The sequence below is a fragment of the Streptomyces sp. NPDC107538 genome (assembly GCF_055657445.1).
Genome location: NZ_JBVKAY010000005.1, coordinates 553,644 through 611,314, shown reverse-complemented (window position 1 = coordinate 611,314; position 57,671 = coordinate 553,644). Strand labels below are relative to the sequence as shown.

Below are 57,671 nucleotides of genomic sequence, written 5' to 3'. Positions count from 1 at the left end.
GCGGTGTCGTCGGCGGCGCGCCCGACCCGCTGAGCGACACGGGTTCGACCCAGGTCATCCCCCGCGTCGACGGCACGGGCGGCGGTGGCTACGACACCGAGAGCGGTCGCTACGGCGGCGACGGCGGACGTTACGGCGACGAAAGCGGGCGCTACGGTGCCGACTTGACCGTGGAGACCGTCGAGACGCCCATCGTCGGCAACCAGCGCACCCACGGTGACCATGCCGCCGACGGCACCCGGCTGCTGCCCACCATGCGCACGGTCGACAGCGCGTACGACGAACCCCGCTATGACCAGCCGCGGTACGGCCAGGACGCGTACGCCGACGGGGAGTTCGCGGACGGGGAGTTCGCCGACGCGTACGACGGTGACGCGGGCGAGCGCGCCGGGCGGCGGGCCGGCAACGAGCCCGTGCGGCACGCCTATTACCCCGGCCGGCGGATGAACCTCGGCGTGGTGCTGCTGCCGCTGCGCGTCTTCCTCGGCTTCATCTCCATCTACGCCGGCATGGGCAAGCTCTGCGACCCGCACTACTTCGACGGCGGCAAGCGCGGCTCCATGGTGAAGTGGCTGAACACACTGCACCCCTGGGAAGTCGCCGAGCCGCTGCGGCAGTTCGCCCTCGAACACCCGGTGGGCTCCGGGCTGGTCATCGCCTTCGCCCAGGTCATCGTCGGTGTGCTCACCGTCTTCGGACTGTGGCAGCGGGTCGCCGCCGGAGTGGGCGCGCTGCTGTCGGCCGCGCTGCTCGTCACCGTCAGCTGGAAGACCGTCCCCGTCTACGAGACGCCCGACATCATCTACCTCGCCGCCTGGTCCCCGCTGATCATCGCGGGCGCGCCGGTGTACTCCGTCGACGGACGGCTCGCGGGCGGCGCCTGGCGCACGCTCGGGCCGCGCGCCGACATCTGGGAGCTGCGGCGCTACGTACTGCGCCGGGGCGCGCTCGTCACCGCGATCGTGGTCGGGCTGACGCTGCTGGTGGGGTCCCTGCTCGGCGGTGCCGTACGGGACGCCGACCGGATCGTCGTCCCCGGCCCCGGGGAGGCGCCGCGCAACGAACTGCCGGGGTCGCCGCTGCCGGGTGAGCCGAGCGCGCGGCGCGAGAAGAGCCCGTCCGCGTCCAACTCGCCCACGGCGGGCGCCACTTCGGCCCAGCCCTCGCAGGAGGCCACCACGCCGGGGGCCACGCGGGACACCGGGGCGGTCACCGGGGGCGAGCCGAGTCAGACGCAGGGGGCGACGGCCGGGCAGGCGCCGCCGCAGCAGTCGTCGCCGGTCGAGCAGCAGGTGCCGAGCACCACGGCGGGGCCCAGTTCCAGTGGGGGGGCCTCCGGCGGTGCGACGGGTGGGGCGACGGGGTCCTCCGGGGGGTCCAGCGGGGGGAGCTCTTCCGGTGGGCAGCCTGGGCTGGTGGGGGGCTTGCTCGGGTAGTTGGGACGACTGATTGGTGATGTGGCGATGGGCCCCGCGTGATTTTTGCGCGGGGCCCATCGGTGTGTGAGAGAAGGGCGCCTGAGAGCTCGGGGGTCCGGGTTCGTCGGCGGGTGCGGGTGTGTGGGGGCTTCTCGCGCAGTTCCCCGCGCCCCCAAGAGCTACGGCAGCCCTGGCTGCCAAAGGTGCTCTAGCGGCCCAGGGCCGCCAGTTCCTTCGCTGCCTCCGTCAGGTCCTTCGCCGTGTCGATGGCTCGCCAGTAGGCGCCCTGAGGGATGGGGAAGCCGGCCAGGCGGCGTTCTCGGGCGAGGCGGGGGAAGGTGGTGCGCTCGTGGTCGCCGAGGGCGGGGAGGAGGTCGGTGAACTCGGGGGAGAAGACGTAGACGCCCGCGTTGATCTCGTACGTCGTGGGCGGGGCCTCGATGAAGTCCGTCACGCGGCCGAAGCCGTCCGTCTTGACGGCGCCCCAGGGGATGCGGGGGCGGGCCAGGGCGAGGGTGGCGAGGGCGTCGCGCTCGGTGTGGAAGTCCGCCATGTCGCGCAGCGAGAAGCGGGTCCAGATGTCGCCGTTGGTGGCGTACCAGGGCTGGTCGGGGTGGGGGAGGTGGGAGGCGGCGTACTTGAGGCCTCCGCCGCGGCCCAGGGGCTCCGTCTCGACGACCGTGGTGACGCGGACCGGCAGGTCGGCCGAGTCCAGCCACTTCTGCAGGACGTCGGCGAGGTGGCCGCAGGAGACGACCACGTCGGTCACGCCCTCCTCGGCGAGCCAGGTGAGCTGATGGCCGATGATCGGCGTGCCCGTACCGGGGATCTCGACCATGGGCTTGGGCCGGTCGTCGGTGTACGGACGCAGCCGTGAGCCCTGGCCACCGGCGAGGACCACGGCTTGAACGGGGCGCGACGCGGCGTTCGGATCGGTCATGACCCGAACTGTACGTGGCGCCCCGTTCGCGGGAGCACGGCCCTGGGATCGGTGTACGGGGGGCGAAACGGGGCGGTACGGCGGCCGGTGTGCGAAGTCGTACGGGTCGCACGAGGTCGTACGGGGGTGTACGGGGTCGTACGGGGTTGTGTGGGGTGCGAGGTCGCGCGGGGTGCGAGCCGTGGTGCTGGTGCCTTCGGGGCTCTCCCGGGAGCCGTTGGGCCCGGGGGAGCCCCTACGGCGCCGGGAAGCCCTCGGCGCTGTCCTGCGCGGCCCTCAGCCGAACTGGGCGGCCACCCCCGTCGCGAAGGACGTGTCGCAGACCGGGCGGGCGAAGGACTGCGCGCGCGTGGGGCCGTACGCACGGACGGCGGCGCGGCCGAGGGCGCGGGCGATGGAGGTGCAGTGCTTCGCCAGGGCCGGGCGGCCGTTCACCGCCTGCTGGAGGTGGGTGAGGGCGACGCCCGGGTCCTCCTCCTGGAGTTCCACGAGGAGTTTGTCGCGCAACACCTCGTGCGGGGCGCGGGTCTTGGCGCGCTGGGAGACCTCCGAGGCGGCGAGCATCGACTCCGCTGGCTCGGAGCCCGACCAGTTGACGCGGGTCACCGCGAGGGTGCCGGAGAGGACCATGACGACGGGCAGGACCAGGGCCAGGGAGCGGCCGATCCGGCGGGCGGGGCCGCGACCGCGCCGCGTCCGTTGGGTGTGGGTGTGGGTGTGCTTCACGCGAGTGAGGGTAGCGCGGGGTAGTGATATGGCGACATTAGGTCACCGATACGGGGGATGCCGAAGCGCCGCTTCCCGGGCACGGGGTTGACGAACGCGGTTCGAAATAGGCGTATTTGCCGGGGTAGTTGGGGGCAGCGAAAAAGGCCCCGCAGATGTTTGCGGAGCCTTTTTCGTCAACCTGGGTGATTTATCCCGGGTAGGTGGTTTCGCGACCGGCCGTCACGGGTGATCGCGAACGACCGTGTCCGGCTCAGTCGGAGAGGCGCTCGCCCGTGGAGGTCGAGAACACGTGGTTCTCGCCCGGACGCGGGACGACGTGCAGCGTCGCGCCCTTCTCCGGGACCTGGCGGCCGTTGACGCGGACCACGAGGTCCTTGGTCTCGCCGCCGACCTCGGCGGTGCCGTAGACGTAACCGTCGGCGCCGAGCTCCTCGACGACGTTGACGGAGACGGCGAGGCCGGCCGGGGCGTCCTCGGTGTCCTTCGACAGGGAGGAGGCGACGGCGCCGTCGTGCTCGACGATGTCGAAGTGCTCGGGGCGGACACCGACGGTGACGGTGGTGTCACCCTTGTCGGAGGCGGCCTTGAGGGCGTCACGGTTGACCGGGACGACGCTGTTGCCGAACTTCACACCGCCGTCGGTGATCGGGACCTCGACCAGGTTCATGGCCGGGGAGCCGATGAAGCCGGCGACGAAGAGGTTGGCCGGGCGGTCGTACATGTTGCGCGGGGTGTCGACCTGCTGGAGCAGACCGTCCTTGAGGACCGCGACGCGGTCGCCCATCGTCATGGCCTCGACCTGGTCGTGGGTGACGTAGACGGTGGTGATGCCGAGGCGGCGCTGGAGCGACGCGATCTGCGTACGGGTCGAGACACGGAGCTTGGCGTCGAGGTTCGACAGCGGCTCGTCCATGAGGAAGACCTGGGGCTCACGCACGATGGCGCGACCCATCGCGACACGCTGGCGCTGACCGCCGGAGAGGGCCTTCGGCTTGCGGTCCAGGTACTCGGTGAGGTCGAGGATCTTCGCGGCCTCCTCGACCTTCTGCCGGATCTCCGCCTTGTTGACGCCGGCGATCTTCAGGGCGAAGCCCATGTTGTCGGCGACGGTCATGTGCGGGTAGAGCGCGTAGTTCTGGAACACCATGGCGATGTCCCGGTCCTTCGGCGGCAGGTGCGTGACGTCGCGGTCACCGATGCGGATGGCGCCGCCGTTGACGTCCTCGAGCCCCGCGAGCATGCGGAGCGAGGTGGACTTGCCGCAACCGGACGGGCCGACCAGAACGAGGAACTCCCCGTCCTCGATCTCGATCTCGAGACCGTCGACGGCGGGCTTCGTGGAACCCGGGTAGATCCGGGTCGCCTTGTCGAACGTAACTGTGGCCATGGGTCGTAGGCCCCCTTCACCGGCAGGAACGTGCCGGACGATCCGAGTAAAGGTGGTGATCCGCCGCGGACGGTTCCGCGGTGGTGTAGTCCACGGGAGTGGATTGGGTCAGGACGGTACCTCCCGTTCACCGGGTCTGTCAGTACCTGGACCCCTGTGAACTTCGCGGAAATTTTCGACGAGGGCACCCTGTGACGTGGGTACACTGCACGGGCGCCCCCGCGAGGGGCCCTGCCTCCTTAGCTCAGCTGGCCAGAGCAACGCACTTGTAATGCGTAGGTCGTCGGTTCGAATCCGACAGGGGGCTCTGAACGGAAGTGGCTGGTCAACGGCCCAATAGGTCGACCCCCTAGCAAGATCATCACTAGGGGGTCGTACACATTTCGTACACGTCACTTTGATCGCTAAGCGTCGGTGAGCGACGCATCCGCCAAAGCCAGTGCGACCTTCCGCCCGGCATCGAGGGCATCCGCCACCTCGTCGAGCCGGTCGGGCCACAAGTGCGAGTACGTGTTCAGCGTCATCGCCGCATCCTTGTGCCCGAGCATCGTCTGTACGACCTTCACGTCGGCGCCGGCCGCGATGCTCAGGGAGGCTGCGGTGTGCCGCAGCTTGTGCGGCGTGACGCCCATGCCCTCCAGGCCCGCCTCCTTCACGGCAGGGTCGAACACCCTCGCCCGGAAGTTGGCGTAGCGCAGCGGTCCGCCCTCGGGTGCCGTGAAGAGAAGGTCGTCCGCGCGGCGGTCGTGAGCCAGGCTCCCCAACTCGTCGGCGAACGACCGGGGGAGCGGCACGGACCGCTTCTCGTGGTTCTTCACCGGGCCGAGGGCGAGCACGCCTTTGACGTCGGTGTAGTTCTGCACGATCCGTATCCGGCGCTTGGGCACCGACAGACGGCCGGCCTTCACCGCGGACGCCTCAGCCCACCGGATCCCGCAGTGCCCGAGGGTGAGGATCAACAGCCGGTATTCACCCGCGGCGAGGGCCAGCCGCTCCAGCTGGTCGTAGGTGAGGTAGACGTGCTCGTCCTCGTCGTCCGGGCGCGGGAGTTCGTGGTCGTGGCAGGGGCTGACCGCGACTCGCTTCGAGAACACCGCGTGTTTCATGACCATGGACAGCACCCGGTACGCCTTGACGTTGCGCGCCGGGCCGAGCTGCTTACCGGCCTTGCCCGGCTTCGTCTCCAGCTCGGTCAGCCACGCGTCGACGTCCTCCCACGAGACGGCCGCCACCTGCCAGTCACCCCACTTGGGGATCACATAGTTGTCGAGCAGGTCCCGGTAGTCCCGCTTCGTCGTCCGGCCGATCTTCCGCTTCGAGGTGAACCACTCCTCAGCGACCACCTTCACCGCAGCCTTCCCCGACTTCGGGTCGCGGTACGAACCCTTGTCGAGCCGGGCCGTGACCGCGTCCTTCTCTGCCTCGGCTTGCGGCAGCTTCCCGAACGTCTTTGCCTTCGGCTTCCCATCGGGCTGATACCAGCGCACCCGCCAGCGTCCGGGCGCCTCCCGCTTGCTGCCCCGCTTCTTCGCGGCCTGCCAGCGTTCCATCGCCTCCTGGTAGTCGGCGTGGTTCGCCCTGTCCTCGATCCAGACTCGCGCCACGTCAGTCGCCCCCCTCGGTCTCGCCGCCGAGCTTCATCTGGCCGACAAGGCGGCCGTCGGTGTCGTACCAGGCGATGGTTCCGTCGTCGAGGACGGCCATCCGGCCCTTCCCCCCGTGAACGGCGAGCTTGGAGACCCCTTCCATGAGTACTTCGTTGTACTGCTCGTCGAGGGGCCCCCGCGCCCATGCCGGCCGCGCGTCCAGCCGGAAGCGCAGCAGGTCGCCGAGGTGATCCTCCTCGGAGGTCTTCAGCGGCTGGGCACCATCCGCCCACTGCCAGATAGCGCGAGCTGTCGTTGCGTCGGTACCGGTGACCTCGACGGGCGTGCCCTCCGTGACTGCCCACGGGAGGAGCAGCGTCATCGGCGATACGCGGAGCACAGAGGCGAGAGCCGTCAAGTCGTCGACCGTGACTTGACGCTGCTGCTTCTCGATCTTGGCGATGGCCGACGGGGTGATGGGGCGCCCGGCCTTGCCCATGGCGCCCGACAGGGCGTAGATCGTCATGCCTCGGTGCTCACGGAGCCGCTTCACGTTCTCCGCCACCGTGTGGCCGGTCGGTCCGTACTGGGCTGCGGGGCGCGGTCGGCGTGTCTCCTCGGTCATGACCAAAAGGGTAGGCGGCATCGGTGTCCATTTCATTCCCTGGGGTGGTACCTTCGTCTGCGTCACGTGTTCACTGTATCCATAGTCGTAGTCATTGTGAACACAGAACTGGAGATAATGATGGGCGAGGGTGCCGCGGAGACGGCCATCGAGAAGGCGAAGAAGGACGGGCTTCTCAGCCCGAAGGACGTGCACACCGAGTACGGGTTCAGCCCGCAGACGCTGGCCAACTGGCGGTGGACGGGCACGGGGCCCGACTACATCAAGACGTCGCCGGGTCGCGGTGGACGCATCAAGTACCGGCGCTCCGCCATCGAGCAGTGGCTCCAGGCGCAGACGGTGAGGACCGGGGGCACTGCGGCATGACCCACAACGACAAGACGCCCCGGATGTCGGCCGGGGCGTCTCAGAAGAACCTCGCTGCGGGCGGCGGCGGTGGGCTCGACGCCATCGTGTCACACCCCCTCCCCAAGGCGAAGCAGCAGGGACTGTTCCCCGCGGCCACGGCGGACGACGGTGTACCCGTCGTCCGCCCCATCGCCCTCGTAACTCGTGGCCGGGTCGAATTCACTGGCCGGTGTCCGAGGTGCGACGGCTGGCATCGGCACATCCACCTTGGCAAGGTCACCGCCCCGTGCGGTGCCCGGTACAACCTCCAGCCCAAGCGCGGCCGGGCGAGGAGGGCGGCATGAGCAAGCTGACCATTCCCGAGATCACCGAAGACGACGACACCATCTCCGCGGCCCTGAAGTACAGGGCGGCCGGCTGGTACGTCCTCCCCGTCTCACGCGCCAGCAAGCACCCCGGTTCGATCCTCGGCAAGGGTTGGCCGGCCAAGTCCAGCCGCGACGTGGACCAGATCGTCACGTGGTTCGCCGGATCGTCCGCCTGCCTCGCCCTGCACATCGGCCGCTCCGGCGGCATCACCTTCGACGTCGACCACCCTGACCGCATCCCCGCCGAACTCGCGCAGGCCGTCGCTGAGACGGGCGCCCCGTTCCAGTCGACGCGCTCCAACGTGGCCGGGCGCGGTCACTACATGTTCGCCGTTCCCGAAGGGCGGAACCTAGGCAACGGCACTGGCGGTCTCGGTAAGGGCTGGGGTGAGGTACGCGGCCGTAACGGGATCGTCGTCGTCGCCCCTTCCGTACACGAGAAGGAGGCCGAGGGCGCTCGCTACCGGTGGGAGCGCACCGGCGCCGTGCCGGTCCTGCCTCCCGTTGTCGCCGACCTGCTGCGCGATGCCGGTGAAAGCGCGGACGCCGTCACCGATGCACAGTTGTGGGAGTTCGTGCAGCGACACACCGCCTCCGAGCGGCCCGACCTGCTGAAGGGGCTTCTCACCCAGTTCGCTGCCGCTCTCGCGTCCGGCGAGTCTCGGCATGAGGCCGCCGTGCGTCTGACGGCCTCGGCGGTGCGGGAGTCGGTCGCCGGGCTCTACCCCGCCAAGACGGCCGCCTCTCAGATGTTCGAGGCGTTCGCCGACGCTATGGGCCGAAGCCGCGATGGAGTTGAGCGCGTCGTCAGCCGGAGCATGGCCCGCAGCGAGTACTTCGGCATCCTCGCCTGGGCCATCGGGCAGCTCACCGAGGTCGATGTTGCTGCCGTCCGCCGCCGTGTCGAGGAACTGCGCCAGCGGCAGCGTCCGCACCGACAACCGGCGCGACCGGCATCAGGTGGCAACGCCCTCGTCGGCCTGGTCCAGGTCGTTCTCGACGCCGACAAGAGCCCGGTCCGCACGTTGCATTGGGCGGCTTGCAGGGCGTTTGAACACGTGGCGGACGGCCGCCTCGACGAGGGTGCCGCCGAGCGGGCGTTGATCCGTGCCGCAGTCGAGGCCGGCCTTTCGGAGGGTGAAGCACAGAGAACCGTCGCGTCAGCACGCGGCATGACCGCAGGAGCCGCACGGTGACCGACGACGGCAAGAAGCCCACCCTCCAGCTCGTCAAGGACGAGAAGAAGAACAGCAAGGGCCGCGCCCACGAGATCGTCACGGACAAGGGCGTCGCGGTGGAGAAGGGCCGCGGCCCGTCGCAGGCCTCCCAGCTCGTCGCCCTCGCTCGTGAACGGTACGACCTCTTCATGTCCGAGGACGGGCGTCCGTACGGCGTGCGGAAGGACGGGGCGAACATCGCCCTCCCCCTCCGAGGCAAGGCCGGTCTGCGCTCCCAGCTCGCCCTTCTCTACACCGACGGGAACGGCGGCGCCGCTCCCTCCCAGTCGGCCCTCGCAGACGCCATGACCGTGCTGGAGGGGGCGGCGCAGGCAGCAGATCCGCGAGTGCCGCACCTGCGGGTCGGGCGCCACCAGGACCGCCTTGTCGTCGACCTCGGCACGTCGGACGGCCGGTGCGTCACCATCGGCCCGGACGGCTGGGAGCGCGCAGGGAAGTCCCCGGTCCTCTTCCGTAGGTCCGGCGCGATGAAGCCGCTCCCCGAACCCGTACGAGACGGTGACGGACTGACCCGGCTGCAAGAGCTGCTCAACACCGACGAGGAACACTTCCGGCTCCTGGCGGCGTGGCTCGTTGCCTGCTTCATCCCCGACCTGCCGCACCCGATCCTCACCTTCCGGGGCGAGCAGGGGACCGGCAAGTCGTACGCGGCGAAGATGGTCATCGGCATCATCGACCCGTCCGGCGCCCCGAAGCGGACCGCTCCGAGGGACATCAAGTCGTGGGCGACGCAGGCCTTCAACTCGTGGGCTCTGTGCCTGGACAACGTGAGCATCATCCCGGATTGGCTGTCGGATGCTCTGTGCCGGGCGGTCACGGGTGACGGCATCGTGGACCGGGCCCTGTACACCGACGACGACGTGGTGGTCCTGGAGTTCCGGCGGGTGCTGGCCATGACCACCATCGACGCCGGCGCCCTCGCGGGTGACCTCGCCGAGCGGCTCCTCACGATCGAGCTGCACACCATCCCGGACCACAAGCGGCGCGAGGAAGCCGAGATGGACCAGGCCTACGCCGATGCCCACCCCGGCATCTTGGCCTCACTGTTCGACCTGCTCGCCGAGGTGCTCAAGGTGCTGCCGGACGTGCAGCTGACGGAGCGTCCGCGCATGGCCGACTTCGCCCGTGTCCTCGCGGCCGTGGACCAGGTGCGGGGCTGGAAGACGCTGGAGTCGTACAAGGCGACGGCCCGCGAAGCGGTGGCTGACGTCCTCGAAGGCGAGCCGTTCGCTCAGGCCGTCGTCGCGCTTGTCGACCGGTCCGGCCCGCTCGGGGTGACGGTCACCGCCTCGGAGTTGCTGGAGCGCGTACTCACCCCGGACAAGTTGCCGAAGAAGTGGCCGAAGGACTCCACGCGCGCAGGCGGTCAGCTCAAGCGGCTCGCGCCCGCGCTGCGGACGATCGGGATCGAGGTGGACGACTCGGAGCGGCAGCCGAAGGGCAACCGATCCCGCCTCTACAAGCTGACGGCATCAGAGAGTAGGCGCAAGTCAGCACCCGCAGCGCCCACAGCGCCCGCAACCGGGTCTGACCAGCGGGAATCTGCGGGTGCTAGCGCAGGGTCCAGAACCCGCAACGGCGGATTCAGCACCCGCAGAGAGTCGGGCGCGGGCGCTGCGGGTGCTGGCGCGGGTGCTGGCGATTCCACAGCACCCGCAGCTGACACCCTCCCTGACCTCGACGGATACACCATCGCGGGCGCTCCGGGTGCTGCGGGCGCTGAAATGCAGCCTCTCTCTAACGCCGCCACCTGTACCGGGTGCGGCTAACCGCTCGACGTCACCGAGCCCGGCCAGACCACCCACCCCACTTGCTGACGGGAGACCCCGTGATCCGCAACTACGTCTGCGTACGAGGCGCCTCCGCCATCGGCGCGACCGGGCCCGGCGACATCGGCCCGTACGGGCGGTGGCCCGACCCCGACGAGGACGACGTCAACGACGGCCTCGACGACAAGCAGCACGACAGCAACACCAGTACCGAGAGGACAACCCGATGACCGAGCAGCCCGTGTCACGAGACACACTCCCCCTCACCCTGATCGACCCCGACCCCGGCCAGCCCCGCCGCCAGTTCGACGAGACCGCCCTCACCGAACTCGCCGAATCCATGACGACCACCGGCCTGGCCGAGCCGATCCTCGTACGGCCCGCCGGCGACCGGTACACGATCGTGTGCGGTGAGCGCCGCTGGCGCGCGGCCCAGACTGCCGGATGGACCGAGATCCCCGCCAGGGTCCAGGACATCGCCCCTGCCGATGTGCCCTACCTCCAGCTCGCCGAGAACATCAGCCGCTCCTCGCTGTCCCCGGTCGAAGAGGCCCGGTCGTTCCGGCGCCTCCTCGATGCGGGCGATACTCAGCAGCAACTTGCCGCACGCATCGGCAAGGACCGCTCGTACGTCGCGCAGAAGCTGCGCCTCCTCGACCTCCCCGCCCCGCTGACGACGCTCGTCGACAGCGGCGCACTCTCCGAGGGGCACATCCGGCAACTGCTGCGCATCCGCGGTCTCTACACCCCGCGGCACGTCATCGGCGCGGTGGGCGACGAGATCGACTACGGGTCGTGGGCGAGCATCTGGGACGACACCACCAGCACCGAGGCCCGCGCCAACCTGACGTTCATCCTGCTGCGCTCGTGCCGTCCGGAGGACTGGCCGCCGGCCTACCCGTTCAACCCCTCGCAACAGCTCGTGGTGGACGCTGCTGAAGCGTTCTGCCGGGAGGTTGCCGAGCAGGGCCACGCCTACCCGCGGTGGGCGCTGGTGGCGTTCTACTTCGCGGCGCTCACGGTGCAGTTGAAGGTGTCGGTCGCGAACCTGGACCGGGTCATTGACGGATGGATCGCCAGGGTGAAGGCCGCGCTCGTCTACTGCCGGGACATTCACGGCGTGACCTACAAGAACGCCCCGGAGCCTGTGTCACGTGACACGCCGGGCTACCCGTACAAGCAGATGCGCGAGCTGCTGTGGTGGGACCACATGGCCGATCTGCGGCACGCCGGTCTGCTGGACCACAACGACCACATCGGGTTCGAGGACGCCATGGAGGCGATGACCGAGGTCGGTCTCCCCCTGCCCTCGGAGTGCCAGCCGCACGGCCCGCACCACAAGGAGTACCGGGAGATCGCGGCCCGCATTGAGGAGCTGGAAGCAGCGTGACCGCGACGCACGATGGCCGCCCGGTCCCTACCCGGGCGGCCATCCCGCCAGCATCCCAGACCCCTAGGAGGTGACCGTCAGCGTCCGGAAATGGCCTGACCGAGTTGGACGCCAAGGCCCGCGCCGCCGTCCTCCTCGCCAGAGGAACCAGCACAGACGAAACCGGTAAACAGGTCGGCGTGTCCGGGCGCACCGTACGACGGTGGGCCGAGGCCCCCGAGTTCAAGGCCGAGGTCGAGGCCGCCCGCCGCGCGCTGCTCGACGAGGCCGTCAAAGCACTCTCCGCCGCAGCACGGGACGCGGTCGACGTCCTCCACCAGAGCCTCAGCGACGAGACCCCCAGCATCCGCCTGCGGGCAGCCGTTGCCCTGCTCGGCGCCCTGCCGTCGATCAGTGAGCACGTGGCGCTGGAGGAGCGCATCTCGGCCCTGGAGGCAGCCCTCAACCCCGAAGGAAGGAGCGCGGCATGAGCAGCCGCAGGATCGGCGCCCGGCTGGAGCGCCTTGAACAGCATCTGGGTACCGCGCCCGACCTGGCACGGGAGACCGCCGAACACGGTGGGCTGGTCTGGTCGGTGGCGGGCTTCCGTGCGTACGGGCAGGACACCCCGGCCGGTGCCCGTCTGGCGGTCGTCGGCCCGACCGGGACCACCATGTACGAGGTGGACGGCGTGAGCCTTGAGGACCTCCGGTGAAGCGGGGAGTGGCCGAGCGGCTCGGACAACTGGAGGAGCGTGCGGCCGAGCGGGAGAAGGAACTCGCGGAGAAGATCGTCACGGTCATGACGAGGGTCCTGCGCGACGTACTCGCGGACCTTGACCTCACCCCGGAGCAGAAGCGTCTGGCGGCTGAGGCGACACCCCGGCACCTGCGTCTGATGGCCGCCGAGCTGAGGAAGGAGAGCACGTCGTGAGGGGCCGACTGCACGCCCGGCTGGACCGGCTGGAGCGGGGGACGCCGGCGGCGCAGGCCCTCGGCAAGGAGGTGACGCGGCTGGTCGACCAGTACGTGGCCGAGGGCGGGGATCTGGCCGAGCTGTTGCCGCTGTTCGGCCTGGCCGAGATGGCGGGAGAGGAAGCGTGAAGCCGAGTTGGCCGACGCGGTCGTGGGGCGTGCCTCCGTTTGTGCGTCAGGCGGGGGAACGGCTGCGCTGCGCCTCGGACCCTGATGCGTGGCATTCGGATCGGACGACGGGCGAGGACGCTGCGCGGCTGTGTGCGGACTGTCCGGCGCTGACGGAGTGCAGGGCTTACGGCCTGTCGGATTCGAGGCTGACGGGCGTGTGGGGTGGCCTGACGGGGGCGGAACGTCAGCGGCGGCGGTCTCGTGCGGCGCAGCGGCGACGTGCGGCGCAGGCGGCGGCGTAGTCGCGGCTGGTGGGTGACCGGCTGCCTGCCCCTTGAGGTAACGGTTGTCGTATTTGCACAATGGCGGAGGCCCGGTCCTGGGAGACAGGAACCGGGCCTTTTGCCGTGACCACGCCATCGAACGCCCTTCCATGTTAGCCCATTTGTGCAGGTAAAGCGGCTAGAATGATGGTAGCTATTCGGTCTGCCGTGACGTGAATAGCGGCCATCGAGCAAGGGAGAAGCATTGTGGTTTCTCAACAGGACATCGATCAGGCGGACGCTGCGGTTGAGGTAGCGGAGACCGCGCTTGACCGGGCCGAGGACTACCACGAGAAGGCTGGCGGGAAGGTGGCCATAGCCGAGCTTGTCGTCGCGAGGGCCGACGCGGGCGCCGCCAGGTCTACGGCCCGCCGGCTCCGGGCTCAGTTCGCCGCCGAGCAGGCGGTCCGCGCCCGTCGTACGGCTGCTGAGGCGTCGTTTGCGGCGGACCGGGACAAGGTGTCGGCCGAGCTTGCGGCGGGGCGTGACGAGGCCGCTCGGGCGGTCGCCGCCCTGGACCGGGCCGCGGCCGAGGCGCTGCGGGCGGTCGCCACGTACTCGGAGTTGGTGCGGTCGACGGCTCAGGGGATGCAGGCGGCTGGTCTGCGGCACGACGACGGCGGTGTCGAAGGTGGCGCGGCGGACGGTTCGGTTCACCTCGGGGTCGAGGTGTGGCGGCCGGTTTCGGGTCCGGACGTGTTGGCCTCGCTGGTGTCGTCGGCGGTTGCTGCGCATGATCAGCGTCATCCGCTGGCGGCGAAGTGGCGGTTCTCGGGTGGGCTGCTGGCTCAGGCCGGTCAGGCTGAGCTGTTGAAGGCGGCGGGGCGGTGACCCGGCTGGCGGGTGGCCCGTACGGAGGGCCGCCGGACGGTGGGCTGACGATCGCCATGACCGAGTTCGCACATCGGATCGACGGGGCGCGTGCGGTGTTCGTCGAGTCCGGGGCGCCGATTGGCGGCGATGGCGTGAGCACGGTCGTGCGGGCGCTCACTGCCGCTCTCGCGGGCGCGGACACGGCGCCGGTCCCGGTGGCGCCTGTGTCGTCTGTGCGGGCACAGACAGGGGCCAGGACGCTTGGGCGGCGGTGGTTCGAGATCCGTAACCGGGTGGCCGCGGGCACGGCCGAGATCCACGTCTACGGGGATGTGGGCGACGGCGGTATCACGGCAGCTGAGTTCATCCGGGAGTTGAACGGCATCGACGCCGGGGCGATCACGGTGCGGATCAACTCCGGTGGCGGGCAGGTCTTCGACGGCCTGGCGATCCACAACGCGCTACGGGCGCACCCGGCGCGGGTGACGGTGTACGTCGATGCTCTCGCGGCGTCGATCGCGAGCGTGATCGCGATGGTCGGTGACTGGGTGATCATGCGGGGTCATTCGCAGCTGATGAGCCACGACGCACGGAACTGGCTCGGGGACTCCAGTCCGAAGGAGATGCGCGAGTACGCCGACTTCCTCGACAAGCAGTCGGACAATCTCGCGGACGTCTACGTGAGGCGTGCGGGTGGGACGCGCGCGGAGTGGCGGGCGCGGATGGCCACGGACACGTGGTACAGCGCCGAGGAGGCGGTGACCGCCGGCCTCGCGGACGAGGTGCAGGAGTAGGCCGCGCGAGCCCTACGTGTGGGAGCCCCCGGCACGACTGTCACGGCCGCGCTCGGGGGCTCTCGGCTACTTGCCGACCCGCCACTCCACCGGCTCGTCCAGATCCCCCGGCGAGTACAACACCCGCTCCGCCGTGCCAAACCCCTTCGGGACCTCGAAGAAGACGTTGCCGCGCACGCAGTCTCCGCCCTTGACCTTCGCGTCCATCGGATACACCGGCGGCGGCAACTCGCTCCCGGTCATGTGGAAGGGCTCCAGCCGCGACCCGTCCTCGTAGGCCAGAGACCACGTGAACGGGGCCACCGTGATCGGCTCATCGCCTTCGTTGCACACCTTCACCTCGACGAGGGCCAGCGTCTGCCCATCCTGGAACAGTCCCGTCGGGTTCCTGAGGCCCTTGTCCTTGTGGGCGAGCACGGCGGCGGAGAACTTGTTGCCGCCCGCGTCGATGTCGACCTTGTCGCCGAGGTTCAACGTCTCCTGGCTGGGCGAGGGTGACGGGCTTGCCTTCGTGCTGCTGGCTGACGGCGTGTTGGCCGCCTTGACCACAGTCGGTGCGGGGTCGTCGTTGCTGGAGTTGGAGACGACGATTCCTGCGGTGACGATGCTGGCGATGAGCACGGCTGCGGTGCTGATGATGATCGTGTTCGTGTGGTTGCGCTTCGGCGGCTGTGGTGCCGGTGGTGTGGCAGGCGCGGGTGGCGGTGTGGCGTCGCTCATGGTCCCCCCAAGGACGTGCGTGTGCGTGGAGAGAATCATGAGGCCAGCGGGGACCGTACGGGCCGGTATGGCCATCCCGTGACCCTCGGGTGTGATGCTGGCCTTCAGCGCAGTGCCTCGATGGCCTTGAGGATCAGGGAGCGTGCCTCCGCCCCGTACACAGCCATGCTCCGCAGCTGATCGAACGTCTTCGCGTACTGATCGATCTCGCTGGGCTGCGTCACGTTGATCTGCGCCGAGACCAACTCCACCGCCACCATCGAGTCGTCGTAGATATGGAACGTCTCCTCGGGCCACCTCGTCCGGCGGGCCGTGGCCATCGGGATGATGCCGAGGGACACCGCGGGGAGCGCGCCGGCGGTGAGCAGGTGGCCGAGTTGGGCGGCCATCGCATCAGCATCGCCGAGCCGGTAGTGCAGTACCGGCTCCTCGACGACCAGGACGAAGCGGCGTCCGGGCTCATGGATGATGCGGGACCTCTCGACGCGGGCGCGTGCGGCCTCCGCGCTGTCGTCCACGGGCAGATCGTCGGCGCGCGCCGCGATGCCGAGCACGGAGGCCGCGTAGCCCTCTGTCTGGAGCAGGCCGGGGACCAGGGTGGACGAGTAGATCCGGAAGAGTTCGGTGTCGCGGTAGAGCCGGGAGCGGCTGTCCTGCAAGTGCTTGAGGCCGGCGCGGACCTGGTCTCGCCATTCCTTGTACATCAGCTCGGCGTTAAGGGACTGGACGATGAGGTCCTGCGCCTGGCGCTCGGAGTGGGTAGCGGCGCACCACCGGCGGATGTCCTTCGCGGTGGGGCCGGTGAGGGCGTTCTCGATGCGGGAGGTCTTCGAGTAGTGCCAGCCGCAGGCGGAGGCCAGCTCGACGATCGTCAGTCCTGCCTCCTTGCGCAGGTCGCGCAGCCGTCGGGCGACGGCTTCTCGCGCGGCCTGGGCGGACGAGGACGGGGAGACGGGCATGAACTGGCCTACCGGTGCTTCCTGCTAGCGGATCTCGTACTGGTCGTGTGGCGTGGCGCGCTCCCACACCGCCTCGAAGGCCTGGGCGCAGAGCTTGGCGGCCGAGGGGTCGTCGGAGAGTTCGTGGCCGGCGGAGGCCCCGTCGCCGCTGAAGTAGCCCCAGCGGATCAGGTGCTCGTCGAACAGCCAGAAGTCGTTGCCCGGCAGGGCGATGTCGGAGGCGCGGCGGCGAGGGAGCCAGCGGACCTTTTCTCCCGCGTGGATGTTGACGCCGGTGGAGGCGTGCTCGTAGCGGATGTAGTCGGAGACCGGTTCCGAGATGATGCGCGCCCGCCGCACGACGACCCCGCGGGCGACGGCCCCGGAGATCAGGTCGACCCAGGGCCTCCAGTACGCGGACGCGGGGTCGGTGTCCCGTAGGCCGGTGCGCTGCCAGGTGGCGAAGTCCTCGGCCTCGTCAGTGACGGCGTACTGGTCGCGCATTTCCAGATGTATTGCGGAGCGCGTGCAGTTGGCCATCAGCTCATCGAACGGCGGCACGCTCGACGGCATCGCACGCCTCCCTGATCATCGACACCATGCTGGCGGGGATACGGACCACGGCCTCGTCGGCCGGGATGCCTTTCGCGTGGCCCGGCACTTCGAACGCGGCGCATTCCGCTTCGAGTTCGGGGCCGGGCTTCCAGCCCTGGAAGACGAGTTCCCCCTTCTCTCGATCCACCCACACCGTCGGGCTGTCCGCCTTGCCGGTATCGGGGTCGATCCCGAAGAACAGTAGTGGCACGTCAGCCTCCATCCACGAGCCTTGCGTTTCTTTGCATCACGGTCGTGGCTGGCTGTGGGCCGGTCAAGAGGGCGTTGCGCCAACCACTCGGACAGGGAGGGCTGTTGCAAAGATCTGCACATCGCTGGCCGTGCCGCTCGCGACGCTCCTAGCGTCGGCCGGTGCGACGAAACCCCGGCGGTGCGTGAACACCCCGGGGCGCGGCCAACGCTTCCAAGGAGCGTCAACGTGACCATTCCTACCACCCACCCGAGCGAGACGGCAGAGGCGCCCGCGCCGCCGATCGACATCGAGACAATGCGCGAGAGCGCCCGCCGGCTGCTCGCCGAAAATGCCGAACCCCCGGGCGCCGACGAACTGGAGACGCTCACCCTCCAACTGCGCGGGCACATCATGCTGGCCATCCCCGAGGTGGAGGCCGCGGCCTGGAAGCTCGACGCGGACGATGTCCCCCGAGCCTGCGCGCTGGCCTGCGTCGGCGAGGCCCGCATGCGCCTCGACCTGAACCCCGGCCCGACCCCGGCGGCGATGCTCGCGCACGCTCAGCGGCTCGCCCGGTCCGTGGACTCCCTCTGCGACCACTACGAGAACTTGGAGTTCGCGCTCACGAGCGAGATCGAGGAGCGTTGGCACGATCCGGGGTCGGGGCCGGGCGTCATGGTGCGGGTGTACGTCTGTGTCGACGGGGATCCTGACGCGGCGTATCAGAGGATCCTGGACCATGGGGTGGACTGCCTGACCTGTCGGGCCCTGGACAAGGACGGCAAGGCGAGCGCCGAGTGTGCGACCGCCCGGCGTCTGCATCTGGCCTGGCGGATGACGCAGCGCAAGCCGAAGAGGCGCCGCTGACTCCCGCCCGCCCCCGCACCCCGTGAACATGGGGGCGGGCGGGGCCCGGCGCGTACGCGTCTCCGCAGCCGGGCATGACGAAGGCCCCCGTCCTCGGTTGAGGCGGGGGCCGTTGTCATACGGGCAGGGAGTAGCCCGTATGACGGAACGCGGGTAGCCGCAGATGGTGCCGCGTGATGGCGTTGCGATATGGCTGTTTCCGCTCTCATTGTCGCTTTACTTGCCGCAGTCGGGGCCCTCGGGTCGGCGATCATGGCGATGATCGCCTATGGGTCCAGTAAGAAGGTCCGCCGGCAAACCGAGCAGGACGCGGAGAAACTGAATAAGCGCGACCTGTTTTTGTCCCTCCACGAGAGGCTGACCGCGCCTGAGCAGCTGTTGGGCCGTCGCATCATCAGGGAAAGGATCAACACCCCCGAGGACGCGAAGAAGCTACGGGAAACTCGGGACCCGGACGGCCACGCAGCTGCCAGCGCGGTGGCTATGCTCGACATTCTGAGCTTGTACGTCGAGCGGGGCTTCGTGGAAAAGGATCTCGTCCTCGACGAGTGGGGCCACTCACTGGCCGACCTCAACGCCAATGCGGCCATTTTCGTCAGGGACCGTATTGAGAACGGCCGGGCACCGTGGTGCCACTTCCAGGATTTTTCGGCCGAAGCAGTCAAGTGGTCTCGTGACCGCCGCTGGTGAGAACCTGTGCCGCGCCAACAGACGCGCCTGCGTGGGCCTCCCTGTTCGTCGAGGCCGTGCTCTCCGCCGGCCGCACCATGCCATGACCTGCTCGGGACTGAACGGAGGAGCGGCGGCGACAGCTTCATCGACCCGCTTGCAGTTCTCCGGCCCGAAGGTGGCTTCCGCATCAGCGAGAGAGAACGGCTCGCTCATGCCGCGCTCCCGGCATCAACGGCTGGCCGGGGCGCTGGCACGGCAAGGCCGGGGCGCGTCATGATCCGGCGGAGTTCTTCGACCAGTTCGGGCGTCGGGTCCGGGGCGGCCTTCACGCGCTCGCGGATCCTGGCGACCGTCGCGTCGCCGAGAATCGCCCGGCGCTCCTCGCGGGTCATGCGTCGGTCGACCACGACCGGGCGTCCGTCGCGTTGTGGGCGTGCCACGCCTGGCACTTCGCCAGGTCGTAGCGGCGCCGCTGCCCGGCGAACGGCTCGTCCGGCATGCCGGCCTTGCGCCACTGGTCGATCTGCCAGGTGGAGACGCCGTAGTACGTCTCGATCTCGCGCTGGGTCAGGAGGGGGGTGAGGTTGCCGGGGAGGGGGACGCGGCGTTCACGCTTCATTCGCTCGGTTGGTCTGTTCATGCGGCATGGCTGCCCTCCAGCTGCGGCGGCCGCTCCGCCTGATCGTGCGGTTTACCGAGGGCGTGTCACTCAGACAGAGCGATAAGACTGCAGGGCTGCCACCCCTTACACCGGCATAACGTGGCCAGCTATGGCTGGTAGCGTCGCGGACCCGCGAAGGGAGAACCCAGATGGAAGGCTTCTTCGATGGCCTGGAGCAGGCGATCACGGATAAGAACTGGCATGCGGCGCTGGTCATGTCGCTGACGTTGCCGGACATCTGCGCCAAGGTAGTGACGCCCACCGGCGGATCCAAACGGCGGTATGTGGCGTGGTTCGACCAGTATCTGAGGCCCAAGTACACCAGCAGGGTCGGCCGTCGGCGAGAGCCTTTCGTCTTCCTGTCTGGAGACGACTGCTACGCGCTGCGCTGTGCGCTGCTGCACGAGGGTTCTGCGGATATTACTCAGCAGCAGGCCAGGCGGGTGCTTGAACTCTTCCGCTTCTATGTCCCCGGGAAACGCAACATACGGGCGCACCGCAACAGGTTCAATGACACGCTCATCCTGATGGTTGACGAGTTCGCAAATGACGTACTTGACGCAGCTCGGGCTTGGTGGGGGTCACTGACCGAGGAAGAGCGTGCGGCGACGAGGCAGCGTCAGCTGGTTCTCTCTGACTCCGACACCATGCTGGGTATCTGATCGCGACCCTGTACCGCATGGAGGATGCGGTCTTTGGCCGTAACCTGCGGCGATCCTCCGCGCCTGCCGCCTCAAGGGCGACGGCGTCCACCACGCCATGCTCAGCATCGCCCGGCTACGCAACCTCACCCTCGCCGGATAGGAGAGTGGCCCGCACCTCGGGCGATCACAGCCCAGGTCACTCGGAGATCTTTTGCGGGACAGCCCGTTGGTGGGGACGACCATCCAATTGGCGAGGCGTACGCTTTCCGGGGCCCACACATTGGGGTGGCTGTGTCCGGTGCGACTACGCTGACCTGCCTGAGTCCGGCTGCACATGTGCAGGCAGTGGCCGGCCGTGTGGGAACGCGGGCGGGACAAGGCGCGGAGGAAGAGTGCAGTTCACGGTCGTGGAGCGGGGTCAACGACAACCGAAGGGTGTACGGTCCCAGGCCCTACTTGTCAGAGATGCATGGAACGACCACGGCTTCGTCACCATGTTCCACCTGGTGATCTACGACGAGGCCGGACGCCGCCACGGGATCGGCGAGGTGAAGATCGGCGAGCTGGGGATGCACCCAGGGCGAGATCAGAGCAACGAGGGCCCAGGCCGCGTTGCTCGCATGCCTGAGAGCTTCGAAGCACTCGGGGAGCGGCACTTTTCCTTGGGCCAAGATGACTCGTACTACGAACGCTTGCGCCAACTCGGCGACAGCATTCGCGTGCTAGTCCTGACCGCGCTGAAGGACATGGCCTTCAACGAGAGCATCTTCGACCGCGTCCAGCACGAGCAAGTGACACGCGATTCACTCATGCGGTTCTTGAAGCCAACTGCCGTCGAGGAGCAGTTTCGCCGCATTGCTCAGGGCGGCGTTCGAGTCTCAGGATTCCAAGCGGCCTATGAGGCTCCAGTCCCCGCTGGGGACGGGGGTAAGTCGGTGATCCTTCCGTTCGATGTGTCTCCCAACTCGCGACCGTCCACGAACATTCATGTGCTAACCGGCCGCAACAGCGTCGGCAAGTCCTACCTCCTGAACAGCCTGACACGCTGTGTGGGCGACTACGAAGCTCCTGAGGAAGACGTCGGCCGCATCATTGAGTACAACCGAGGCACTCGCAGGTCCTTCGCGAACCTGGTCAGCGTCACCTTCAGCGCCTTCGACGAGTTCCCGCTCATCCGCGACGACGATGTGGCCATCTCCTACGCCTACGTCGGGCTGAAGATCCCCGCTGGCGGATCGCGCGCGCCACGGGTCAAAACATCTGGCCAGATCAAGAAGGACTTCGCGGACAGCGTGGAGGCATGCCTGACCGGGGAGCGGGCAGATCGGTGGGCGAAAGCCCTGCGAACCTTGCAATACGCTGGCAACGGCCTCCTCGACGAGACATGGCTGGCGGACTTTCAGGCCACCCGGAGTGCCAATATCCGCCGGCGCAAAGCGCGGCAGTTGTTCAGTAGCCTCAGCTCGGGTCACAAGGTTGTCCTACTGACCATGACCCGCTTGGTCGAGCACGTCACCGAGCGTTCGCTGGTGATCATCGATGAGCCGGAATCCCATTTGCACCCACCGCTGCTTGCCGCGTTCATACGTGCTCTGTCCGACCTACTCGCGGACCGTAACGGTCTGGCGGTCGTTGCCACTCACTCGCCCGTCGTCCTCCAAGAGGTTCCGGCGTCCTGCGTGTGGAAACTGAGGCGCCATGGCAACCAGCTGGCCGCCGACCGCCCAACCATCGAGACGTTCGGCGAGAATGTCGGCGTTCTCACTCACGAGGTGTTCGGGCTTGAAGTGACCGACTCCGGATTCCACCGTGATCTGAAGGCCGCGGTACGCCAGGGGCTCTCGTACGAGCATGTTCTTCGACGGTTCAACGGCCAGCTTGGCGGCGAGGCCAAGGCTATCGTCCGATCCCTCATCGCTGTCCGAGACTCAGACGGACCCGCGAACTGGGAGTGGCGGATCTGATGTGGGCTCTGCCAATCCCTAAACTCTCGGCCCGCACGGTCTACCTGACCTGTATAAGCAAGTCCCGGCCGAAGGCGAAGACGCGCCTAAAGGCCCTGGAAGACGAGGTGGTCAACGCCGCTGACCGGTTCGAAACCGCAGCCGCAGCGGCTGCCCTCCACACACTGGCGGACCTCAAGGTCAAGCCCACCGACAAGGCCGACAGAGCCGAGCTGACCAAGAACTACACGCAGCGCATGCCCCGCAAGGGACATCCAGGAAGAGATGAGTACGACAAGCTGAAGGCCGCAGCGCCCTTCGGGCGTTGCCCTCTGTGTGGTCACCGGGATGTAGAGACCCTCGACCATCAGTTGCCTAAAACGGCGTATCCGCTGTTGTCTGTCGTGCCGTTCAACCTGGTTCCAGCGTGCCACAAGTGCAACACGGTGAAGGGCGAGACCGCTCCGAAGAGCGCGGATGAGCAGACGCTTCACCCCTACTTCGACGACGTCGGCAAAGAGAAGTGGCTCTTCGCCCGTGTTCACGAAGTGGCTCCTGCAGCCGTCGAATTTTATGTCAAGCCGCCGTCCGCGTGGGACACGGTCCTCGCGATGCGCGTTCACGGGCACTTCCGCACATTCGGACTCGCGTCCCTGTACGGATCGCAGGCAGCCCGGGAGATGAGTAGCCTCCGGTACATCCTGAAGCGCAAGGCCCCGTCGATGGTCGGCGATCACCTACGGGACGAGGCCGCGGGCTTGGCCGAGGAAGATCCGAACTTGTGGCGGGCGGCCATGTATCAGGCGCTGGCTGGAAGTTTCTGGTACATCGATGGCGGCTTCGCTCTGGAGTAGCCGTGTGCCCGCACAATGAACCAGTACAGCAGGCTGACGACGGAACGTTCCGCGAATGCGGTGAGGAGTACTTCGGCCTCGGCCGGGCCCTCGAACGCCCCGTTTATGACAACCAGCCGCCCTCTCCATTCAGGCCGCCGTCCGGATGCGATCGTTCGAAGAGCTCTGTGGAGATCACACAAGTGTCATTGACCGTAACGCCTGGCCCCGGAGGGAGCTGTGCCTGTAGCGCCGCGATCGCCTCATGGGCATCCCAACGCCGGGTCCGCTGGTGGGCAGCCGGTGGACAGACGCCTTTGGACGGTGCATCACGGGGTGGCAAGGGGCAACCTGTTGCACCTGTTCTGATCAGGCAGAACGTCACCATGTACTGCGCGAGCTCACTCGGCTCATAGACCGTCCGCGAGACCGGGTCCACCGGCAGATCAGCAGGCCGCAGCTCACACCCGCTCCCGCAGGATCGTCAGCCCCCGCTCCCAGCCGATCCGCTCCGCGATCACCGTGACGGGCATCGTCGGGGTCTGTTTCAGCAGCTCCCGCACGGCCGGCTCCACCGCGTCCACCGCCGAGCCCTTCGGCGCCCGCCGATACTGCGGCGGGCGGTCCGAGGCCAGCGCCCGCAGCACGGTGTTCCTGGAGATCTCCAGCTGACGGGCCACCGCCCGAGCCGACAGCCCCTCCATCCGGTGCATCCGGCGGATCTCAGCCCAGTCCTCCACGTGGATCACCCTCTCTTCCTCCCGACTTCAGCACAAGTGAAGTCAGAATGATCAAGAGATCGCAGAGTGGCTCACTTTTCGTCGGCCGTCCGTGGCCCTCGTTTCACCCGTTGCCGAGAGTACTGATCGGCGGATACGGGCGCTGGTCCGAATGCCCGAGAAAGGGATCCTTCCAATGGGACCCCTTCATCGCCATCGAGAATCCCTGACGGTCCTCAAGTGAGTGCCATGCCGAGGTGGTCCCCCAACAGCTCGGCGACCATCTCGACCGTGCTTTTTTGTGACGCACTTCACTGGATGTTCCGTGGCGTTTGGTTTCAATGAGACGTGATGTCCCCTTGTGGTGCTCTGGAACATTTGTTGAATCACGCTTTACTCTCCCTTCACAGTTCGTAGACGACCAACTACGCAATGACAGGGTCTGGGGAGTCCCTGCGGGGGAGGGTGCTTCATGCCTGTGGGCAGACGGTGGTGCGTTGCCGGGGCGGTCTTATCCGCTGCCGTGATGTCGAGTGTGCTGGCACCGACGGCTGCGGTGGGCGCGGCTCGCACCGAACCATCGGCGGAGGTGACGCAGGAGTCGCCGGCGGCGGAACAGCCAGTCCTCACGGAAGCCGACGCCCTGGCGCAGGCCGAGCGCACGGGTGAGCCGGTGGAGATCGCCTCACAACGCGGGGAGAGCAGTGAGGTCTTCGCCACCCCGGACGGCAAGCTTGAAGCACGTGAGTATCTGCGTCCGGTGTGGACGCGTGTAGATGGCGAATGGGAGGCTGTCGACACCGATCTGACGAAGACCGGTGACGGCATGGTGGCCCCGAAAGCCGCCACGATCGGTTTGCAGTTCTCCGGCGGCGGCAGCGCTCCCATGGTGCGGATGGAGAAGGCCGGACGGCAGTTGAAACTGTCATGGCCGGGTGAGCTTCCCGCCCCCCGGCTGGATGGCGACATCGCGACCTACGTGGATGTCCTGCCGGGGGTCGACCTCCGGTTGGGGGCTCAGGAGGACGGGTTCTCGCAGCTCCTCGTCGTGAAGTCGGCCGAGGCCGCCGCAAGCAAGGAACTGGCCGAAGTGCGCCTGAGTATGGACACCCAGGGGCTGAATGTCCAGGAGACCAGCAGCGGCGGCCTGGAGGCCTTGGACGAGGGCGCCGGCACGGCGGTGTTCGAGGCACCCGAACCAGTGATGTGGGACTCCAGCCCGGGCGTTGCCGCCTCGGGTGCAGCCGTGGAGAAGAGTGGCGCCGAGCAGTTGTCGCGTGCGGCAGCCGCGGAAACCACTGCGGCAGTCGACGAGAACGGTGAGCCGGGCGCCACCGAGTCGGGAAAGCTGGCGCCCGTCGGCGTCGATGTTCCGGCCGCCCAGGATGAACTCGTACTGAAGCCCGACACCGATGTCCTTCGGGGCGATGACACGGTGTACCCGGTCTTCATCGACCCGCAGATGCACACCCCCAAAGCGACGGCATGGACGATGGCGTCGAAGTACTGGGCTTCGTCGCCCCAGTGGAAGTTCAACGGCGAATCCACCGCGGGCATGGGCTACTGCGCCTGGTCGTACTGCCAGCCCCATGACACCAAGCGGCTCTTCTACCGCATTCCCGTCTCGAAATTCGCCGGCAAGAAGATCCTCTCCGCAGAGTTCACGGTGCGGAACACCTGGTCGGCGTCCTGCAGCGCGCGAGGTGTCCAGCTGTGGCGGACCGGTGACATCTCGCAGTCCACAACATGGAACTCGCAGAACCGTTCCGGCTTCTGGATCGACCACCTGACCACCGAATCGTTCGCGTACGGCTACGACGGCTGCTCGGCCAAGGACGCGGAGTTCAACGTCAGGTCGGCCGTTCAGCAGGCCGCGGACAAGAAGTGGCCGACCATGACGTTCGGCCTTCAGGCGTCCAACGAGGAGGACGCCTACGGCTGGAAGCGGTTCTCGGACGACGCGTACCTGACGGTCTACTACAACCGGTCTCCTCCTCAGCTCAAGATGTCGCAGCTGACGATGCAGTACGGCGGTACGTGCAAGAAGCCCGGGAGCGCCCCGCGGACGCGGTCACTGGGGACGATCTATGCCAACAACGTCACCGACCCGGATGGCGACGACGTGGCCGTCGAGTTCCAGGCGAAGTGGGACAGCGGTGACGGGAAAGGGCTGATCGCCCGTTGGAAACCGGCCCTGAGCACGTACAAAAATTCCGGATCGGACTTCCCCATCTCGCTGCCTTCGTCCATCCCGACGAACAAACAGATCCACTGGTACGCCCGCGTCAAGGACAAGGATCTGAACGAGGTCAACGGCACCTACTCGCCGTGGTCCTACGCCGGTGACGCCACGGGCTGCTACTTCGTCTACGACACTACGGCGCCCAAGCCCCCGACCATCACGTCCACCGACTACCCCGCCTATGACACGGCTGATCCGAACGACCCCTGGTACGACGGCATCGGCAAGTACGGTGCCTTCTCGGCGAAAGCCGGCGAGGCCGATGTGACCAGGTACTGGTACGGCATCAACGTCGATCCCACGTCCAAGAACGAGATCGCGACAACGGCGGGAGCGGCCAGGACGATCAACCTGCTGCCGCCCCGGGTCGGTACCAACACTCTGTTCGTCAAGGCATTCGACTCCGCCGGAAACGCCTCGGAGTCCAGCTATCGATTCCGAGTCAAGGCCGGTCAACCCGACCGTGCCACATGGCAGTTGGACGAAGGCTCCGGTGCGAGCCAAGCCGACGGCTCCACTCCCGCACGGACCCTCGACCTCAATGGCGGGGCGACCCCCGGAGCGGGCGGCACGCTCGGTACGGCCCTGTCCCTCGACGGTTCGACCGGCTACGCGTCCACCGACCTGTCGGTGGTCGACACCACGACCGGCTTCTCGATCTCGGCCTGGGCCAAGCTGGACACCAAGCCCGGCCACGGGGCGATGGTGGCGACGCAGATCGGCAACGACGCAGCCGGTTTCGAGCTGCTCTACTCGTCCGCCTACGACCGCTGGGTCTTCGGCACCCTCGCCACCGACGCGCCGGGTGCCACAGCCAAGCGCGCCATGGCGAGCTCGGCGGGCGGAGCCGAGGCCGGAGTCTGGACCCATCTCGTCGGCACCTACGACCCGGCGGCCACGAAGATGCGGCTGTACGTCAACGGCAAGCTAACTGGCGAGGTCACCCACGAGATCACCTGGAACGCACGGCGGGGCCTGCAGATCGGTGCGGGTAGGAACAGCGGAGCGCTCAAGGATTTCTTCCCCGGAGCGGTCGACGAAGTGCAGTTGTTCGACAAGGCGGTTGCCCAGGACGAAGTCGACAAGCTGTACGCCAAGCAGCCGGTCGGTGACCCCGGCCGCCCTGCGGTCTCCGTATTCCACCTCGACGAGGCGAGCACCGAGACCAGCAAGATCAAGGGCTACGGTGGAGTCGTACCGGCCAAGTACGCGGGCGGTGTCACCACCGGGGTGCCCGGAGTGGCGGGCAAGGCGGCCAAGTTCAACGGCACCGACGGCCACGCGAAGATCGGCCAGCAGCGGGCACCGCACATCAACACCTCCCGCAGTTTCACCGTCTCGGCCTGGGCCAAGCTGGACAGGAAACCGGACGGAGCGGGGGTCATCACCGCCCAGGCCGGACAGTACCGCTCCGGCTTCGAGCTGTACTACTCCAAGGCCTACGACCGATGGGCGGTCAACCAGTACTCGGCCGACGCCGAGGACGCCACACCGATCCGTGCCATGCAACCCGATGGCACCACCGCACGCGTCGGAGAGTGGGTGCACCTGGTCGGAGTGCACGACACGGTCATGAACACGTTGACGCTCTACGTCAACGGGGTCAGGGCTGGATCGACCACGCTGACCAGCCCCTTCTATGCAGACCAGTCCATGTACATCGGGGCCGGTGGTTACAACGGCCAGGTCCTGAGTCACTTCCCGGGCACCATCGACGACGTGCGGCTGTACGACCGCCCGCTCTCGGCCGAAGAGGTCCAGCAGATGGTCAAGCAGCGGCCCCTGGTCAAGGGACGCTGGACGTTCGAGCAGGGAACGGGGTCGCCCCAGGTGACGCCGGACGCGTCGGCGTCGGGCAACGCAATGACGTTGCGGGGAGGAGCGGCGGTCGGCGGTGCGATCTGGGTCGACGGTGGCGTCGCACTTGACGGAATCGACGACTACGGGACGACGGCCACCGCACCGGTGGACACCACTGGCAGCTTCACCATCAGCACATGGGCGCAGGCGGCGGCCGTCCCGGACAAGAGCGTGACGCTGCTGAGTGCACCCGGGACGACGACACAGAACGCGTTCGCCGTGCGCTACGTGCCGAGCGACGACCCGGCGACCGATCCGGGCAGCTGGCAGGTCACGACAGCCGCCACGGACACGACCGGTGCCGTTGTCACCGAGGTCGACCACGCCCAGTTCTCCCGGGCCGACGACTGGACGCATCTGGCGCTCGTCTACGACGGACTCGCCAAAGAGCTGACTCTCTACGTCAACGGTGAACCGGAGAGCGTGCCCTGTGAGGACGCGGACGGTGACGGAGAGCAGGACGTGTCCACGTGCACGGACGCGTTCTCGTCGGCCGAGAACGTGCAGCTGTTCAAGTCGACACAGCCCTTGTACCTGGGCGCGGCCAAGACCGGAACGACCACCGTGGGCGGGCACTGGCCCGGCGCCGTCTCCGACGCATGGGCCTTCCAGGGCGCGTTGAGCGAGGCACAGATTCGCATGCTGGCCGTGGGCCAACCCGGTATGGCCACCGATGTCCCCGGCGATTCCTGACAGCTGACATCTGGTGTGCCGGGCCGGCCGCCCGGCACACCAGAGCCATCTTCGCTTCACACCCCCACTTCCGCCCCCCCCAGTCCGCGCCGACTGTGCTGCGGGTGCGCCGAACCAAGGACGAAGGACAGGATGAACGGCAGATCCAGCAAGCGATTCCGGACCCTGCGTCGGCGCACCGCGCTGGCCTCGGCCGCCGTCATGGTCGGCACGCTCCTCCAAGGAGTGGCGCAACCGGCTGCGGCTGTGGACGACGACAAAGGCCGCACGTATGCCTCACGGACCGAGAAGCCGGTGCCCGGTTCCACAGCCAAGGTCAAACCGCGGCCTCTGATGAAGGGACCACGCACCCCGAAGGCACCGCCAGAGGCAGGGTGGCCGAGGGCTGCCACTGCGGTGGTGCAGTTGCCGAAGACCCAAATCAAAAAGAGGAACAGTACGCCGACATCCGTACAGGCCAAAGGCCTGCCTCTGACTTTGGACACGCAGGGCAAGGCGATCAAGAATCCGGTGATCGGCGCCGTCGAGATGCGCGTCCTGAGCCGAGCGGCGGCGAAGAGGACGGGCACTGACGGGCTCCTGTTCACGCTGCGGTCCAAGAACACCACGAAGAACGCACAGCACGGCAGGGTTCGTGCTCACCTCGACTACTCGGACTTCGCCGAAGCCTACGGCGGCGGATATGCCTCCCGCCTGACCCTCGTCCAACTGCCCGCCTGCGCGATCACCACCCCCGAAAGGCGAAACTGCCGTACTGCCGAGCCGGTGACGACGGCCAACGACACCGAGAAACAAACCCTCACCGCCCCGGACCTAACGCTGAAGGCCGGCGCGCCCACGGTGCTCGCCGCCGTGGCGGAAGCCGAGAGCGGGAGCGGGGACTACAAGGCCACCTCGCTGGCCCCGTCGGCGACATGGGGCACCAACCTGAACACCGGTGATTTCAACTGGTCGTACACCATGCCGGTGCCCGACGTGCCGGGCAGCATGACGCCGAACATAGGGCTTTCGTACTCCTCGGGCGGGGTCGACGGTCGTACGAGCAACACCAACAACCAGGCGTCCTGGGTGGGCGACGGCTTCGACATGTGGCCCGGCTACATCGAACGGCGCTACAAGCCCTGTGCCGACGACGACGTGGAGAACGCAGACGGCAACAAGCCAGCCGACCTGTGCTGGGCATACGACAACGCGTTCGTATCCTTCAACGGCAAGGGCAGTGAGTTGGTGCCCGCCGGCACCAACTCCTGGAGACTCAGAAACGACGACGGCACCAAGATTGTCCGGCTCTACGGCTCCAGCGGTGACGTGCGGGACAACGGTGCCCGCAACGACGAGTACTGGCGGATCACCACCCCCGACGGCACGCAGTACTTCTTCGGCTACAACCGTCTGCCGGGCTGGGAGAGCGGCAAGGAGACGACAGACTCCACGTGGACCGTCCCAGTCTTCGGCGACGACGACAAAGACCAGTGCCACGCCTCGACGTTCGCAGACTCATGGTGCCAGCAGGGCTGGCGATGGAACCTCGACTACGTCGTCGACCCACACGGCAATGCCATCGCCTACTACTACGACAAGGAGACGAACTCCTACGGTCGCAATCTCAAGGCGAGCGACGACACCCGCTACGTCCGTGGCGGAACCGTGGACCGTGCCGAGTACGGCCTGAAGTCGTCCTCGGTGTACAGCGCGAAGGCTCTCGGCCTGGTCGACTTCACCAACAGCGAGCGCTGCCTGCCCAACACGTCGACCACCTGCTCATCCATCAGCACGGATAAGGCCTACTGGTACGACACCCCGTGGGACTTGAACTGCGAGAGCGGCACGGACTGCGACGAGGGTCGCTTCTCTCCGTCGTTCTTCACCCGCAAGCGACTCACGGAGGTCACCACTCAGGTCTACGACGGCACTGCTTATAAGAACGTCGATTCCTGGAAGCTGACCCATCGCTGGGGACAGGCGGACATCGACTACCAGCTGCTGCTCGACTCCGTCCAGCGGACCGGGCACTCCGCCGGCACGGCGATCACCCTTCCGAAGACCACGCTCGCGTACTCCCAATACGCCAACCGACTCGACAAGACAGGGGATGGATACGCCCCCTTCATCAAGGGGCGTCTGTCCGCGGTCGCCGACGAATCCGGTGGTCAGATCAACGTCAACTACTCGAAGCCGGTGTGCGACTGGAGCGCGCTGCCGACCCCTCAGACCAACAGCACCCGCTGCTTCCCTCAGTACATAGGCGGCAGCGCCACCGAGGACCCCGAACTGCATTGGTTCAACAAGTACGTGGTGGACAGCGTCACCGGCACCGACCGTACGGGCGGTGCACCCCCTCAGGTCACGACGTACGACTACGTGGGCGGAGCGGCCTGGCACTACGACGATGACGACGGGCTGACCAACGAGAAGTCCAAGACCTGGTCGCAATGGCGCGGGTATGGACATGTGCGCGTACAGACCGGTGGCAAGGGCGGGGCTTCGGAGATGAGGTCGCAGCAGGCCACGTACTTCCTGCGCGGCATGGACGGCGACCGCAAGGAACCCAGCGGCGGTACCAAAGTTGTGAGTGTGCCCCTTGATGAAGGGGAGGGCGACCCGATCACCGACCACGAGGCAGCGGCCGGCTTCGCGTACAAGACCGTCAGCTACTCCGGTCCGAACGGCAAGGTGCTGTCCAAGACCGTCAACCGGCCTTGGCGGCACGAGACGGCCAAGAAGGTCCGCGACTGGGGCACGGTGACGGCCAACTTCACCGGCACGGAGCACACGAAGACGTTCACTTCACTGGACGACGGCGCAGGTGCCACTTGGCGCGTCACATCGGCTGCCACGACCTTTGACGAGACCGCCGGCCGGGTCACCCACATTGACGACTTCGGTGACAACTCAACCTCCGACGACAACCGCTGCACCCGCACCAGCTACCAGCTCAGCTCCACGCTGGCCAGCATCCTCACACTCCCCTCCCGTGTGGAGACCGTCGCGAAGTCCTGCGGTACCGCGACGAGCCGTCCCGCCGACGTGATCGCCGACGTGCGCAGTGCCTACGACGGTGGTGCCTACGGCGAGCCCCCCACCAAGGGCGACGCGACCGCGAGCGCGCTGCTCAAGAAGTACGACGGCACGACCGCCGTCTATGTGGAGTCCGGTGCCACCTTCGACTCCTACGGCCGCCAGCTGACCAGCACCGATCTGACGGCTGACGTGAAGGTCACCGCGGCCGGCGTGCTCACCCGTACCGCACGTTCCGACGGTCGCACCACGACGACCGAACGCACACCGACCGCAGGGTTCGCCACCAAGACGAAGGTGACCACGCCCCCTGCCGCAGCGGGCGTTGCTGCCACAGCTCACACATCCACCACGACGCACGACATCCGCCGTGGCCTGCCGCTGACCCAGACCGACACCAACGGCAATGTCACCAATTTCGCCTATGACGCGCTGGGCCGGTCGTCCAAGGTGTGGCTGGCCGACCGCACTACCGGCCAGACCCCGTCCTACGAGTTCACCTACACCATCGCCGAAGACAAGCCAGTTGTGGTCGGTACGAAGACGATCGGTAATGGCGGAGCCCAGCACACCGCTTACGCCCTCTACGACGGCTTCCTCCGTCCCCGCCAGACTCAGGAGCCCGGCCCGGACGGCGGTAGCCTGTTGACGGACGCCTTCTACGACGAACGTGGTCTGGTCAGCAAGGAGTTCGCCACCTATTACGCGGAAGAGGCTCCATCCACAGGTCTGTTCGAACCCGAGAAAGCACTGAACGTCGAGACGCAGAGCCGCTACACCTACGACGGTTCGGGACGACGTACCGAAGTGAAACAGATCGCTGGCAACGGCGATGGTGGAGCTGTTCTGTCCACGACCCGGACCATCTACGGCGGTGACCGAACCACCGTCATCCCGCCGGTGGGCGGCACGGCCACCACCACGATCATGGACGCCCGGGGCCAGACCACCGAACTGCGCCAGCACCGCACGCGCAGCGCGACCGCCGCATACGACACCACTGCCTACGGCTATACAAAACGCGGTGAACTGCTGAAGATCACTGACCCCGACGGCAACTCCTGGGAATACACCTACGACCTGCTTGGCCAGCAGATCAAATCCGTCGACCCCGACAAGGGCACGACGATCAGCGAGTACGACGACCGGGGCCAGCTCACCAAGGTCGACGACGCCCGCCCGGATGTCCCGGCGCTGTGGTTCGGGTACGACAACCTCGGCCGCAAGACCGAGATCAGGGAAGGTTCGTCCACCGGCACGTTGCGCAGTAAGTGGGTCTACGACACGATCACTGGAGCCAAGGGGCACCTGGCCGAATCCACCCGTTACAGCGGTGGCAACGCCTACACCGCCAAGGTTGGAGCCTACGACCGCTTGTACCGCCCGCTGCGCGCTTCCGTGACGATCCCTCCCTCAGAGGGTGCGCTGCAGGGCACGTATCTGTCGACGACCTCGTACGATGCCTCGGGTCTGGTGAAGGGCGTCGGATATCCCAAGGCTGGATCCCTGTCGGCCGCGACGGTCGCGTACACCTACGAGGACGTCACTCTGCGTCCGGTCGCGATCGAAGGCAGTCAGGGCATCAAGGCCACGACCGACTACAGCCTGACCGGGAAACCGCTCAACCATCAGCTGTCCAGCGGTGGGGGCAAGACCGTCCTCATCGACAATGCCTATGAGTGGGGCACCCAGCGCCTGGCCAACTCCACCGCACACCGCCAGGACGTCGCAGGCTTCGACAAAAGCAGCACCTACCGCTACGACGAGGTGGGCAACGTGCTGTCCGCGTCGGACGTCTCCCGCTCCGGCACCGACACCCAGTGCTTCACCTATGACCACCTGCGCCGCCTGACGGATGCCTGGACCCAGGGCACGACCACCTGCGCCACCGCACCCAGCGGCAGCGTGCTGGGCGGTCCGGCCAAGTACTGGCACTCCTACACCTACGACGCGGTGGGCAACCGTCAGACCGAGACCCTCCACGACGTCACCGGGGACTCGGCCAAGGACACAAAGAGGACGTACGCCTACCCGGGTGTGGGCAAGACGCGCCCACACTCCCTGACCTCCGTCACCGAGGCCGGGCCCACCGGCACGGCGTTGCAGAGCTACGGCTACGACGAGGTCGGTAACACCACCACCCGTACCATCGGCGGTGACACCCAGAGCCTCCTCTGGGACACCGAAGGTCACTTGGCCAAGGTGACCGAGCCCGTCGAGGGAAGTGCGGACAAGGTCACCGAGTATCTCTACGACACCGACGGCAACCGTCTCATCGGCCGTACCCCGACCGAGACGACGCTCTACCTCGGAGCCACGGAGATCACACTGGCCAAGGGGGCCACTACCCCGAAGGTGACCCGCTACTTCGACGTCGGCGGCGGCAACCAGGCGGTGCAGAAGGACGACGGTTCGGTCTCCTTCACCCTTGCCGACCACCATGGGACAGCCGAACTCTCCATCGAAGCGGCCACCCAGAAGCTCACCCAGCGTCGCACTCTCCCCTTCGGCGGCATCCGCGGCGACAGCCCGACCGACTGGCCGGGCACCAAGGGCTTCGTCGGCGGCACGGACGACACCAAGGCCACAGGCCTGACGCACCTCGGGGCTCGTGAGTACGACCCCGCCCTGGGCCGGTTCATCAGCGTCGACCCCCTGCTGGAGATCGACAAGCCGCAGACGCTCAACGGTTATACCTACGGGGCCCAGAACCCGCTCTTCTTCACCGACGCCACAGGGCTTGGTTTGGCCTGCGGCCCGGGCTTCGCCGAGGGCTGTGGTACCGGCGTGGTAACCCGTGGTGACGGAACTCTGTCCAAGGACGGTCGCCCTACCGGGGGCGGAACAATCTACCGGCCCCGAACGGGAGTAAACGGCGCGCCTCTGAACGGACCAGTGACCATCAAGCCCTATGGCAAGTCGGTCACCATTCAGGGTGTTTATGTTCCGACACAAGAAGAACTTGCCGCAGAATTTCCCTATTATCACGAGAACATGGATTACCAGGGGAACCTGGAGAACTGGGCGCGAAGCAAGTGCCCGGCTTCCGAGGCTTCTGGTGATTTCTGCTCTGCGGCGGGTAAACTGGGGTGGTTCGGGGGTACTCCAGAGGTCGACGTCCTCGAAGTGATCGGTATCCGCTCCTACGTCGACTGCTACAACGGCAAGGGATGCACGGACGCCGCGATAGACGCGTCGGTCTCGGCTGCAGGTTATGGCGCGGGAAAGCTTGCCAAAATCACGCTCAACCTGTTCCAAGCGGCCCTGAAGCGTTCGGACAGCACGGCCATCGGTTGTCTTGTCCAGGCTGCCCATAGTTTCGTTGCTGGCACGGAAGTCCTCATGGCTGACGGGACAACCAAGTCCATCGAGGACGTTGAGATCGGGGACAAGGTCACTGTCACTGATCCGCAAACGGGCGAAACGACGGTACGGGAGGTAGCCGCCACCATCATCACTGAGGACGACAAGCATTTCGTTGATCTCTCGGTTGAAACGGCTGGCCGTATCGGCTCCTTGGTGACGACAGCGACCCATCCTTTCTGGTCTGTCTCCGAGGGCGCTTGGGTGAAGGCAGGTGTCCTGGAGCCTGGCATGACCCTCCGTAGTGCCGATGGTTCCGCGGTGCGCGTGGTGAAGACACGTGAGTTCGGCGAGCGGCAGCGCACGTTCGACCTCACGATCAGAGACATTCACACGTACTATGTGCTGGCGGGGGCCGCACCGGTACTCGTTCACAACAGCAACTGTGACCTTGCGGAGGGGTATACCTCTTCCCCTGCACTCAAGGGTGACCCCTACCACCCGGACTCGGTGGCTGAGCGCAGTCGGCAGAACCGAGAGCTGTACGCCGGAACTGTGGCCGATCAGGCGGCTGCGCTTGGATATGGGACAAGAATTCCCCCGCAGAAGGCGAGGGGGCTTAAAATCGATTCTCATGGCCAAGATGTGTTCTCCAACGGCAAGAATTACATCTCGCGTGATGTCGATGGCCATAACGTGACGGCTGGCTGGAAGATGTTCAACCGCAGAGGGCAACGGATCGGAACCTATGACCCAGATCTCAACTACCTCAAGGAATAGCGGATTCTCGATCGAGGTGATCGACGATCCGGTTTCGGAGGGCGTGACCCCGTCACCATCTGAGGCTGTCGGCAGGATCTTGGTCGGCGGCTTCACGGAGACGTTCCTGATGGATCTGAGCTTCTGGTCGGTGGATGAATACCGTCGAAGCTGGGAGGGTGCTCTGAGGAAACTCGAAGGCTCCGAGAAGGAGATCTCTTGCCTCATTGCTTCGATCACCGATCCGGCAGCCAGTAATTTCATCTCCTGCTGGCCCATGTATCGGGACGGGGATATGATCCACGTCCAGAATTCGCTCATCTTCCTGGATGAGCTCGATGAACCGTTCGACCCGCAAGAGCCGTGGCGGTACGTAGAGCCTCACTGTGAAGTCGACGAAGATGGGAATCGCATCTCCGAGTGGGTGACGAGCGTGTCCGAAGTGCGGCAGTTCCGTGAGTCCGCCTGGGGCTTGTGAGGGCACGCAAGCGCAAATGTGATGCCCCGTCAGAACGCGCTTCTGGCGGGGCTTCTGCACGTCGGGGAAGCTGACGCCCGTGGGCACCGCGGCCTCCGGTCCTCTCGTGCTTCTCGTCGCCGAGGAGGGCCGGACGTACGGCGCCTACGATGCGTTCCTCGCCCTCTATTGATCCGAAACGATAGGTGTTCTGGGTCGTTCATCCCTGTGTGAGTGAACTGGTGGGGGACGCGCGGCAGTTGTCGCCGTCGGCGCAGGAGGCCCTTCGGCTGCGGGCGGTGGCCGCGTTGGTGGCGGGCCGTGACCGTGAGGATGTCGCGGCGGTGTTCCAGGTCTCGCTCAAGGCGGTGGACAACTGGTGGGCGAAGTGGCTTGCCGGCGGGCGCGAGGCGCTCGTGGCCCAGCCGCGTGGGCGCCGGGTCGGTGAACATCAGGTTCTCGATACGGTCGAGCAGCGGGCAATCCGGCAGGCCGTGCTGGATCACCGGCCCTGTGACCTGGGGCTGGCGGGGCAGCTGTGGACACGTGCTGGTGTGGGGGACCTGATCGCGAAGCTGTACCGGGTGCGGCTGACCGAGCAGGGCGTGGGAAAGTGCCTGCGCCGGTGGGGCCTGTCGTTCCAGCGCCCGGACAAGCGGGCCGTCGAGCAGGATCCCGAGGCTGTGCGGGTCTGGCGGGAGGAGACGTGGCCGGCGATCCGCGCGAAGGCGAAGGCCAAGGGCGGTGAGGTCCTCTTCGCCGACCAGGTCGGCATCCGCTCCGACCAGGTCACCGGCCGCACCTGGGCGCCAAAGGGTGCACCCCGATCGTGCGCCGCTCAGGCAACCGCTTCTCGGTGAACGCGATGTCCGCGATCAGCACCAAGGGCGGGGATGCACTTCATGGTGTTCACCGAGACCTTCGACGCCGACGTGATGTGCCGCTTCCTGGACCGGCTCGTCGGCCACTTCGACCGCAAGGTGCATCTCGTCGTGGACGGCCACTCCGCCCACCGCTCCCGCAAGGTCCGCGCCTGGCTCGCCGACCACCCCGACCGGATCGAACTGCATTTCCTGCCCGCGTACTCGCCCGAGCTCAACCCTGACGAGCTGGTCAACGCCGATCTCAAGCGCAGCCTGCCCATGCACAGCCGGGCCCGCGACCAGGCCCAACTCGCCGCCGAGACCCGCCGGTTCTTCCACCGCCGTCAACGCCAGCCGCACATTGGCCGCGGCTACTTCGGCGGCCCACACGTCCGCTACACCCTCGAATAGAACCCTTTGAGTTTCGGATCAATATGGCGGAAGTCCGGAGGAAGCATTGGTGCATCTGGTCGACAGAGTTCGTCCTGAGCGGCTGGACTGACGGCGGCCATGACACACGAACGCTGACAGTGATGTGAGAAGGCATTTGGGGGCGGAGGTCAGCCCAGTTCTTTCATCGTGGTGTTGCTGCCGTGTACGTCATGATGCTCCAGGCCGACGGAGCGCGGAAGCAGGCGTAGACCAAGGGCCCCGACGCCGCAGGGTCCGTTGCATGATCCTCTTCTGTCCGGGTTCATCCGGTGAGTCCGAGAGCTGTCAGGGGTCGGTTCCAGTCGCGGCGGCTTCGCGTAGGGCAGCGGCGATGTTGGTGCGTCCGTCCTAGCGGTGGACGCTGATCGCGAGGTTGCGCAGGCTGGCCATGACGCGCGGGAGTCGCCCGGTATGGATCTTGGAGTCGTCCTCGCGGAAGGTGCAGTCCCGGACGTGGCGCAGAAGATTTTCGATCTTCTAGCGGCCGCGGATCCAGGCGGCGAACTGGGCGCCGCCGGCAGCTCCCGGAGGCACGCTGGTGATCAGGTAGACGCGCTCGATGGTGAGCTTGCCGCTGGTGAAGTCCTGCCTCCAGCGCACGACTTGGAGGGCCTGGCGGGCTTCGGGGTAGTCGATGTGGGCGAAGGCCGCGGTCTTCAATCTGCGGATCTCGTGGCGGTGGTGTGCGCGGTTGCGCTCGGAGTGGTCGAGGGTGATCGCCCGGTCCAGGACGTCGCCGTCGAGCCCGGCGGTTTCCGGCCAGGGCAGCTGGTTGAGCTGGGTGTGCAGGGTGGGGTGGTTGCCCTTGATCATGGCGACGTAGTGGGCCTCCTACTCCTCGACGAGGAAGCGGGCGTGGTCGTGCTGGGTGAGCAGGGCGTCGAAGGTGACGACCTTGCCGGTCAGGTCCACAGGTCCGAGCAGGGGACGGAACGCGGAGATTCCGTTGCTCTTGGAGTCGACCTGGCGCTGGGCGATGACGGTGTGGGTGCCGTGGAGGCAGGCGGCGAGCAGGTGGACCGCGCGGCGGTCGCGGGTGCGTGAGCCGCGCGCGGGCTTGCCGTCCACCGCGACAGCCTCCCGCTTGACCAGGCCGTCTTGCGGGGCCAGGGCGCTGAGAGGGGCGCCGTGCTGGAGCTGCACCCAGGAGCCCAGGGCCTGGTCAAGGGCGTCGCCATCGAGGCGGGCGAGCAGGCGGGCCGGCGTGCAGGTACGCGGGATGCCCCGGGTCAGACCGATCCGCTCGCTCAGGGCGGGTCGAGTCCGGCGGCGAAGCGGACGATGCCGGCCCAGGTCGAGGCCCGGCGAGCACGGCCGTGGTGCACGGCACCAGCAGGACCCCGAGCCGGTAGCGGCGGCCGCGGACCCGGCGCGGGTCGGGCAGGTGATCCAGGACATCGGCCAGGCCGACCCGACGGTCGACGTCCTGGCCGGAGGTGTTCGGCAGACAGTCGCGGTGGCGGGTGACGGTGGAGATCAGGAAGGATGGCATGCGGAGGCGGCCTCGGTTGCGATCAACGGCTTCAGACACCCTGATCATCCGAGGCCGTGTCTCGTTTCACCATCACCATGAAACCGGCAACACGCCTACTGCTTCACAACCATGACGTCTCGTCACCCGAGAACGCTCGCTCCCTGGGTGGCTGCTGCAGTTGGCGTCGGAGCACGACGCCGGGTTCGATCCGCGCTCCTTCGCCCAAGCGCTGCGGGCGGTCGACCTTGGCCGGACCGGGAGTACGAGGCATACGGCGTCGACGGCGTCCAGGTGGAGGATATGCGCCTTCGGTTGCGCGCCTGGGCTGTCGAGATCCTTGGCGAACGGTTCGACGAGAAATGACCCAGTCAGCTGTTGACCCTGAGCGCCCGCAGGCGTTGCGACTTCGCCGACTACGGTGTCTCTGGCACCGGAACTGCAGGCCACATGACCGAACCCAGCGATAAGGCGCTTGTAGATGTCCTACAGAGACCTCCGTTCGTCGCTCCATCTGGTCGACAGCGTCGTCGGGAGCGCAGCTCCAGTCTCGCTGGTGCGTCGCTGACGCCCCCTTCGGTGGACAGGCGGTGGACAGATGCCTTTGTACGGTTCATCACGGGGTGGCACGAGTCAACCTGTTGCACGTGCTCTGATCAGGAAAAACATCACCGGACAGCACGACGCTGCACCACCTAACATGATCGCTCACGGTCTTGTAATGCGTAGGTCGTCGGTTCGAATCCGACAGGGGGCTCCGTGGTGAACCCCAAGTCAGGCCTTTGACCTGGGGTTTCTTGTTTTCGTTGACCTTGGAATCGACTCAAGCTGCGCCTGTGGGAGCTGTGCATCGTAATGCGTGGGTCGGGAGTTTGGTTTCCGTGAACGTGTGGACGGCCTGAGCCTCTGAGCTGGGCTTTTGCTCATCTGGGAGGGGCGGGTCAAGCGTACGCAATGAGGTTCGGTGGACAGCCGGTGGACAGGCGTGCCTGATGCTTCATCAGCGGCCTGCGGTGCACCTTGGCCGACGGGTGTATATGTGATCGTCTTCGATGGCGGTCGGAAGCGGGGGTGGGCTGTCCGGCCCGGACAACTTCAGGTCGGGCGCAGTGGGCTACTCGTCTGCGATGCCGTCGTGTGAGGGATGGTGTCCTCGGGCTCGTGGTGGCCGTTCCTGTCCGAGCTGGGCAGGGAATTGGAGGCGCCCACGTCGCCGGCGTCGTCTGCTTCCGGCCCGGCAGCCGCCCGCACTTCTCTGCCGGCTGCACGTCCACCACAGCCGCAAGGGCGAGCCGAAGACGTTCGCCTGGCACGAGTACCGTGACCTGATCATCACCGCCCACCAGCAGCTCAACGCCCCACTGGTGTGGTGCTGGGACAACCTCAACGTCCATCTCGTTTCAAGGAGCTCGTCGCCTTCGCCGAGGAACATGCGGACTGGTTACGGAACTTCCAGATGCCGTCATACGCACCGGAGTTGAACCCCGCCGAAGGGGTGTGGTCACTTCTCAAGCGCGCCGTCGTCAACTTTGTCGCCACCGACCTCAGCGGACTCGTCCGCATCGTCAAGAGCAGGCTGAAGAAGATCCACCTCAGACCCCACCTGATCGACGGCTGCCTCGCCGGGACCGGCCTGATCATCGAACCCTGGTGATCGCCCGGGCAGACACTACGAGTGCAACCTGAGTGACTACCAATCCTCAAGGTTCCCGACAGAGTCCTTCACTGTACGGAAACCCGCTCGCCCTCGCACCCTGAAGAAGAGGCCCAAGCGACCAGACCCTGACCGCTCAGACCTCTGCCCTGACTGCTCCGTCGCCCCCGGAGACTCCACCACGAGGGTGCGACATCGCCCGCTGCGCCGCCGGCGGATAGCAACGGCTCGGCTGCGGCCACAGCGGAGTCCGGTGCAACACCCGATGGACGGGCCAGTACCCCGGGTTCGCAGAAGCCGCCGAGTAAGGCTTCTTCGCGCGTCTGGTCCCAGGCGAGGGCTGGCAGACCTGTCTCGCCGATGCCCCGGACGCGATGCCGGATCTCAACCGGCTCTACCACGCATGCCGTTGGGACCCCGCCCACTCAACGAATGATCCGTCTCGTTCGATGACCGATGTAGAACCTGCCCATGGCGTGCGTTGGAGGCAGGTAGGCCAAGCCGGCTCAGAAGACGGCGGAGCTGCCGTTCGGAGTGAGAAGAAAGCGGTGCTCGCAGCAGTGAAGTGAGGTAGGGGGCATGGCTGGCCTGCTCCCTTCTATCCAGTGTGGTCAGGGGAGCTCGGGCGCATTCCGGCCGTGCCCCGCGCAGTGTGCGGCTCCTGCGGCGCTACGCGAGCATCGATCTCCGGGACGCGTAAATCCGCAACGAGCTTTCTTACTCGGAGAGTTGCACGATGACCGCCCTATGACCAGGGACTATGCAGAGATCGTTGCTACACCCACTTGGTGGGACGCCATCCACAGCTGGGCCCGCGACCGAACTCAACTCGCCGCCGACTGCAGGCTTTTCCGCCCGGCGCCAACGTCAGCCACGAGTCGTCTGCGGGCCACTTCGGCGGACCCCACATCCGCTACACCCTCGGATAGAGCCCTTTGAGTTTCGGATGGATGAGCCGGCCGTACTTCCTGGAGCGGCTGACGCCTGGAGAGGGCCCCCGGCCGCCTGCGACATTGTGCGGCGAGCACACACTGATCACGAATAGATTACAACCTTCACGGCTCTGACGCGAGTTGACGTCCTGAATGTCGGGCGCAGCCTCGTAGATATGTGCCGATATGGCTTGAGTGAGGGGCAGGTAAAGAAGTGCGGGGCTGAGTTGCATCGCCGCGTTTGCGGCCGCCAAGGCGACACCTGCCGCAATAAGTCACTTTATGGTTACGACGTAAATGAGATGGGTCTTTACTTTCACAAATCCCTGTTGTTTGATCACGCAGCTCGTAGCGCATCGGGCGCACGGGGTGATCGCAGGAGTTGTGTTGAGGCTCAAGAGGGGGCGGGGCTCCGGCTTCCCGTCTGCAGGGGGGCGGGCAAGACCGCCACGTGGCTTGCTGAGACGTGTGGCGCTGGCCGTGGCCGTGGTGATGGCGGCCGAGGCGGCACTGGTCTCGGTGGAGTCGGGTACGGCGTTCGCCACCGGTTCTGACACCACTGACGTGGTGGCGGCGTCGGAGACAAAGTCGGCTGCCTCGTCGGCGGATTCGGTAGCGGCGGCGCTGTTGATGGCCCGGTTGCAGGACCGGAAGATCGAGGTGTTGTCAGAGCGTTCGACGGTCTCGACGACGTACGCGCTGCCGAGTGGTGAACTGCAGACATCCACGTATGCCGGGCCGGTCAGGCAGAAGGTGGGCGGGGTCTGGCAGGACATCGACACTTCGCTGTCGGACACAGGGGCTGCGCTGGAACCGGATGTGGCAGCGGCCGAGATCAAGGTCTCCGACGGCGGTGACACGGCGCTGGCGTCGGTGGCCAAAGGGGAGAAGTCTTTCGGGATGGGCTGGGAGTCCAAGCTGCCTACCCCCTCGGTGAAGGACGACACCGCCTCGTACGACCTCGGCGACGGTCAGACGCTGACGGTGACGGCGCTGGCGCAGGGCTTCAGCCAGAACGTCGTGCTGGGCACCGCGCCCAAGGCGGGTTTGGAGTACCGCATCCCGCTGGACCTGGACGGCCTGAAGCTTTCGGTAGCCGATTCCGGGCACCTGCTGCTGAAGGACGGCGACGCAAAGCTGGTCGCCGAGGCGCCGGCACCGATGATGTGGGACTCCTCCAAGGACAAGCTCTCCGGTGAATCGGAGCATCAGGAGAAGGTGACGACGAAAGTCGAGACCGCCGAGGACGGCAGCCAGACCTTGGTGCTTGCCCCGGATGCCGACTACTTCGAGCGTGATCTGACCTATCCGGTCACCGTCGACCCCACCTCCACCCTCGCCGTCACCACGGACACCTGGGTGGCCACCAACTACACCGACTCACAGGTCTCCTCGGCCGAGCTGAAGTCGGGCACGTACGACGCGGGTACCACGAAGGCCCGCTCGTACCTGAAGTTCGACGTGTCGGCGATCAAGGGCAAGCACGTCACCGATACCAACCTGGCGCTGTACTCGTACTACTCCTCAACCTGCCAGACGACCGGGGCGGGTACGCAGGTGCGGAGGATCACGGGATCGTGGTCGTCGTCGGACATCACCTGGGGCGACCAGCCGTCGACCACCGCGACAGGTGCGGTGACGAACACGGCGGCCAAGGGCTATTCGACCACCGACTGCCCGGCCGGCACGATGAACTTCGACATCGACACCATCGTGCAGGCATGGGCGGACGGCTCCACCAACTACGGTCTGCGGATAGCGGGCGCGGACGAGTCCGACTCCTACACCTGGCGCAGGTTCCGGTCGGCCAACTACGTCTCCGGGGACGGCTCCACCGAGCCGCACCTGACGGTGACGTACAACTCCTACCCGGCCGTGCCGAGTTCGACGGCGATCTCGCCCTCGCAGGTCAACGCCTACAACGGCAACCGGTACGTGACCTCGCTGACCCCAACCCTGTCGGCGAAGGTGACCGACCCGGACGGGTCGACGACGAAGGCCCAGTTCGAGATCACGGCGGATCCGGCCTACGCGGACACGACATACTCCTACACGGGTACGTCCGCCTCGGTCACCTCTGGCTCCGCCGCGACGCTCACCATCGCCTCGGCCAACGCGTTTCCGGCCGGAGCTCACTTGCGCTACCGGGTGCGGGCGTACGACGGCACGGACTACGGCTCGTGGACCGGCTATACGACGTTCGTCCTCAACACGGCAAAGCCCGCGGCGCCCACCGTCTTCTGTGACACGTACGAGGAGAACGGCTGGACCGCGAAGGCCGCCTCCGCGGTGTCCTGCACCATCGACACCTCTTCCAGCGACGGGGCCGGCTACTACTGGGGGCTGGACAACAGCAGCTTGCCGAACAAGAAGCTCGACACCACGAACGGGACCGGCGGCGACGCGACAACTGTCTCGATTGACCCGGCGAATGGGTGGCACACCCTGTTCGCCCGCACGGTCGACTCCGGCGGTAACTTCTCCTCGTCCACCACGGCCTACAGTTTCGGTGTCGGTGCGGACGGCGCGGCCATTCTGTCTCCGCAGGACGGTGACGACACTGCCCGACGCCTGACTCTGTCTGCCAAGGGGCTGCCCTCCTACACCGGCGTGACGTGGCAATACCGGCGGGGTGAGACCGACGACTGGCACACCGTGCCGGTCGCGCACGTCACCGCCTCCGGAGACGCAGTCTCCTCCTGGCCGGTGGCTGTCACCGGCGGCACCGCGACCAAACTGGTCTGGAACACTGTCTCCTCGCTTACCGAAGACGGTGTGATCGAACTGCGTGCCGCGTTCACGGACGGTACGACCACCGGTCACTCGCAGACCGTCGAGGTCACTCTCGACCGTGACGCCGGCAGCGCCCCGTCGGCTCAGGCAGGTCCAGGCGAGGTGAACCAACTCACCGGTGACTACACCCTGTCGGCCACGGACGCCACGGCATTCGAGGCGAGCGTGGAGCGCACGTATTCATCCCGCGCCAACGACACCGACACCGAGGGTCAGACAGCAATCTTCGGCCCCGGCTGGACGTCGTCCGTCACGGCGGCAGCGAGCGATTACACGCAGCTTCGCGAGACCTCCAGTTCATCCGCCGAGGTTCTTTCCGGTGACGGCAGCGCGATCGCGTTCACGGAGAAGAGCGATGGCGGCTGGGAGCCGGAGATCGGTGCCGAGTCCCTGACCCTGACCTATTCGACCAGCACGAAGAAGTTCACGTTGACCGACACAGAGGCCAACACCGCTGTTTTCGCCAAGGCGGACGACTCCGCGACGACGTGGACGCTGTACTCGTCGGCCTCAGCGGTCAACAACTCGACGGTCACCATCTTCTCGACGACGGTGGAGGCCGGCGCCGAGAGGCTCGCCCGCCCGACGCACGTGGTCTTGCCGACGAGCGCGGTCCCGGCCACGACGTGCCAGGCGGCGCCGTCCACGAAGGGGTGCCGGGTATTGGAGTTCGTCTACGCGGACGCCACGACGGCCACGGACACTGCGGTCGGCGACTACAAGGACCGAGTCAAGTCGATCCGGCTGTGGGCCACCGATCCGGGTGCTTCCACCGCCACCGCCGAGACCATCGCGTCCTACCGCTATGGCGGCTCGGGTCGCCTGCGCGAGGTGTGGGACCCGCGGATCAGCCCCGCGCTGAAGACCACCTACACCTACGATTCCGACGGCCACGTCGCCACAGTCGCCGCACCTGGTGAGCTGCCTTGGGCGTTCACCTACGGCAAGGCCGGCTCCGCGCTCACCGCGGGGGCGGGCATGCTGCTCAAGGTGTCCCGCTCGGGTCTCGCCGAGGGCACGGCGAGTACGACCTCGGGCACGGCGGCTACCACGGTCGTCTACGACGTCCCGCTCTCCGGGACTACTGCCCCGTACCAGATGGACGCCGCCACGGTCGCCACCTGGGCCCAGGACCAGGCGCCCACGGACGCCGCAGCGGTCTTCCCCGCCGACTCCGCACCGTCGTCCAACAACGGTGCCGACTTGTCAGCGTCCGCGTACGGTCGGGCGACCATCACCTACATCAGCGCCAACGGCGAGGAGACCAACACCGCTGGCCCCGGCGGCGCGCTCACCACTACCGAGTACGACGAGTACGGCAACACGGTGGCCGAACTGACCGCCGCCAACCGTGAACTCGCTCTCGGCACAGCGAACGGAGCCTTGGACGAACTGGCCACGCTCGGCCTGAGCGACCTGTCCACCGCCGAACGCGCTCAGCAGTTGTCCACAGTTTCAAAGTACTCGGCAGACGGCGAACGCCTCACCGACGAGTACGGGCCGCTGCACCAGGTAAGCCTCACCAATGAGCTGACCGGCTCCACCAGCGACACCACGCTGGCCGCCGGGACAGTGATCCCGGCCCGTGAACACACCGCCTACTCGTACGACGAGGAAAGGCCCGCCTCCGCCGCGGTTTCCGGACTCGTGACCTCGATGGTGACCGGAGCGGCAATACCGGGATACGCCACCGACGCGGATATCGAGGAATCGACGGCTACCTACGACTGGTCCACCGGACAGCAGAAGTCCACCAGCGGTGGGGAGGTGAGCACCACGATCACGACGTACGACGAGTCCGGCCGCGTAGCGACAACCCGCACCGCGGGATCATCGGGCTCCGACGCCGGCACTCTCCAGTACACGTACTACAGCACCGATGGCACGGGCATCTGCTCCTCAGCGGTCTGGGCCGGGCTGCTGTGCCGGACCACACCAGCGGCCACGATCATGGGCGGCGGCAGCAACCCCACCGGCCTGATCACCACGGTCTACACCTACGATCGCTGGGGCGGGATCGCTACCAAGGCAGAGACAGCGAACAGCGTGACCCGTACCACCACGACCACGGTGGACGCCGCAGGCCGCGTCACCAAGACGGCGATCACCGGAGGCATCGGTACGGCCGCACCGGCCACCACCGTCACCTACAACACGGACAACGGCAAGGTGGCCACCCAGTCCTCAAACGGCCAGACGATCACCTACGGCTACGACACTCTCGGACGCCAGATCTCCTACGACGATGGTGCGGGCAACATCAGCACCACGGCATACGATCTCCTGAACCGACCGGTCAAGACCACCGACTCGGCACCGTCCACGGTGACGTACACCTACAACGCAGCCGGCAACCTCAAGACCCTGACCGACTCGGTAGCAGGTACGTTCACCGCCTCCTACAACGCGGACGGCGCACTGACCTCCGAAACCCTGCCGGGTGACTACACACTCACCGTCACCACCGACCCGACCGGCAAGGAGACCGGCCGCGAATACACGGCCTCAGACGGCACCACGGTGGTTTCCGACAGCGCCGGATATGCGATAACCGGCCGTCAGACGGGTCACACCCAGACCGACGGCACCACCGCCCAGTCCGACTACACCTACGACAACGCTGGCCGTCTCACACAGGCAACCGACACCACCACGAGCGGCTGCGTCACCCGTGCCTACACCTTCGACACGAATAGCAACCGCACCTCGTTGAAGACCGGCTCGGACGACTGCGACAGCAGCACTGACGACACCACCACGGTCACCACGTCGTACACCTATGACAGCGCCGACCGCCTGGTGAACTCCGGCTATGCCTACGACGCGTTCGGCCGCACCACCTCCGACGGTGATTTGGCCCTGGCCTACCACACCAACGACTTGGTGGCTTCGGAGACCGTCGGCGCGAGTCGTAACACCTGGGCCCTGGACGCCGCCGGACGTCTCGCCGTCCAGACCGCCCAAACTCAGGCTGCCAACGGTACGTGGAGCACTAGCGGCACAACCACCAGCCACTACGCGGAGGCATCCGACAGCCCGACGTGGGCCAAGACCGGCGACAACATCAGTCGCTACGTCAGGGATCTGACGGGCCGTTTGGCTGCCACTACGACCACCAATGGCTCTACGGTTCTCCAACTCGCCAACCTTCATGGCGACGTCACTGTCCAGCAGCCGCTCGGCACCGGTGTGGCGAGCACGGTCCAGCACTATGACGAGTACGGCAACAGGACGGACGCTACTGCGGCGACCCAGTACGGTTCCCTGGGCGGATACCAGCGATCGGCTCGCACCCTCAGCGGGATGACCCTCATGGGGGTCCGAATGTACAATCCCGCGACTGGGCGCTTCCTCAGCGTTGACCCGATATACGGGGGGAACGCGAACGCGTACGGTTACCCGGTCGATCCGGTGAACAAGTACGACCTGGACGGCCAGAAGGTCATTAAGAAGTACAACAAGACCGGCTTCGCCTGTGGATGGACGACCTGCACGCTCAAGCTGAGCCGGAAGAAGACCGAGTGGCTGATCGACCTGCTCGAAGGTGGGAAGAAGCTCGGTGCCCTCGCCTCAGTTGTGTCCGGAGCGGTTCCGGGCATCGGATGGGCGTCTGCCGTCTTCATTCTGGGCGGCGTCGTCGCGCTGACCGAGTTCTACCAGTGGTACCTCGGGTATCTCCTGAAGTGGTACCCCCGCAGAGGAACGAAGATTGTCAGATCTCACGTGGGCCCCACGTACGCCTGGCACCAGTAGGAGGGGAACTCCAGTGAGTTGGTTCATGGCAACTGCGGCAGGCAAGGCCTCCGCGGCGCTTCTGTTCCTGTCTGCGATGCTCTTCGCTGTCGGCGCCTCGTGGGGGCTCCTCACTGACAGCGAGCAGCAACTCGATCTGGCGACCGGCGTTGTGCGACTCGCCCTGTTTCCTGGTCTGTTCGGAGCCCTGCTCGCAATACAGCACCGCCGGGCGATGCAACGCCGGAATGCGGATGGGGACAGGAACCACGGTTAATGCCGGGATGGGACGGCCTCCCCTCCACTTGGCTGGGGAGGCTCTCCATCGTCTGCCTTGTGACCGGGGTGGCGATCGGTAGCTGAGGGCTGGCTAGGTAGCGGAGCGCATCGAGATCGACCGGTGGCAGTGCGCCTCCGGCTGGCCTCCCCGGCCGCGCGTCCAGCCAGACACCGGCAGTAATGGCCGGACGGCCGCTCACTCCGGTCTGTTATGTCCGTCGGATATCGCGGCTGCCGCACCCCGTTGCCTGCGGCGTTTCCGAACCGGTGAGCCAGGCAGTCACGCTCCAGCGTGACTGCCTGAACTGCCCGGCCCTCGGCACGGAACACTGAGGCAGCCAGGGCCTCCTGATGTTGCTCGGTGATTCGACAGCAACGAGCTGTAATCCCGAAGGCGGCTCAAGAAAGGCCAGGTCAGTCAGAGCCTTGAAGGCCCCTCATGGACGCCATGAGGGGCCTTTTCTGTGCCTCAATGGGCACATTCTGGAACGATGATCGGCCGGATAAAACCCAGATGTCAGCTATTTGCTGATCGCCGAAGGTGATCAGAAGGGTGCTCCGGCATGGGGCCATGCGGTAGTGCTTGGTGTTGCCACGCTGTGGGTTGTCAGCCCGCACAACAGCCGACGCGGTCTCGGCTCAGCGACCTTCCTGATCAGGCGGCTTGCCCAGGACGGGGCTTGCCCGGGGTTGCCCACCTGTTCACCGTGTACTTGCCCACGGAACCCGATCACTTTGGTACCGAGGCGAGGGCTCCCGTCGCAGCGGCCGCCAACGTGAGGACTGCCAGGAACGCGGTGGCGGCCCGGGTAAGGGCGGCCGGGGTTACCCGCACGCAGCTGCAGGCAGCCCTGAAGCGGTCCGGTCGGCAGCGGGGCATCGCAGCCGAGGCCGAGCGACTCCGCGAGATCTTCCGGGCTGACTGGGCCCGCCAGCCGCAGCTGGTCGAAGACGCGCTCGGCAAGCAGATGCTCGCACTCTTGATTCAGCTGGAGGCAGCTTGCACCGCAGCCGACAACCTCGCCGAGGCGGTCGAAGAGGCGTTCCCTCAGCACCCGGCCGCTGAGATCACCCTCGACTTCCCCGGCCTCGGCACCCCGTTCGGCGCCCCGGGTGCTCGCCGAGATCGGGGACGACCGGGAACCGGTTCGCCGACGCTCGCGCCCCTAAAGGGCAAGGCCATGAAGTTATGGGTCGGGAGTCGATGTCCTGACCTGCGGGTATACCGAGGCGGCGGTGTACTGGTTGGCCCCCTTGCGCAGCTTGACGCGTACCGCTTCGTCGTCGGCGACGTCCAGGTAGGTGCCGTCGATCGCGACGACAAGCAGCCCCTTCCAGCGTGCTCCGGCGGTACGCACCGCGGACGCGTCGGTTCCGCGCAGCAGGTCGAACAGAGCCCTCACCGGGCGCACTCCGAGTCGGCATTGGGCGTGCCACAGCGCGGTTGAGGTCACCGTCACCAGCGGCAGCCCGTCCAGCGCGCCGGTGAGCTTGCGCCATACCTCCCGATAGCCGCAGTCCTCGAACAGGGCTGCGGCCAGCAGGAGGTAGATCATGACCCGCGCGGGCAGTTTCCGAAGTCGCCGCTGAACAGTCCCGCACTCGGCGAGTACGGCATCGACCAGTTCGAACGGAACGATCCGGGTCAACTCGCCAAGGTGGCCCGAAGAACCCTTCGGCCACCGTGACGACACGCGTGCGCGCACAGAAGCTCACCGCCGACGTGGCTGTGCTGCCGGCCGCGAAGGCCCCGCTGCTCGCCGTGGCGGCGGGTGCCTCCGGTGGCTCCGGCTCGTACACGGCGACCTCGCTGGCGCCGTCTGTGATCGCGAGGCTGTCCCCGCAGCTCGGCCTGGGCTGCAGCTCGGCGTTCACGAACGGCCGTACGGCCTCCAGCAAGATTCCCAAGGAGCTGTTCGGCATCCTCAATTCGTACCCGTTGAGAGTGATGAAACAGTGACCGATGGTCTGGTGACAGAGGCTGAGATGGGCCTCATAGGAAGCATCGTTGAAGGGGAGGCCATCGCCGTCTTTCGCTGGGGCGTAATCGTTAACCTGGGGCTGTCATGGGTGGGCCTCATCGATGTCCTCTACATCGAGGATGACGACAACTACCAGGTGGGAGACCGGGTGTCCTGCTATCTGGAGTACTTCGACGAGAAGAAGCGCAAATTCATCCTGAGGCCTCCGGGCCAGGTATCTGTCGCTGAACGCCTACGCAGGGCCGAGAGCGGCGAGGTCTTTCCTCCTGACCCTCGAACTTCGATCGCCGGGGAGTACGCGCGACGCACTCTCCGGCGATCGTTGTGACGCCGACCTGCTGCTGGACGAACGAGCCGAAGACGGGGGAAGTACTTGTATGGGATCGACAATGCTCCTGATTGTCCTGTCGGCTCTCTGAACAGCTACTTTTGCGTGCTCGGGGCGCTTTTTCTGGCGGCTCTTCAGTAATTCCGCGGTGGACAGCCGGTGGACAGACGCCTGTGGACAGCGCATCACGGGGTAGCACGGGTCAACCTGTTGCGTGGGCTCTGATCAGGAACAACGTCACTACGCGGCACGACGAAACACTACGCGACATGATCGCTCATGGTCTTGTAATGCGTAGATCGTCGGTTCGAATCCGACAGGGGGCTCTGTCTTTGGCCAGCGGCTTCCTTTGGGGGCCGCTGGGTTGTTTTCGGGGTGGTCTCCTTGTTTCGGCCGCTGTGAAAACGGGGCGCGGGAGGGGTGGTCGCGCTGCGAGACTGGGTTGATGATCACCGTGCCGACTGCTGTGCTGGATTCGTTGTGCGGGCTCGCGTTCGGCGATGCCTTCGGTGACCGTTGGTTCGGCATTCTGCGGCGGGAGGGGCCGGAGGTTCTGGAGGCGCGGGCGCTGCCTTCGGAGGCGCTGTGGCGGTGGAGTGACGACACCGCTCAGGCGCTGGTTCTCGTTCGGGAGCTCGTCGAGGGCGGCGGTGTCGTCGACCAGGACCGTCTCGCCCTGGCCTTCGCGGCGGCCTACGCCGACGACACGCACCGCGGGTACGGGGCCTCGATGCATGACGTGCTGCGCCGGATCGGTGCGGGCGAGCCGTGGCGGGAGGTGGTCGCCGGACAGTTCGGCGGTCAGGGCTCGTGGGGCAACGGCGCGGCCATGCGTGCCGCCCCGCTCGGTGCCTGGCACTGCGCCGACCTCGACGTGGTCGCCGAGCAGGCCGCCCGCCAGGGCGTGGTCTCGCACCATCACCCGGAGGCGGTCGCCGGCGCGGTGGCGGTCGCCCTCGCCGCGGCGCTGGCCGCCCGCAGCCGGGGCGAACACGCCCCGGCCCGGTCGGACTTCCTTCGGGCGGTCGCCGAACGGCTCCCCGACAGCGACGTACGGTCGGGCCTGCGGATCGCGGCGCGGATGCCGGAGCGCACCTCGGTCCGGCACGCCGCGGAGGTCCTGGGCTCCGGCTACCGGATGTCGGGGCCCGACACCGTCCCGTACGCCCTGTGGTGTGCGGCGGGGCAGCTGGACGATCTGCAGGAGGGGCTGTGGGTCACGGTCGGCGGGCGTGGCGACATCGACACCACCTGCGCCATCGCGGGCGGGGTGATCGCCGCGCGCACGGGCGTCGCCGCGCTTCCCCCTGCCTGGCACGCGGCCCGTGAACCGCTGCCCCCGGTCGTGACGGAGTAGCGCGCGGCCGAACGCCCCGGGAAGCGGAGTGCGCGATTCCCCGGTTTGACCCCTTCTGTCGTACAACCTTCCGGCGTACCGCGTCGTCTCTACGGGCATCAGCGACGTCGAGTGACGGACACACCGAGTGACGGACACACAGGGGGACATGATGCGGCGATTCGGGGCGGCTGCGGCGGTGCTCGTGCTGGCGGGGGCCACGTTGGGGATGGCGGCGGGTACCGCGGGTGCGGCGGGGGAGGCCGCGCGGGCGGCGGCCGCCTGTCCGACCGGGTGGGGGAGCGGGGCCAAGGGGGGTGCGGCGCAGGGGGCCGACCACCTGGTGGACATCAGGGCCGGGCGGCACGAGTGCTACGACCGCATGGTGTTCGACGTGCCCGGTGGCGGCAGCGCGGTCGGGTACTACGTGCAGTACGTGGACCGCTTCCAGGCGGACCCCTCGGGTGAGTACATACCGGTGGCCGGCGGGGCGGTTCTCGACATCCGGATCGGTGCGTGGAGCTACGACCTGGAGGCCGGGGAGCCGACGTATCCCGGTGAGTACGGGGAGGCCCTGCCCGGGGTGAACCTCGGCGGGTACAGCACCTTCCGGGACGCCAAGTTCGGCGGCACCTTCGAGGGGCAGAGCCAGGTCGGCCTCGGCGTCCGCGCCCGGCTGCCGTTCCGCGTGGTCCAGCTGCCGGACCGGGTTGTGGTGGACGTGGCCCACACCTGGTGATCCCGGCGGGGCCGGTCAGCGCAGGCGCCGGCCGAGTTCCACGTCGTCCGGGTCGAGGGAGCGGAGTTCCTCGATCTCCCAGACCGCGTTCTGGAGGAGGCGGGCGAGGGTCCAGGCCCTCGCCCGTTCGCGGTCCAGGCCCAGGACCTCCGTCATCGCGTCGAACCGCCAGCGGACGTCGGCCGGGTCGAAGCGGTTGTTGAGGGCGGGCCAGAGGTCGAAGCCGGGGTCGCCGGCGAGCGGCTTGGGGTCGATGGCCAGCCAGGGGGCGCGGTCGGCGGCCAGGACGTTGTCGAAGTGCAGGTCCCAGTGGAGGAGGCGGTCGCCGGGTTCCGTCATGACCTCGCGGAGCGCCGCCGCACAGTCCGCGATCAGCCGGCGGTCGGCCGGGTCGGGGATGCGGGCTAGGACGGCGGGGGTGCGCTCCAGCAGGTCCATAGCGATGTCGGACAGGCGGCGTACGGTCGGCGGGGCCGGGGTCGCGGTCAGATGGGCCAGGAGACGGGCGATGACCAGGACCGCCCGGTGGGTGTCGGGCTCGTGGGACAGCATGCGGGCCGCGTCGAGGCGTTCGAGGAGCATCGTGCCCGTGTCGGGGTCGTGGTCCAGGAGCCGTACCGCCCCGTCGCCGTCCCAGACGCGCAGCGCGACCGGTTCGCCCTCGCTCTCGTCGTCCAGGATCTGGAGCTTGAGGACGGCCGGGGTGCCGTCGGCCGTGCGGACCACGGGTACGACCAGGGCGCACATGCCGTGCATGGGGCGACCGTCGAGGCGCAGGTCCCAGCGGTCCAGGAAGTCGGCGGTCAGGCGCGGGAGGTCCGCGATGAACCGCCGGCCCGCCTCCCCGTTGATCTCCTCCTGAGTCTCGGCCAGTTCCTCCGGAACATCGATCGGAACGTCGATCGGCATATCGGTCACGCCGCCGACCCTACGCACGCTCCGGCCCGGAGTCCTTTGGATTTCGGGCCCGAAGACGCCCGTACACCACGGAATCCGTAGAAGACAGGGCCCGTGGGCAGGCGTTAGCGTCCGGCCATGAGCAGCTCGCAGAGCACCTCGGACGCGATCGCCGGCACCGTCAACGGCGGGGTCTCCTTCTGGTACACGCAGGCCGGGCTCCCCGTTCCGAGGGAGCCGCTGGCCGGGGACGCGGCGGTCGATGTGGTGATCGTCGGGGGTGGATACACAGGGCTGTGGACGGCCTACTACCTGAAGAAGGCCGACCCTTCGCTGCGGATCACCGTGCTGGAGCAGAAGTTCTGCGGGTACGGGGCCTCCGGGCGCAACGGCGGCTGGCTCTACAACGGGATCGCCGGGCGGGACCGGTACGCGCGGCTGCACGGGCGGGAGGCCGCCGTGCGGTTGCAGCGGGCCATGAACGAGACCGTCGACGAGGTCGTACGGGTGGCGGGGGAGGAGGGCGTCGACGCCGACATCCATCGGGGCGGGGTGCTCGAAGTCGCCCGCACCCCGGCGCAGTTGGGGCGGCTCAAGGACTTCTACGAGCACGAGACGGCCTACGGGGAGGACGACCGTGAGCTGTACGGGGCCCGGGAGACGGCCGAGCGGATCAGGGTCGCGGACGCCGTGGGGTCGACGTGGACACCGCACGGGGCCCGGCTGAACCCGGTGAAGCTGGTGACCGGGCTGGCGGCGGTCGTGGAGGGGCTGGGGGTCGTCGTGCATGAGCTGACGCCGGTCACCGAGATCCGGCCGGGGCACGCGGTCACGCCGTACGGGACCGTCCGGGCGCCCTATGTGCTGCGCTGCACCGAGGGGTTCACGGCGAACCTCAAGGGGCAGCGGCGGACCTGGCTGCCGATGAATTCCTCGATGATCGCCACCGAGCCGCTGACCGCCGAGCAGTGGGCGGCGGTCGGCTGGGAGGGGCGCGAAACGCTCGGCGACATGGCGCACGCCTATATGTACGCCCAGCGCACCGCCGACGACCGGATCGCGCTCGGCGGGCGCGGGGTGCCGTACCGGTTCGGGTCGCGGACGGACAACGACGGGCGGACGCAGGCCGCGACGATCGAGGCGCTGTACGAGATCCTCGTACGGTTCTTCCCCGCGCTGACCGGTGTGAAGGTCGACCACGCCTGGTCCGGTGTGCTGGGGGTGCCCCGCGACTGGTGTGCCACGGTCACCCTCGACCGGGCGACGGGGCTCGGCTGGGCCGGCGGTTACGTCGGCTCCGGTGTCGCCACCACCAACCTCGCCGCCCGGACCCTCCGCGACCTCGTCCGGCGCGACTCCGGGCAGGCCGGGGCCACCGGGCTGACCTCGCTGCCGTGGGTGAACCACCGGGTGCGCAAGTGGGAGCCGGAGCCGTTCCGTTGGGTGGGCGTGCAGGGGATGTACGCGACGTACCGCACCGCCGACCGGCGCGAGGCCACCTCGAACAGCGGGGAGTCGTCGCGGTTGGCGCGGTGGGCGGACCGGGTGGCGGGGCGGTGAGCTGACCTCGTCGGCGCGCGTACATCCCCCGCCCGCTCAGGCGGTGGTGCGCTGCTGGGCCCTCGCCGTGATCATCGTCGCGGCGGTGACGGCCGCGAGGAGGAGGACGGCGGCGGCCCACCAGAGGGCGGTGGTGTAGCCGTGGACGATGCTCTCGCGGACGGCGGCGGGGGTCGGGCCGTGGGTCGCGAGGTAGGCCGTGCCGGTCGTGGTGGCGATGGTGTTGAGCAGGGCCGTACCGAGGGAACCGCCCACCTGCTGGGCGGTGTTGAGGGTGGCGGAGGTGATGCCCGCGTGCTGCGGGGCGACCCCGGCGGTGGCGGTGGAGAAGACCGGCATGAAGGTCATGCCCATCCCGAGGCCCATCAGGATCAGCGCCGGGAGGACGGCGGTGGTGTACGCCGAGTCGACCGTGAGCCGGGTCAGGAGCAGCATGCCGGTCGCGGCGAACAGGGTGGCGGGGACCATGAGGCGCCGGGGCGGCACGCGCTGCATCAGCCGGGCCGAGATCTGGGTCGAGCCCGTGATGATCGCGGCGGTGAGCGGGAGGAAGGCGAGGCCCGTGCGCACGGGGGAGTAGGCGAGGACGACCTGGAAGTAGTAGGTCATGAACAGGAACATCCCGAACATGCCGACGGTCGCCAGGGAGATCGTCAGGAAGCAGCCCGCGCGGTCGCGGTCCCTGACGATGTGCGGCGGGAGCAGGGGGTGCGGGGCCCTGCGCTGCCACAGGACGAAGCCGGTGGGCAGCGCGGTGCCCGCCGCGAGGAGGGCCAGCACGCGGGTGTCCGTCCAGCCGCGCGGCTCGGCCTCGCCGAAGCCGTACACGAGGGCGACCAGGCCGGCGGAGCCGAGGAGGGCGCCGGGGATGCCGAGGCGGGCGCCCGTGCGGGCCGGGCGGTCGTGGAGGAGGACGGTGGTGCCGACGAGGGCGGCGACGGCGATGGGGACGTTGACGTACAGGCACCAGCGCCAGTCCAGGTACTCGGTGAGCAGCCCGCCCGAGATCAGGCCGATCGCCGAACCGCTGCCCGCGATCGCCCCGTAGACCCCGAACGCCTTTCCCCGTTCCGCCGGGTCCGCGAAGGTGGTGGTGAGGAGGCTGAGCGCGGACGGGGCGAGGACGGCGGCGAAGACGCCCTGGAGGGCGCGGGCCGCGAACAGGGTTCCGGACGTGCCGGCCGCGCCGCCGAGCGCGGAGGCCGCGGCGAAGCCGGCCAGGCCGATGACGAAGGCCCGCTTGCGGCCGAGGAGGTCCGAGACCCGGCCGCCGAGGAGCAGGAGCCCGCCGAACGCCAGGGTGTACGAGGTGATGACCCACTGCCGGCTGCCGTCCGACATCCCCAGATCGCGTTGGGCGGACGGCAGCGCGATGTTCACGATCGTCGCGTCCAGGATCACCATCAGCTGCGCGAGCGCGATGACGACGAGGGCCCACCAGCGGCGGGGGTCGGGGGGCGTCCCGGTGTCCGTGGCCTTGGCGGTCCCGGGGCGCCTGGTGGGGGCGCTCACGGCTCCAGCACGACCTTGCCGGTGGTGCCCCGGTTCTCCAGGGCGCGGTGGGCGGTGGCGGCCTCGGCGAGCGGGAAGCGGTGGACGGCCGGGGTGAGGCGGCCCGCGCCGGCCTCGGCGAGGGCGCGCAGCTCCAGGGTGCGGATGGGGTCGGGGCCGCCCGCCCGGCGGCGCATCTCCTCGCCGAGGACCGTCTCCGAGACCCCCTCGACGAGGTAGGGGCCGCCGTCCTTGATGCCGTCCGCCGACCAGCCGAAGACCAGGTGCTTGCCGCCGGGCGCGAGGAGGGCCACGGACTCCCGCGCCGCCGCTCCGCCGACGCCGTCGAAGACGATCGTGGCCTTGCCCCGGTACGCGGCGACCTGCTCCGGCCAGGCCGGATCGGTGTAGTCGACGGCGAGGTCGGCGCCGTTCGCCGCCACCCGGGCCGTCTTCGCGGGCCCGCCGGCGAGGCCGACGACCGTGGCGCCCGCGTTCTTGGCGTACTGCACGAGGAGTGTGCCGAGGCCGCCGGCCGCCGCCGGGACCACGACCACGTCGTCCGGGCCGAGTTCGGCGAAGAGCAGGATCCCCATCGCCGTACGGCCCGTGCCGATCATCGCGACCGCCTCGGCGAAGTCGAGGTTCTCCGGGATCTCGTGCAGCCGTTCGACCTCGGTGACGGCCAGTTCGGCGTAGCCGCCGGGTACGAAGCCGAGGTGGGCGGTGACCCGCCTGCCGAGCCAGCGGTCCGGGACGCCCTCCCCGAGCGCCTCGACGACTCCGGCGACCTCCCGGCCGGGGATCGTGGGCAGCTCCGGCGTCGGCCCCGGCCCCGGGAGGCCCTCGCGCAGGGCCGCGTCCAGCAGGTGTACGCCCGCCGCGGCCACGGCGATACGTACCTGACCCGGGCCGGGTTCGGGGTCCGCGACCTTCTCGTACGTCAGGTTCTCGGCCGGACCGAAGGTGCGCAGACGGATGGCGTGCATGTGGGGCCCCCTTGGGTGTGCGCCTGGTTTCGCTCGGTCGGCCCCAGCCTCTGACCTCAAGCATGCTTGAGGTCAAGGGAGTTCCTCGACCTCCTGCCCAGCGCCAGCGAGACGGCCGTGAGGGCGCTGTTGAACGACACCTCCGAGAGCACGCCGGGCGCCGCGACCTGGTCGCCCGCGAGGTACACGCCGTCGCCCCGATCCACGGCCGGACGGTCGCGCCAGCTGGTCCCGGGGAGATCGACCGCGCCCGTACGGCCGTTCGCGATCGCCTCGCGCCGCCAG

At 67.5% G+C, this 57,671-nt stretch carries 46 protein-coding genes, 1 tRNA gene and 4 pseudogenes (2 of these 51 cut by a window edge); 32 read left to right on the top strand and 19 right to left on the bottom strand.

The genetic code is table 11. The annotated features are described in order from the left end of the window. Positions 1-1,436: the 3' portion of a DoxX family protein gene (locus ACZ7MG_RS21140; protein WP_471389148.1), read on the top strand. Its footprint begins 346 nt before the window's first position; the window shows 1,436 of its 1,782 coding nt (coding positions 347-1,782); its start codon lies beyond the left edge, outside the window; it ends in the stop codon at positions 1,434-1,436. Between the two features lie 190 nt (positions 1,437-1,626). On the opposite strand, the gene ACZ7MG_RS21135 is transcribed toward ACZ7MG_RS21140, so the two are convergent. From ACZ7MG_RS21135 to ACZ7MG_RS21125, 3 genes are all read right to left on the bottom strand, one after another. Beyond that, entirely contained in the window at positions 1,627-2,358 is a 732-nt protein-coding gene (locus tag ACZ7MG_RS21135; protein WP_471388678.1) for a nucleotidyltransferase family protein, read from the bottom strand. Positions 2,359-2,634: 276 nt separating this feature from the next. Beyond that, positions 2,635-3,084: a hypothetical protein gene (locus ACZ7MG_RS21130; protein WP_471388681.1), complete on the bottom strand. Its 450-nt coding sequence runs from the start codon at positions 3,082-3,084 to the stop codon at positions 2,635-2,637. 253 nt (positions 3,085-3,337) lie between these two features. Further along, positions 3,338-4,474: an ABC transporter ATP-binding protein gene (locus tag ACZ7MG_RS21125; RefSeq protein WP_471388684.1), complete on the bottom strand. Its 1,137-nt coding sequence runs from the start codon at positions 4,472-4,474 to the stop codon at positions 3,338-3,340. A gap of 233 nt (positions 4,475-4,707) precedes the next feature. Here ACZ7MG_RS21125 and ACZ7MG_RS21120 point away from each other — a divergent pair. Further along, positions 4,708-4,781: transfer RNA gene (locus tag ACZ7MG_RS21120), tRNA-Thr, on the top strand. A 97-nt stretch (positions 4,782-4,878) separates the two neighbouring features. Here the strand turns inward: ACZ7MG_RS21120 and ACZ7MG_RS21115 are convergent. Beyond that, on the bottom strand, positions 4,879-6,078 hold the full coding sequence (locus ACZ7MG_RS21115; RefSeq protein WP_471388686.1) for a tyrosine-type recombinase/integrase: 1,200 nt from the start codon (positions 6,076-6,078) through the stop codon (positions 4,879-4,881). A gap of 1 nt (position 6,079) precedes the next feature. Next, on the bottom strand, positions 6,080-6,685 hold the full coding sequence (locus ACZ7MG_RS21110; protein WP_471388688.1) for a helix-turn-helix domain-containing protein: 606 nt from the start codon (positions 6,683-6,685) through the stop codon (positions 6,080-6,082). Positions 6,686-6,781: 96 nt separating this feature from the next. On the opposite strand from ACZ7MG_RS21110, the gene ACZ7MG_RS21105 reads away from it, so the two are divergent. The 12 genes from ACZ7MG_RS21105 to ACZ7MG_RS21050 all read left to right on the top strand — a co-directional run bounded on the left by ACZ7MG_RS21105 (position 6,782) and on the right by ACZ7MG_RS21050 (position 14,792). Next, a complete protein-coding gene (locus tag ACZ7MG_RS21105) occupies positions 6,782-7,051 on the top strand; it encodes a helix-turn-helix transcriptional regulator (protein ID WP_471388691.1) in 270 nt (89 codons plus the stop codon). A 322-nt stretch (positions 7,052-7,373) separates the two neighbouring features. Then, positions 7,374-8,597 carry a bifunctional DNA primase/polymerase gene (locus tag ACZ7MG_RS21100; protein ID WP_471388694.1) on the top strand — a complete coding sequence of 408 codons (1,224 nt, stop codon included), beginning with the start codon at positions 7,374-7,376 and terminating at the stop codon, positions 8,595-8,597. Continuing rightward, entirely contained in the window at positions 8,594-10,408 is a 1,815-nt protein-coding gene (locus ACZ7MG_RS21095; protein WP_471388697.1) for an ATP-binding protein, read from the top strand. Before ACZ7MG_RS21100 ends, ACZ7MG_RS21095 begins: the two co-directional genes overlap by 4 nt. 59 nt (positions 10,409-10,467) lie before the next feature. After that, positions 10,468-10,638, top strand: coding sequence for a hypothetical protein (locus ACZ7MG_RS21090; RefSeq protein ID WP_471388700.1), 171 nt, complete (start codon positions 10,468-10,470; stop codon positions 10,636-10,638). Continuing rightward, complete coding sequence (locus tag ACZ7MG_RS21085) at positions 10,635-11,798, top strand: ParB/RepB/Spo0J family partition protein (protein WP_471388702.1); 1,164 nt, start codon at positions 10,635-10,637, stop codon at positions 11,796-11,798. Before ACZ7MG_RS21090 ends, ACZ7MG_RS21085 begins: the two co-directional genes overlap by 4 nt. Before the next feature lie 104 nt (positions 11,799-11,902). Next, positions 11,903-12,268: a helix-turn-helix domain-containing protein gene (locus ACZ7MG_RS21080; RefSeq protein WP_471388705.1), complete on the top strand. Its 366-nt coding sequence runs from the start codon at positions 11,903-11,905 to the stop codon at positions 12,266-12,268. Beyond that, entirely contained in the window at positions 12,265-12,492 is a 228-nt protein-coding gene (locus ACZ7MG_RS21075; RefSeq protein ID WP_471388707.1) for a hypothetical protein, read from the top strand. Before ACZ7MG_RS21080 ends, ACZ7MG_RS21075 begins: the two co-directional genes overlap by 4 nt. Further along, entirely contained in the window at positions 12,489-12,710 is a 222-nt protein-coding gene (locus tag ACZ7MG_RS21070) for a hypothetical protein (RefSeq protein ID WP_471388709.1), read from the top strand. The genes ACZ7MG_RS21075 and ACZ7MG_RS21070 overlap by 4 nt, the downstream gene beginning before the upstream one ends. Then, a complete protein-coding gene (locus tag ACZ7MG_RS21065; protein ID WP_471388712.1) occupies positions 12,707-12,880 on the top strand; it encodes a hypothetical protein in 174 nt (57 codons plus the stop codon). Before ACZ7MG_RS21070 ends, ACZ7MG_RS21065 begins: the two co-directional genes overlap by 4 nt. Next, positions 12,877-13,164, top strand: coding sequence for a WhiB family transcriptional regulator (locus ACZ7MG_RS21060; protein ID WP_471946149.1), 288 nt, complete (start codon positions 12,877-12,879; stop codon positions 13,162-13,164). The genes ACZ7MG_RS21065 and ACZ7MG_RS21060 overlap by 4 nt, the downstream gene beginning before the upstream one ends. Positions 13,165-13,392: 228 nt before the next feature. Then, a complete protein-coding gene (locus ACZ7MG_RS21055; protein WP_471388713.1) occupies positions 13,393-14,016 on the top strand; it encodes a hypothetical protein in 624 nt (207 codons plus the stop codon). A 56-nt stretch (positions 14,017-14,072) separates the two neighbouring features. Further along, on the top strand, positions 14,073-14,792 hold the full coding sequence (locus tag ACZ7MG_RS21050) for a head maturation protease, ClpP-related (protein WP_471388716.1): 720 nt from the start codon (positions 14,073-14,075) through the stop codon (positions 14,790-14,792). A 66-nt stretch (positions 14,793-14,858) separates the two neighbouring features. Here ACZ7MG_RS21050 and ACZ7MG_RS21045 read toward each other — a convergent pair whose 3' ends face one another. From ACZ7MG_RS21045 to ACZ7MG_RS21030, 4 genes are all read right to left on the bottom strand, one after another. Further along, positions 14,859-15,512 carry a DUF4352 domain-containing protein gene (locus ACZ7MG_RS21045; protein ID WP_471388719.1) on the bottom strand — a complete coding sequence of 218 codons (654 nt, stop codon included), beginning with the start codon at positions 15,510-15,512 and terminating at the stop codon, positions 14,859-14,861. Positions 15,513-15,616: 104 nt separating this feature from the next. Beyond that, entirely contained in the window at positions 15,617-16,471 is an 855-nt protein-coding gene (locus ACZ7MG_RS21040) for a helix-turn-helix domain-containing protein (protein ID WP_471388722.1), read from the bottom strand. Between the two features lie 24 nt (positions 16,472-16,495). Continuing rightward, entirely contained in the window at positions 16,496-17,023 is a 528-nt protein-coding gene (locus ACZ7MG_RS21035) for a DUF6879 family protein (protein ID WP_471388725.1), read from the bottom strand. Further along, positions 16,995-17,267 (bottom strand): hypothetical protein, encoded by a 273-nt coding sequence (locus tag ACZ7MG_RS21030; RefSeq protein WP_471388728.1) that lies wholly within the window; start codon positions 17,265-17,267, stop codon positions 16,995-16,997. Before ACZ7MG_RS21030 ends, ACZ7MG_RS21035 begins: the two co-directional genes overlap by 29 nt. A gap of 216 nt (positions 17,268-17,483) precedes the next feature. On the opposite strand from ACZ7MG_RS21030, the gene ACZ7MG_RS21025 reads away from it, so the two are divergent. Together ACZ7MG_RS21025 and ACZ7MG_RS21020 are read left to right on the top strand one after the other, a co-directional pair. Further along, on the top strand, positions 17,484-18,104 hold the full coding sequence (locus ACZ7MG_RS21025; RefSeq protein ID WP_471388731.1) for a DUF6415 family natural product biosynthesis protein: 621 nt from the start codon (positions 17,484-17,486) through the stop codon (positions 18,102-18,104). Positions 18,105-18,356: 252 nt separating this feature from the next. Continuing rightward, positions 18,357-18,794, top strand: coding sequence for a hypothetical protein (locus ACZ7MG_RS21020; protein WP_471388733.1), 438 nt, complete (start codon positions 18,357-18,359; stop codon positions 18,792-18,794). A 191-nt stretch (positions 18,795-18,985) separates the two neighbouring features. On the opposite strand, the gene ACZ7MG_RS21015 is transcribed toward ACZ7MG_RS21020, so the two are convergent. Both ACZ7MG_RS21015 and ACZ7MG_RS21010 read right to left on the bottom strand, forming a co-directional pair. After that, positions 18,986-19,168, bottom strand: coding sequence for a hypothetical protein (locus ACZ7MG_RS21015; protein WP_471388736.1), 183 nt, complete (start codon positions 19,166-19,168; stop codon positions 18,986-18,988). Then, positions 19,165-19,395, bottom strand: coding sequence for a hypothetical protein (locus ACZ7MG_RS21010; RefSeq protein WP_471388739.1), 231 nt, complete (start codon positions 19,393-19,395; stop codon positions 19,165-19,167). Before ACZ7MG_RS21010 ends, ACZ7MG_RS21015 begins: the two co-directional genes overlap by 4 nt. Before the next feature lie 191 nt (positions 19,396-19,586). Between ACZ7MG_RS21010 and ACZ7MG_RS21005 the strand changes: the two genes are divergently transcribed. The 4 genes and pseudogenes from ACZ7MG_RS21005 (at position 19,587) to ACZ7MG_RS20990 (ending at position 22,878) form a co-directional block, all read left to right on the top strand. Then, positions 19,587-20,099, top strand: a complete 513-nt coding sequence (locus tag ACZ7MG_RS21005) for a hypothetical protein (protein ID WP_471388742.1) — start codon at positions 19,587-19,589, stop codon at positions 20,097-20,099. Positions 20,100-20,151: 52 nt separating this feature from the next. After that, positions 20,152-20,241: pseudogene (locus ACZ7MG_RS21000) on the top strand (IS5/IS1182 family transposase); the annotation flags it as partial. 346 nt (positions 20,242-20,587) lie between these two features. Next, positions 20,588-22,045 (top strand): AAA family ATPase, encoded by a 1,458-nt coding sequence (locus tag ACZ7MG_RS20995; protein WP_471388744.1) that lies wholly within the window; start codon positions 20,588-20,590, stop codon positions 22,043-22,045. Then, a complete protein-coding gene (locus ACZ7MG_RS20990) occupies positions 22,033-22,878 on the top strand; it encodes an HNH endonuclease (protein ID WP_471388746.1) in 846 nt (281 codons plus the stop codon). Before ACZ7MG_RS20995 ends, ACZ7MG_RS20990 begins: the two co-directional genes overlap by 13 nt. 370 nt (positions 22,879-23,248) lie before the next feature. Here ACZ7MG_RS20990 and ACZ7MG_RS20985 read toward each other — a convergent pair. Then, a pseudogene (locus ACZ7MG_RS20985) lies at positions 23,249-23,606 on the bottom strand (helix-turn-helix domain-containing protein); the annotation flags it as partial. A 559-nt stretch (positions 23,607-24,165) separates the two neighbouring features. On the opposite strand from ACZ7MG_RS20985, the gene ACZ7MG_RS20980 reads away from it, so the two are divergent. The 4 genes and pseudogenes from ACZ7MG_RS20980 to ACZ7MG_RS20965 all read left to right on the top strand — a co-directional run bounded on the left by ACZ7MG_RS20980 (position 24,166) and on the right by ACZ7MG_RS20965 (position 37,182). Continuing rightward, positions 24,166-28,371 (top strand): LamG-like jellyroll fold domain-containing protein, encoded by a 4,206-nt coding sequence (locus ACZ7MG_RS20980; protein ID WP_471946148.1) that lies wholly within the window; start codon positions 24,166-24,168, stop codon positions 28,369-28,371. A gap of 132 nt (positions 28,372-28,503) precedes the next feature. Further along, positions 28,504-35,472, top strand: coding sequence for a polymorphic toxin-type HINT domain-containing protein (locus ACZ7MG_RS20975; RefSeq protein WP_471388751.1), 6,969 nt, complete (start codon positions 28,504-28,506; stop codon positions 35,470-35,472). After that, complete coding sequence (locus ACZ7MG_RS20970; protein WP_471388754.1) at positions 35,441-35,929, top strand: hypothetical protein; 489 nt, start codon at positions 35,441-35,443, stop codon at positions 35,927-35,929. Before ACZ7MG_RS20975 ends, ACZ7MG_RS20970 begins: the two co-directional genes overlap by 32 nt. A 185-nt stretch (positions 35,930-36,114) precedes the next feature. Continuing rightward, positions 36,115-37,182, top strand: a pseudogene (locus ACZ7MG_RS20965) (IS630 family transposase). Positions 37,183-37,680: 498 nt separating this feature from the next. Here ACZ7MG_RS20965 and ACZ7MG_RS20960 read toward each other — a convergent pair. Together ACZ7MG_RS20960 and ACZ7MG_RS20955 are read right to left on the bottom strand one after the other, a co-directional pair. After that, entirely contained in the window at positions 37,681-38,016 is a 336-nt protein-coding gene (locus ACZ7MG_RS20960; protein ID WP_471388757.1) for a hypothetical protein, read from the bottom strand. An 18-nt stretch (positions 38,017-38,034) separates the two neighbouring features. Continuing rightward, complete coding sequence (locus ACZ7MG_RS20955) at positions 38,035-38,601, bottom strand: ISAs1 family transposase (protein ID WP_471388759.1); 567 nt, start codon at positions 38,599-38,601, stop codon at positions 38,035-38,037. Positions 38,602-40,130: 1,529 nt separating this feature from the next. Between ACZ7MG_RS20955 and ACZ7MG_RS20950 the strand changes: the two genes are divergently transcribed. The 3 genes and pseudogenes from ACZ7MG_RS20950 to ACZ7MG_RS20940 all read left to right on the top strand — a co-directional run. Next, positions 40,131-40,328, top strand: coding sequence for a transposase (locus ACZ7MG_RS20950; RefSeq protein ID WP_471388762.1), 198 nt, complete (start codon positions 40,131-40,133; stop codon positions 40,326-40,328). Between the two features lie 1,388 nt (positions 40,329-41,716). Then, positions 41,717-47,806, top strand: coding sequence for a DNRLRE domain-containing protein (locus tag ACZ7MG_RS20945; RefSeq protein ID WP_471388765.1), 6,090 nt, complete (start codon positions 41,717-41,719; stop codon positions 47,804-47,806). A gap of 1,070 nt (positions 47,807-48,876) precedes the next feature. Beyond that, a pseudogene (locus tag ACZ7MG_RS20940) lies at positions 48,877-49,235 on the top strand (IS110 family transposase); the annotation flags it as partial. Positions 49,236-49,251: 16 nt separating this feature from the next. Here the strand turns inward: ACZ7MG_RS20940 and ACZ7MG_RS20935 are convergent. After that, positions 49,252-49,758 (bottom strand): transposase domain-containing protein, encoded by a 507-nt coding sequence (locus ACZ7MG_RS20935; protein ID WP_471946151.1) that lies wholly within the window; start codon positions 49,756-49,758, stop codon positions 49,252-49,254. On the opposite strand from ACZ7MG_RS20935, the gene ACZ7MG_RS20930 reads away from it, so the two are divergent. The 4 genes from ACZ7MG_RS20930 to ACZ7MG_RS20915 all read left to right on the top strand — a co-directional run bounded on the left by ACZ7MG_RS20930 (position 49,749) and on the right by ACZ7MG_RS20915 (position 52,449). After that, positions 49,749-50,024, top strand: coding sequence for a hypothetical protein (locus ACZ7MG_RS20930; RefSeq protein WP_471946152.1), 276 nt, complete (start codon positions 49,749-49,751; stop codon positions 50,022-50,024). The genes ACZ7MG_RS20935 and ACZ7MG_RS20930 overlap by 10 nt on opposite strands. Beyond that, positions 50,021-50,374 carry a hypothetical protein gene (locus ACZ7MG_RS20925; protein WP_471388773.1) on the top strand — a complete coding sequence of 118 codons (354 nt, stop codon included), beginning with the start codon at positions 50,021-50,023 and terminating at the stop codon, positions 50,372-50,374. Before ACZ7MG_RS20930 ends, ACZ7MG_RS20925 begins: the two co-directional genes overlap by 4 nt. A gap of 445 nt (positions 50,375-50,819) precedes the next feature. Beyond that, positions 50,820-51,731 carry an ADP-ribosylglycohydrolase family protein gene (locus tag ACZ7MG_RS20920; protein WP_471388776.1) on the top strand — a complete coding sequence of 304 codons (912 nt, stop codon included), beginning with the start codon at positions 50,820-50,822 and terminating at the stop codon, positions 51,729-51,731. Positions 51,732-51,882: 151 nt separating this feature from the next. Next, entirely contained in the window at positions 51,883-52,449 is a 567-nt protein-coding gene (locus ACZ7MG_RS20915) for an AMIN-like domain-containing (lipo)protein (RefSeq protein WP_471389153.1), read from the top strand. Positions 52,450-52,464: 15 nt separating this feature from the next. Here ACZ7MG_RS20915 and ACZ7MG_RS20910 read toward each other — a convergent pair whose 3' ends face one another. After that, positions 52,465-53,358, bottom strand: coding sequence for an aminoglycoside phosphotransferase family protein (locus ACZ7MG_RS20910; RefSeq protein ID WP_471389156.1), 894 nt, complete (start codon positions 53,356-53,358; stop codon positions 52,465-52,467). A gap of 126 nt (positions 53,359-53,484) precedes the next feature. On the opposite strand from ACZ7MG_RS20910, the gene ACZ7MG_RS20905 reads away from it, so the two are divergent. Next, on the top strand, positions 53,485-54,906 hold the full coding sequence (locus tag ACZ7MG_RS20905) for an NAD(P)/FAD-dependent oxidoreductase (RefSeq protein WP_471388779.1): 1,422 nt from the start codon (positions 53,485-53,487) through the stop codon (positions 54,904-54,906). Between the two features lie 36 nt (positions 54,907-54,942). On the opposite strand, the gene ACZ7MG_RS20900 is transcribed toward ACZ7MG_RS20905, so the two are convergent. From ACZ7MG_RS20900 to ACZ7MG_RS20890, 3 genes are all read right to left on the bottom strand, one after another. Continuing rightward, positions 54,943-56,310, bottom strand: a complete 1,368-nt coding sequence (locus ACZ7MG_RS20900; protein WP_471389160.1) for an MFS transporter — start codon at positions 56,308-56,310, stop codon at positions 54,943-54,945. 104 nt (positions 56,311-56,414) lie between these two features. Then, on the bottom strand, positions 56,415-57,386 hold the full coding sequence (locus tag ACZ7MG_RS20895; RefSeq protein WP_471388781.1) for a zinc-binding dehydrogenase: 972 nt from the start codon (positions 57,384-57,386) through the stop codon (positions 56,415-56,417). A 56-nt stretch (positions 57,387-57,442) separates the two neighbouring features. After that, a protein-coding gene (locus tag ACZ7MG_RS20890) for an FAD-dependent oxidoreductase (protein WP_471388784.1) crosses the window boundary here: on the bottom strand, positions 57,443-57,671 show its end. 1,061 nt of this gene lie beyond the right edge of the window; only the last 229 of its 1,290 coding nucleotides appear in the window; the start codon falls outside the window, past its right edge — the gene reads right to left on this strand; its stop codon occupies positions 57,443-57,445.

Excerpts from the sequence above, each read along its gene's own strand:
- ACZ7MG_RS21135 (WP_471388678.1), bottom strand. The coding sequence starts at position 2,358 with ATGACCGATCCGAACGCCGCGTCGCGCCCCGTTCAAGCCGTGGTCCTC.
- ACZ7MG_RS21125 (WP_471388684.1), bottom strand. The coding sequence starts at position 4,474 with ATGGCCACAGTTACGTTCGACAAGGCGACCCGGATCTACCCGGGTTCC.
- ACZ7MG_RS21110 (WP_471388688.1), bottom strand. The coding sequence starts at position 6,685 with ATGACCGAGGAGACACGCCGACCGCGCCCCGCAGCCCAGTACGGACCG.
- ACZ7MG_RS21100 (WP_471388694.1), top strand. The coding sequence starts at position 7,374 with ATGAGCAAGCTGACCATTCCCGAGATCACCGAAGACGACGACACCATC.
- ACZ7MG_RS21085 (WP_471388702.1), top strand. The coding sequence starts at position 10,635 with ATGACCGAGCAGCCCGTGTCACGAGACACACTCCCCCTCACCCTGATC.
- ACZ7MG_RS21075 (WP_471388707.1), top strand. The coding sequence starts at position 12,265 with ATGAGCAGCCGCAGGATCGGCGCCCGGCTGGAGCGCCTTGAACAGCAT.
- ACZ7MG_RS21050 (WP_471388716.1), top strand. The coding sequence starts at position 14,073 with ATGACCGAGTTCGCACATCGGATCGACGGGGCGCGTGCGGTGTTCGTC.
- ACZ7MG_RS21045 (WP_471388719.1), bottom strand. The coding sequence starts at position 15,512 with ATGAGCGACGCCACACCGCCACCCGCGCCTGCCACACCACCGGCACCA.
- ACZ7MG_RS21040 (WP_471388722.1), bottom strand. The coding sequence starts at position 16,471 with ATGCCCGTCTCCCCGTCCTCGTCCGCCCAGGCCGCGCGAGAAGCCGTC.
- ACZ7MG_RS21035 (WP_471388725.1), bottom strand. The coding sequence starts at position 17,023 with ATGCCGTCGAGCGTGCCGCCGTTCGATGAGCTGATGGCCAACTGCACG.
- ACZ7MG_RS21030 (WP_471388728.1), bottom strand. The coding sequence starts at position 17,267 with ATGGAGGCTGACGTGCCACTACTGTTCTTCGGGATCGACCCCGATACC.
- ACZ7MG_RS21020 (WP_471388733.1), top strand. The coding sequence starts at position 18,357 with ATGGCGATGATCGCCTATGGGTCCAGTAAGAAGGTCCGCCGGCAAACC.
- ACZ7MG_RS21015 (WP_471388736.1), bottom strand. The coding sequence starts at position 19,168 with ATGACCCGCGAGGAGCGCCGGGCGATTCTCGGCGACGCGACGGTCGCC.
- ACZ7MG_RS21010 (WP_471388739.1), bottom strand. The coding sequence starts at position 19,395 with ATGAAGCGTGAACGCCGCGTCCCCCTCCCCGGCAACCTCACCCCCCTC.
- ACZ7MG_RS21005 (WP_471388742.1), top strand. The coding sequence starts at position 19,587 with ATGGAAGGCTTCTTCGATGGCCTGGAGCAGGCGATCACGGATAAGAAC.
- ACZ7MG_RS20975 (WP_471388751.1), top strand. The coding sequence starts at position 28,504 with ATGAACGGCAGATCCAGCAAGCGATTCCGGACCCTGCGTCGGCGCACC.
- ACZ7MG_RS20970 (WP_471388754.1), top strand. The coding sequence starts at position 35,441 with ATGACCCAGATCTCAACTACCTCAAGGAATAGCGGATTCTCGATCGAG.
- ACZ7MG_RS20960 (WP_471388757.1), bottom strand. The coding sequence starts at position 38,016 with ATGATCAAGGGCAACCACCCCACCCTGCACACCCAGCTCAACCAGCTG.
- ACZ7MG_RS20955 (WP_471388759.1), bottom strand. The coding sequence starts at position 38,601 with ATGTCCTGGATCACCTGCCCGACCCGCGCCGGGTCCGCGGCCGCCGCT.
- ACZ7MG_RS20950 (WP_471388762.1), top strand. The coding sequence starts at position 40,131 with ATGCCGTCATACGCACCGGAGTTGAACCCCGCCGAAGGGGTGTGGTCA.
- ACZ7MG_RS20920 (WP_471388776.1), top strand. The coding sequence starts at position 50,820 with ATGATCACCGTGCCGACTGCTGTGCTGGATTCGTTGTGCGGGCTCGCG.
- ACZ7MG_RS20915 (WP_471389153.1), top strand. The coding sequence starts at position 51,883 with ATGCGGCGATTCGGGGCGGCTGCGGCGGTGCTCGTGCTGGCGGGGGCC.
- ACZ7MG_RS20910 (WP_471389156.1), bottom strand. The coding sequence starts at position 53,358 with ATGCCGATCGACGTTCCGATCGATGTTCCGGAGGAACTGGCCGAGACT.
- ACZ7MG_RS20905 (WP_471388779.1), top strand. The coding sequence starts at position 53,485 with ATGAGCAGCTCGCAGAGCACCTCGGACGCGATCGCCGGCACCGTCAAC.
- ACZ7MG_RS20900 (WP_471389160.1), bottom strand. The coding sequence starts at position 56,310 with ATGGTGATCCTGGACGCGACGATCGTGAACATCGCGCTGCCGTCCGCC.
- ACZ7MG_RS20895 (WP_471388781.1), bottom strand. The coding sequence starts at position 57,386 with ATGCACGCCATCCGTCTGCGCACCTTCGGTCCGGCCGAGAACCTGACG.